This is a genomic window from Cupriavidus sp. 207A1 (assembly GCF_057798955.1).
The window spans coordinates 1-52825 of the sequence record NZ_JBYOJO010000026.1 but is presented as its reverse complement, the minus strand read 5'-3'; the positions used below and the strand labels follow the sequence as shown (position 1 = coordinate 52825).

48 protein-coding genes are annotated in these 52825 nt (G+C 67.9%); 26 read left to right on the top strand and 22 right to left on the bottom strand.

Translation table 11 applies throughout. The annotated features are described in order from the left end of the window. Positions 1-1068, top strand: a 1068-nt coding sequence (locus AC3FMM_RS30915) for an S-(hydroxymethyl)glutathione dehydrogenase/class III alcohol dehydrogenase (protein ID WP_488688248.1), incomplete at its 5' end; no start/stop codon positions are given. Positions 1069-1107: 39 nt separating this feature from the next. On the opposite strand, the gene AC3FMM_RS30910 is transcribed toward AC3FMM_RS30915, so the two are convergent. The 5 genes from AC3FMM_RS30910 to AC3FMM_RS30890 all read right to left on the bottom strand — a co-directional run bounded on the left by AC3FMM_RS30910 (position 1108) and on the right by AC3FMM_RS30890 (position 5693). After that, positions 1108-2112, bottom strand: coding sequence for a GlxA family transcriptional regulator (locus tag AC3FMM_RS30910; RefSeq protein ID WP_488688246.1), 1005 nt, complete (start codon positions 2110-2112; stop codon positions 1108-1110). A 205-nt stretch (positions 2113-2317) separates the two neighbouring features. Further along, positions 2318-3706: a TolC family protein gene (locus tag AC3FMM_RS30905; RefSeq protein ID WP_488688244.1), complete on the bottom strand. Its 1389-nt coding sequence runs from the start codon at positions 3704-3706 to the stop codon at positions 2318-2320. A gap of 10 nt (positions 3707-3716) precedes the next feature. Further along, entirely contained in the window at positions 3717-4892 is a 1176-nt protein-coding gene (locus AC3FMM_RS30900) for an HlyD family secretion protein (protein WP_488688242.1), read from the bottom strand. Beyond that, positions 4893-5300, bottom strand: a complete 408-nt coding sequence (locus tag AC3FMM_RS30895) for a DUF3302 domain-containing protein (protein WP_116312575.1) — start codon at positions 5298-5300, stop codon at positions 4893-4895. 51 nt (positions 5301-5351) lie between these two features. Then, entirely contained in the window at positions 5352-5693 is a 342-nt protein-coding gene (locus AC3FMM_RS30890; RefSeq protein WP_115709508.1) for a hypothetical protein, read from the bottom strand. Between the two features lie 275 nt (positions 5694-5968). Between AC3FMM_RS30890 and AC3FMM_RS30885 the strand changes: the two genes are divergently transcribed. Then, positions 5969-6436: a hypothetical protein gene (locus AC3FMM_RS30885; protein ID WP_115709510.1), complete on the top strand. Its 468-nt coding sequence runs from the start codon at positions 5969-5971 to the stop codon at positions 6434-6436. Between the two features lie 6 nt (positions 6437-6442). Here the strand turns inward: AC3FMM_RS30885 and AC3FMM_RS30880 are convergent, their stop codons facing one another. Both AC3FMM_RS30880 and AC3FMM_RS30875 read right to left on the bottom strand, forming a co-directional pair. Beyond that, the gene (locus tag AC3FMM_RS30880; protein ID WP_488688239.1) at positions 6443-9436 is read right to left on the bottom strand and encodes a hybrid sensor histidine kinase/response regulator; all 2994 of its coding nucleotides are present in this window, start codon (positions 9434-9436) and stop codon (positions 6443-6445) included. Then, the gene (locus AC3FMM_RS30875; protein ID WP_488688237.1) at positions 9433-10083 is read right to left on the bottom strand and encodes a response regulator; all 651 of its coding nucleotides are present in this window, start codon (positions 10081-10083) and stop codon (positions 9433-9435) included. The genes AC3FMM_RS30880 and AC3FMM_RS30875 overlap by 4 nt, the downstream gene beginning before the upstream one ends. Positions 10084-10479: 396 nt before the next feature. On the opposite strand from AC3FMM_RS30875, the gene AC3FMM_RS30870 reads away from it, so the two are divergent. Then, positions 10480-11532, top strand: coding sequence for a glycosyltransferase family 4 protein (locus AC3FMM_RS30870; RefSeq protein WP_488688235.1), 1053 nt, complete (start codon positions 10480-10482; stop codon positions 11530-11532). A gap of 9 nt (positions 11533-11541) precedes the next feature. On the opposite strand, the gene AC3FMM_RS30865 is transcribed toward AC3FMM_RS30870, so the two are convergent. The 3 genes from AC3FMM_RS30865 to AC3FMM_RS30855 all read right to left on the bottom strand — a co-directional run bounded on the left by AC3FMM_RS30865 (position 11542) and on the right by AC3FMM_RS30855 (position 13753). After that, the gene (locus AC3FMM_RS30865) at positions 11542-11769 is read right to left on the bottom strand and encodes a hypothetical protein (RefSeq protein WP_116312578.1); all 228 of its coding nucleotides are present in this window, start codon (positions 11767-11769) and stop codon (positions 11542-11544) included. A gap of 277 nt (positions 11770-12046) precedes the next feature. After that, a complete protein-coding gene (locus AC3FMM_RS30860; protein ID WP_488688232.1) occupies positions 12047-12868 on the bottom strand; it encodes a class I SAM-dependent methyltransferase in 822 nt (273 codons plus the stop codon). A gap of 93 nt (positions 12869-12961) precedes the next feature. Beyond that, positions 12962-13753 carry a TorF family putative porin gene (locus AC3FMM_RS30855; protein ID WP_488688230.1) on the bottom strand — a complete coding sequence of 264 codons (792 nt, stop codon included), beginning with the start codon at positions 13751-13753 and terminating at the stop codon, positions 12962-12964. A 242-nt stretch (positions 13754-13995) separates the two neighbouring features. On the opposite strand from AC3FMM_RS30855, the gene AC3FMM_RS30850 reads away from it, so the two are divergent. After that, a complete protein-coding gene (locus tag AC3FMM_RS30850) occupies positions 13996-14865 on the top strand; it encodes a DUF72 domain-containing protein (RefSeq protein ID WP_488688228.1) in 870 nt (289 codons plus the stop codon). A 30-nt stretch (positions 14866-14895) separates the two neighbouring features. Here AC3FMM_RS30850 and AC3FMM_RS30845 read toward each other — a convergent pair whose 3' ends face one another. The 6 genes from AC3FMM_RS30845 to AC3FMM_RS30820 are packed head-to-tail and all read right to left on the bottom strand — an operon-like array spanning position 14896 to position 20756. Next, positions 14896-15240: a Na+/H+ antiporter subunit G gene (locus AC3FMM_RS30845; protein WP_013956828.1), complete on the bottom strand. Its 345-nt coding sequence runs from the start codon at positions 15238-15240 to the stop codon at positions 14896-14898. A gap of 11 nt (positions 15241-15251) precedes the next feature. After that, complete coding sequence (locus AC3FMM_RS30840) at positions 15252-15524, bottom strand: K+/H+ antiporter subunit F (RefSeq protein ID WP_025586311.1); 273 nt, start codon at positions 15522-15524, stop codon at positions 15252-15254. Beyond that, positions 15509-16012 (bottom strand): Na+/H+ antiporter subunit E, encoded by a 504-nt coding sequence (locus AC3FMM_RS30835; RefSeq protein ID WP_115680257.1) that lies wholly within the window; start codon positions 16010-16012, stop codon positions 15509-15511. Before AC3FMM_RS30835 ends, AC3FMM_RS30840 begins: the two co-directional genes overlap by 16 nt. A gap of 3 nt (positions 16013-16015) precedes the next feature. Beyond that, positions 16016-17557 (bottom strand): monovalent cation/H+ antiporter subunit D, encoded by a 1542-nt coding sequence (locus AC3FMM_RS30830; protein ID WP_326348738.1) that lies wholly within the window; start codon positions 17555-17557, stop codon positions 16016-16018. Beyond that, positions 17554-17940: a Na+/H+ antiporter subunit C gene (locus AC3FMM_RS30825; protein ID WP_115680259.1), complete on the bottom strand. Its 387-nt coding sequence runs from the start codon at positions 17938-17940 to the stop codon at positions 17554-17556. Before AC3FMM_RS30825 ends, AC3FMM_RS30830 begins: the two co-directional genes overlap by 4 nt. Beyond that, on the bottom strand, positions 17940-20756 hold the full coding sequence (locus AC3FMM_RS30820; RefSeq protein WP_326348739.1) for a monovalent cation/H+ antiporter subunit A: 2817 nt from the start codon (positions 20754-20756) through the stop codon (positions 17940-17942). The genes AC3FMM_RS30825 and AC3FMM_RS30820 overlap by 1 nt, the downstream gene beginning before the upstream one ends. 379 nt (positions 20757-21135) lie before the next feature. On the opposite strand from AC3FMM_RS30820, the gene AC3FMM_RS30815 reads away from it, so the two are divergent. After that, on the top strand, positions 21136-22563 hold the full coding sequence (locus AC3FMM_RS30815) for an amidase (protein ID WP_115709522.1): 1428 nt from the start codon (positions 21136-21138) through the stop codon (positions 22561-22563). 29 nt (positions 22564-22592) lie between these two features. Further along, the gene (locus tag AC3FMM_RS30810) at positions 22593-23585 is read left to right on the top strand and encodes a tripartite tricarboxylate transporter substrate-binding protein (RefSeq protein WP_414249495.1); all 993 of its coding nucleotides are present in this window, start codon (positions 22593-22595) and stop codon (positions 23583-23585) included. Between the two features lie 24 nt (positions 23586-23609). Here the strand turns inward: AC3FMM_RS30810 and AC3FMM_RS30805 are convergent, their stop codons facing one another. After that, positions 23610-25778, bottom strand: coding sequence for a PQQ-dependent dehydrogenase, methanol/ethanol family (locus AC3FMM_RS30805; protein WP_488688223.1), 2169 nt, complete (start codon positions 25776-25778; stop codon positions 23610-23612). Between the two features lie 299 nt (positions 25779-26077). Here AC3FMM_RS30805 and AC3FMM_RS30800 point away from each other — a divergent pair, with 299 nt between their 5' ends. Further along, the gene (locus AC3FMM_RS30800) at positions 26078-26875 is read left to right on the top strand and encodes a crotonase/enoyl-CoA hydratase family protein (RefSeq protein ID WP_115709525.1); all 798 of its coding nucleotides are present in this window, start codon (positions 26078-26080) and stop codon (positions 26873-26875) included. A gap of 29 nt (positions 26876-26904) precedes the next feature. On the opposite strand, the gene AC3FMM_RS30795 is transcribed toward AC3FMM_RS30800, so the two are convergent. After that, positions 26905-27720, bottom strand: coding sequence for an IclR family transcriptional regulator (locus AC3FMM_RS30795; RefSeq protein WP_116312586.1), 816 nt, complete (start codon positions 27718-27720; stop codon positions 26905-26907). Between the two features lie 213 nt (positions 27721-27933). Between AC3FMM_RS30795 and AC3FMM_RS30790 the strand changes: the two genes are divergently transcribed. From AC3FMM_RS30790 to purT, 7 genes are all read left to right on the top strand, one after another. Further along, entirely contained in the window at positions 27934-29112 is a 1179-nt protein-coding gene (locus AC3FMM_RS30790) for a thiolase family protein (RefSeq protein WP_116312587.1), read from the top strand. A 53-nt stretch (positions 29113-29165) separates the two neighbouring features. Then, positions 29166-29930 carry an SDR family NAD(P)-dependent oxidoreductase gene (locus AC3FMM_RS30785; RefSeq protein WP_115709529.1) on the top strand — a complete coding sequence of 255 codons (765 nt, stop codon included), beginning with the start codon at positions 29166-29168 and terminating at the stop codon, positions 29928-29930. A gap of 27 nt (positions 29931-29957) precedes the next feature. Further along, positions 29958-30722, top strand: a complete 765-nt coding sequence (locus AC3FMM_RS30780; RefSeq protein WP_115680267.1) for a crotonase/enoyl-CoA hydratase family protein — start codon at positions 29958-29960, stop codon at positions 30720-30722. 89 nt (positions 30723-30811) lie between these two features. After that, positions 30812-31810: a Bug family tripartite tricarboxylate transporter substrate binding protein gene (locus AC3FMM_RS30775; RefSeq protein WP_116312588.1), complete on the top strand. Its 999-nt coding sequence runs from the start codon at positions 30812-30814 to the stop codon at positions 31808-31810. A 294-nt stretch (positions 31811-32104) separates the two neighbouring features. Then, positions 32105-33274, top strand: coding sequence for an MFS transporter (locus AC3FMM_RS30770; RefSeq protein WP_488688250.1), 1170 nt, complete (start codon positions 32105-32107; stop codon positions 33272-33274). 143 nt (positions 33275-33417) lie between these two features. After that, positions 33418-33897 (top strand): hypothetical protein, encoded by a 480-nt coding sequence (locus AC3FMM_RS30765; protein ID WP_115709532.1) that lies wholly within the window; start codon positions 33418-33420, stop codon positions 33895-33897. A 71-nt stretch (positions 33898-33968) separates the two neighbouring features. After that, positions 33969-35174, top strand: a complete 1206-nt coding sequence (gene purT / locus AC3FMM_RS30760; protein ID WP_115680271.1) for a formate-dependent phosphoribosylglycinamide formyltransferase — start codon at positions 33969-33971, stop codon at positions 35172-35174. 12 nt (positions 35175-35186) lie between these two features. Here the strand turns inward: purT and AC3FMM_RS30755 are convergent, their stop codons facing one another. After that, the gene (locus tag AC3FMM_RS30755; RefSeq protein ID WP_115709533.1) at positions 35187-36515 is read right to left on the bottom strand and encodes a mechanosensitive ion channel family protein; all 1329 of its coding nucleotides are present in this window, start codon (positions 36513-36515) and stop codon (positions 35187-35189) included. 78 nt (positions 36516-36593) lie between these two features. Continuing rightward, a complete protein-coding gene (locus tag AC3FMM_RS30750) occupies positions 36594-36911 on the bottom strand; it encodes a DMT family transporter (protein ID WP_115680273.1) in 318 nt (105 codons plus the stop codon). A 119-nt stretch (positions 36912-37030) separates the two neighbouring features. Between AC3FMM_RS30750 and AC3FMM_RS30745 the strand changes: the two genes are divergently transcribed. From AC3FMM_RS30745 to AC3FMM_RS30710, 8 genes are all read left to right on the top strand, one after another. Beyond that, complete coding sequence (locus AC3FMM_RS30745; protein WP_115709534.1) at positions 37031-37939, top strand: LysR family transcriptional regulator; 909 nt, start codon at positions 37031-37033, stop codon at positions 37937-37939. 731 nt (positions 37940-38670) lie between these two features. Then, complete coding sequence (locus tag AC3FMM_RS30740; RefSeq protein WP_488688218.1) at positions 38671-39276, top strand: NUDIX hydrolase; 606 nt, start codon at positions 38671-38673, stop codon at positions 39274-39276. Positions 39277-39305: 29 nt separating this feature from the next. Next, the gene (locus AC3FMM_RS30735; RefSeq protein WP_488688216.1) at positions 39306-40028 is read left to right on the top strand and encodes a sugar phosphate nucleotidyltransferase; all 723 of its coding nucleotides are present in this window, start codon (positions 39306-39308) and stop codon (positions 40026-40028) included. Next, complete coding sequence (locus AC3FMM_RS30730; RefSeq protein ID WP_488688214.1) at positions 40025-41005, top strand: NAD-dependent epimerase/dehydratase family protein; 981 nt, start codon at positions 40025-40027, stop codon at positions 41003-41005. Before AC3FMM_RS30735 ends, AC3FMM_RS30730 begins: the two co-directional genes overlap by 4 nt. Next, entirely contained in the window at positions 40992-42170 is a 1179-nt protein-coding gene (locus tag AC3FMM_RS30725; RefSeq protein ID WP_488688212.1) for an aminotransferase class I/II-fold pyridoxal phosphate-dependent enzyme, read from the top strand. The genes AC3FMM_RS30730 and AC3FMM_RS30725 overlap by 14 nt, the downstream gene beginning before the upstream one ends. Then, positions 42167-43180: a hypothetical protein gene (locus tag AC3FMM_RS30720; protein WP_488688210.1), complete on the top strand. Its 1014-nt coding sequence runs from the start codon at positions 42167-42169 to the stop codon at positions 43178-43180. Before AC3FMM_RS30725 ends, AC3FMM_RS30720 begins: the two co-directional genes overlap by 4 nt. A gap of 33 nt (positions 43181-43213) precedes the next feature. Further along, positions 43214-44110 (top strand): hypothetical protein, encoded by an 897-nt coding sequence (locus tag AC3FMM_RS30715; protein WP_488688208.1) that lies wholly within the window; start codon positions 43214-43216, stop codon positions 44108-44110. Continuing rightward, positions 44100-45446: an MATE family efflux transporter gene (locus tag AC3FMM_RS30710; protein WP_488688206.1), complete on the top strand. Its 1347-nt coding sequence runs from the start codon at positions 44100-44102 to the stop codon at positions 45444-45446. Before AC3FMM_RS30715 ends, AC3FMM_RS30710 begins: the two co-directional genes overlap by 11 nt. Positions 45447-45580: 134 nt before the next feature. Here the strand turns inward: AC3FMM_RS30710 and AC3FMM_RS30705 are convergent, their stop codons facing one another. Then, complete coding sequence (locus AC3FMM_RS30705) at positions 45581-46804, bottom strand: HD-GYP domain-containing protein (RefSeq protein ID WP_115709535.1); 1224 nt, start codon at positions 46802-46804, stop codon at positions 45581-45583. A 224-nt stretch (positions 46805-47028) separates the two neighbouring features. Between AC3FMM_RS30705 and AC3FMM_RS30700 the strand changes: the two genes are divergently transcribed. Both AC3FMM_RS30700 and AC3FMM_RS30695 read left to right on the top strand, forming a co-directional pair. Further along, positions 47029-47322 (top strand): putative quinol monooxygenase, encoded by a 294-nt coding sequence (locus tag AC3FMM_RS30700; RefSeq protein ID WP_062799507.1) that lies wholly within the window; start codon positions 47029-47031, stop codon positions 47320-47322. 121 nt (positions 47323-47443) lie between these two features. Then, positions 47444-48445, top strand: a complete 1002-nt coding sequence (locus AC3FMM_RS30695; RefSeq protein ID WP_115709536.1) for a cysteine synthase A — start codon at positions 47444-47446, stop codon at positions 48443-48445. 16 nt (positions 48446-48461) lie between these two features. Here the strand turns inward: AC3FMM_RS30695 and prpR are convergent, their stop codons facing one another. Continuing rightward, complete coding sequence (prpR, locus tag AC3FMM_RS30690; protein ID WP_116312592.1) at positions 48462-50423, bottom strand: propionate catabolism operon regulatory protein PrpR; 1962 nt, start codon at positions 50421-50423, stop codon at positions 48462-48464. Between the two features lie 280 nt (positions 50424-50703). Between prpR and prpB the strand changes: the two genes are divergently transcribed. Next, a complete protein-coding gene (gene prpB, locus AC3FMM_RS30685) occupies positions 50704-51612 on the top strand; it encodes a methylisocitrate lyase (RefSeq protein WP_115703169.1) in 909 nt (302 codons plus the stop codon). A gap of 98 nt (positions 51613-51710) precedes the next feature. Further along, positions 51711-52825 (top strand): bifunctional 2-methylcitrate synthase/citrate synthase (gene prpC / locus AC3FMM_RS30680; protein WP_488688202.1); only part of this gene is annotated, 1115 nt, incomplete at its 3' end.

The following is a 52825-nucleotide window of genomic DNA, read 5'->3' as shown; positions in this document are numbered from 1 at the left end:
CCGCTGACCATCGAAGACGTCGACCTCGACGGCCCGCGCGCCGGCGAAGTGCTGGTGGAAGTGAAGGCCACCGGCATCTGCCACACCGACTACTACACGCTGTCCGGCGCGGACCCGGAAGGCATCTTCCCGGCGATCCTGGGCCATGAGGGTGCCGGCATCGTCACCGATGTCGGCCCGGGCGTGACCTCGCTCAGGCCGGGCGACCACGTGATTCCGCTGTACACGCCGGAATGCCGACAGTGCAAGTTCTGCCTGTCGCGCAAGACCAACCTGTGCCAGGCCATCCGCGCGACGCAAGGCAAGGGCCTGATGCCGGACGGCACCTCGCGCTTCTCGATCGACGGCAAGCCCATCTTCCACTACATGGGCACCTCGACCTTCGCCAACCACATCGTGGTGCCGGAGATCGCGCTGGCGAAGATCCGCCCGGATGCGCCCTTTGACAAGGTCTGCTACATCGGCTGCGGCGTCACCACCGGCGTGGGCGCGGTGCTGTTCACCGCCAAGGTCGAGGCCGGCGCCAACGTGGTCGTGTTCGGCCTGGGCGGCATCGGGCTTAACGTGATCCAGGCGGCGAAGATGGTGGGCGCCGACAAGATCATCGGCGTCGACCTGAACCCGGCGCGCGAGGCGATGGCGCGCAAGTTCGGCATGACGCATTTCATCAACCCCAAGGATGTCGACAGCGTGGTCGACCACATCATCCAGCTCACCGACGGCGGCGCGGACTACTCGTTCGAATGCATCGGCAACACGCAGGTCATGCGCCAGGCGCTGGAGTGCTGCCACAAGGGCTGGGGCAAGTCGATCATCATCGGCGTGGCCGAGGCCGGCGCGGAAATCTCGACGCGTCCGTTCCAGCTGGTGACCGGGCGCGAGTGGAAAGGCTCCGCCTTCGGCGGCGCGCGCGGCCGCACCGACGTGCCGAAGATCGTCGACTGGTACATGGAAGGCAAGCTCAATATCGACGACCTGATCACGCACACGCTGCCGCTGGAGCGCATCAACGAAGGCTTCGACCTGATGAAGCGCGGCGAGTCGATCCGTTCCGTGGTGCTGTACTGAGCCGGGCCTGACGGCTATGCGGGGCTGCGACGCTGCGCCTCAGCCTGCGCCGGCGGCGTCATCGACGCCGGTGCTGGCAAAACGCTCGCGATAGGCGCCCGGCGTGACATGGAGCCGACGCTGGAACGCCTGCCTGAGCTTGGCCTCCGAGCCGAAGCCGCTCTCCACGGCGATCCACTTCAGCGGCTGGCTGCTGTCTTCCAGCAGCCGCCGCGCCGCATCGAGCCGGGTCTGCTCCACATAGGCCGACGGCGTATGTCCGGTTTCCTTCAGGAATACCCGGGAGAAATTGCGCTCGCTCATCGCAAAGCGCTGCGCCAGCCCCTGCACCGAGAGGTCCGCCTTGGGCGTGCGGTGGATATAGTCCTGGATATCGCGCACGCGCGGATGCCCCGTCATCTGGCTGAGCAGGTGTTCACTGAACTGCGATTGGCCGCCCGGCCGCTTCAGGTAGACCACCAGATCCCGCGCCACCGACAGCGCGATGTCGCGCCCGAGGTCCTCCTCGACCATGGCCAGCACCAGGTCGAACACCGCGGTCACGCCGGCCGAGGTCCAGATAGCCGCATCGCGCACGAAGATGGCATCGGCATCCACCCGGATCCCGGGATACCGCTGCCGCATCAGCTCCGCCACGCTCCAGTGCGTGGCCGCGCGCCGGCCGTCAAGCAGGCCGGCCTCGGCAAGGAAGAAGCTGCCCGAGCACAGGCCCACGATGGTCCGCAGCCGGCCGGCCTGGGCCCGGCACCAGCTGACGATGTCGCCGCACGCGCCCAGCACGTTGAGGATGTCGCGGGCGCCCACGACCACCACCACGTCGGCGGGCGCCAGGCCAGCGAGCGCGTGCGTGGCCTCTAGCGATACCAGCGTGTCGGAGCGGACCGCGCCGGGGCGCGGGCCGACCAGGCGCAGCTCGTACTTCGGCTCGCAGCCAAGCTGCCGCAGGCGGGTGTTGGCGTAATCGAAGACATTGATGGCGCCGACCGCTTCGACGGCCTTGAATCCGGGATAGATGACGATGTCTACAGTAGTCTTGATCTTCATGGCGCGCGGCGTCGCGGCAAGGGGCAGCAGAGACGCCTTGCGGCGTGGGTCGAACGCCGATTCTATCCAATCCGCGCACCGCACCCGGCCTGGAGGGCAATGCCGCAGACCCGCGGCGGGCCATCGCGCGGATCCAGGCGATGTCGTCGACGGCGGTGCGCGCGTTCAGGACGGCAGCGGTAATGCTGCGGACCGAGGCGGCAAGTCAGCCCGCCGCCGAGCTCCAGTCCCCGCCCAGCGCCAGCAACAGCGCGATCCGCTGCTGGAGGTGCCGGCCGTGCGCGTCGATGCAGTCGATCTCGGCCGCCAGCAATGACTGGCGCTCCTTCAGCACGCCGCGCATGTCGGACGCGCCTATCCCGGCACGGGCTTCCTCGCGCCGGACCAGCTCCCGGCTTTCGGCTACCCGGTCCTGCAGTTGCCGGGTGCGCCCGGCATGGCTGGATTCGGCCTGCAGCGCCGCTTCGACCTCGCCCAGCGCGGCCAGCGCCTGGTTGCCATAGGCGATCAGGGCGGCCTTTTGTTCGGCGGTGTAGTAGTCGGCCCGGGCCTTGAGTTCGCCGCCGCTGAAGAGCGGCGCGAAGAAGGAGCCGTTCAGTCCCTTGATCGGGCTGCCGGCCTGGTTGAGCAGGAATACGTCGCTGCGGATATCGGTAATGGCCGCGCTGATGGCAATGCGCGGCAGGCGCGCCGCCTGCGCCGACTGCCGCATGTCGAAGGCTGAGGCAACCTGGTGTGCGGCCGCGCTCAGGTCCGGGCGGCGGTCGAGCAGGTCCGCGGGCAACCCGGCCTGCGGCGCCGGGGGCACGGGCGGCAGATCGCGCCCGGACGCCATGCTGCCGATCTCGCCGGCCGGATAGCGTCCCAGCAGCAGTTCCAGCGCCTGCGCGGCCTGGCTGCTGGCCAGCCTTGCCGACTCCAGCGCATCGACCCGCGACCGGCGCGCATTGCGCGCCTGCACCAGCTCGGTGTCCGGCGCGGCGCCGATGGCAACCCGCTGGCCGGCGATGCGCAGCAGCTGGTCGTGGATGGCGACGGCTTGCCGCAGCCGCGCTTCGCGTTGCGCGTGCTGGATCAGCGTGAACCATGCCCGGGCCGTGGCCGCGGCGACGACGCGCCGGGCCCACAGCTGGTCGTCCCGCGCGGCAGCGTAGCGGGCTTGTCCGGCCCGCGCCTGCGCGCGGATGCGTCCCCACAAATCGATTTCCCAGGTTGCGCCGATGGAAAGGATCTGGGTCTCGGAATTGCCCGCCCTGCCCTTGACGACCGCATCCGGCAGCAGGCCGCTGCCCTCGATGGCGACCAGCGCCTGCGCCTGCCGGACCCGTACCTCGGCGAGCCGCAGGTCGCCGTTGTGCGCGATGGCCTCGCGCACCAGCCGCTGCAGTTCGGCATCGTCGAAGCTGGCAAGCCAGCCGTCGGCGGGGTTGCCCGCCACGGCAGGGTTGACCCAGGCGGGCTTGCCTTCAAGCACCGGCACGGCCTGGCGCATCAGGTCGGCGCCTTCTGGCGGCGCCTGCAGGGCACAGCCGCAGAGCATCGCGGCCGCCATCGACAGCGCCGCCGGAACCCTCTTCTTGGCGTATGACGACACGGGCATCCCTCTAGTGAAGTTTGAGTACCAGGTAGTTGAGCTTGGAGCTGACGCGCAGGAACACCATCCGGACGATATGGAACATCTTCAGGTGCTCGGTATAGATCGCGCCGGCGCCGACGGCACCCACGGGCAGGTGCTGCCTTGACTCTTCAAGCAGCGCCAGCTTGACCGCGAAGCGGTTGGGCACGGCGTCGGTGGTGCCCGTGCTCGGGATCATGCCGCCCTGCGCCACCTGCCCCTGCGCTTGCGCCCAGACGATCGAGTCGACCCGCGCCTTGATGATCTGCCCCGGATGCGTAGGCAGAAAGATCTCCGCGAAGTCGCCTTCCCTGACCCGGTAGAGCTCGTTCTGCCGGTAGAAGGCGAGCACCTCCTGCTGGTCCTCGACAAAGCTGAAGGCCGGCGAGAACGGGAACGGGACCAGCATGGTGCCGACGCGCACCTGCAGGTTCACGACCCTGCCATCGGCGGGGGCGCGGTACACCGTCTGCTCCAGCTCCCACCTGGCCTGCTCCAGCAGGACTTCGGTTTCCGCGCGCCGGGCGCGCGCCGTGGCGATGGCCGCGAACTCGCCCTGGCTTTTGGCGGACAGCTTCTGCCTGGCCTCGTCCTCGGCGGCCTGCGCGCTGGCCAGTTCGCCTTCCAGTTCGCGCTGGCGCGACAGCGCCTCATCCCGATCGAACTTCGCGCCCGCGCCGGCCGCGAGCAGCGCATCCTGTTCCTTGAGCCGCTGGCGCGCCAGTGTCAGCCTGGCCGTCACCGTGCTCACCCTGCCGGCCGCGCCACGCACGGATTCGCCGAGCTGGCGCGCCGATGCCTGCGCCTCGGCCAGCGCGGCGTCGTCGGCCATCAGCCGGCGCTCGAGCTGGCGGACCGAGGCCTGATACGGAGTCGGATCGATGCGCAGCAGCACATCGCCCTTCCGGTAGCGCCGGTTCCCCTCGGCCGGGAGCTCGACGATGCGACCGCGTACCTGCGGCACCACCTGCAGGACCTTGCCGACGACGCGCACGTCATGGGAAGACGGCGCGACCACGTTGAGCGTCAGGACCATCAGCGTCAGCGCGACCACCGGGATCGTGACCACGATCACCATCGCGGTCGCGTTCCACGGCAGCCATCTGAACTTGAAGAAGATCAGCCATACAACCAGCGCATAGGCCGCAAGCAGCAGAGCGTCCATTCAGGTCGGCTCCTTGCGCCCGCGCATGGCGCTGGCGACGGGCTGCACCGCGGCTCCATGGTCTTCCGGTGCCTTGTCGGTGCCATAGGCGGCCCGGTAGAACACCGGCTTGGTATGCGCCCAGAGCCAGGCCAGCGGCCATAGCAGCCCGCCGAAGAACAACGAGAGCAGGCACAGCGCGTGGATCGCCTCCTGCTGCGGATGGCGCTTGCGCTGCGCGATCCGCTCCGGCCAGATATGGAGCATCCAGAACAGGTAGATCGCGCCTGCCGGCACGAATACCAGCACCACCCAGGAGATGGCGTTGGCGGCGGTCTCGAGTGCCTTGCCGCTGAGCAGCGAGGCGAACGCGGGTTCAGTCGACGCCAGCAGGGCGATGCCCGCCAGCAGGTGTGGTCGCAGTTTCATGGCGTAACGATGGGGTGGAACACGGGGCGCGGCGCTGCCGCGCACATGGGCCTAGGAGCCTGCCGCCGTGCCGTGCAAGCCCGCGCGGGGCGCGTCCAGCGACGTGCGTCGCGCCGGCTGGTCCGAGGGCGCGGGTTCTGTTTGCGGCACGGTGTCCACGGCTTCCGGCGCGTCGTCGGCGTACAGCAGGTTGTACTTGCTGCGGCCGGGATCGTCCGCAGCGCGGCACGCCGCCGTGGTCGCGGCAAGCCCGGCACCCGTGCATGCGGGCGGCAGGTCCGAGGCCGCTGGCTGCGCGGGCGTGGCCGGGTGCCGGGCATGCGCCTGCGCGCCGGCCATCACCAGCAGTGCGATGGCTGTCGCGGTGGCAGCCGATCGGCAGTTCTCGATCATGTTTGCAGTTTCTCCGAAGTCCTTGCGCGGCCGTCGATGCGCGCCGGCGCGCCGGCCGCTTCCCGGCAGAGCGCACACCTTAGGGCAGCGCCTCGGTCTCCGGCTATCAAAGGAATTAGAAAGTTGGCACGGGCTGCTCGACACATTCACCGCAGCCCGGCCTTGCCACGCGGATTCGAAGTCCTGTGATAGCCCGCGCGCCCCGGCCGCGCATACGCTGACGGCCTTTGCACACACCCGGGTTTCGCCCGGGTCCGCGTGAACCCGTTGCCACCATGAATGCTGTTTCCCTGATGTGCGCCGGCGTCATTGCCGCCGCAAGCACCCTGAGCGGATGCGCGATTCCCACTGCCGAGACCCTGAACCCGTTCCAGGAACCGTGGCCATGGACGCGCATCGTCGCCGTCAACCGTACCGGCCACGACGTGACCGGCGTGCGCGCCGGCCGTTGCGAAACCGGGCCGGTGTCGCGCCACTCGCAGTCGTCGCCGTCGTTCTGCTTCCCTGGCGAGCGGCCCGACAAGGCGATCGAGGTCAGCTGGACCGATGCCGCCTCCGGCGCGCCCGGCGCCGGATCCGCCGGGGGCAAGCGGCACGCCGCCACGGTGCCACCGCCACCGCTGTGGCAGGAAGGCCCACATCTGGAGGAACTCACCGGCGGCTACCTGTGCGTGCTGCTGCGCAGCGACGCGCCGGTCGGGCTGATGCTGGCCGGCAGCGCCGAAGCGTGCGCCGTCCTCTAGCAGCCTTTACGCGGCCGCCTGGCCGGCCACCAGCGCCTCGCACATCCGCCGCAGGCACTGCGCGATGAATCCGGACTGGCATTCGATCTCGTCGTCCCACTCCGCCTCGTTCGCCTTGTCCACCTTTTCCGTCGCATAGTCGCGCAGGTCGGCGCACAGCTCGGCCAGCTGCGAGCCGCCGAGCACGGCCAGGGTGCCCGAGATGCGATGCAGCAGCCGTTCCAGCCGATGCACGTCGCGCGCGGCCCGGATGGCATCGTATTGCGCCAGGTCCGCGCCAGTCTGCGCAAGGAAGGCTTCGGCATATTCGCCGGGCACCGCCGGCAGTTCGGGCAGCGCCTCATCCGCCAGCGTGTCAGCCTGTGCGGCTTGCCGCTGCATCGCCCCTGCCGTAGCGTCGATGCGGGCAAGCACCGAGGCGAGCGCGGCGAGAGACACCGGCTTGGTCAGGTAGCCGCTGAACCCGCCCGCCATCCCGCGCGCGACGTCGCCGGGCTGCGCGCTGGCGCTCACGGCATAGGCCGGGATTGGCATGCCGGCAGCTCTGATTTCGCCGAGCAGGTCGAAGCCATTCATCACCGGCATGTCGATGTCGGTCAGGACCGCGTCCACGCCATCGCCATGTTGTCGCAGCATGGCCATGGCCTCGTTGCCGTTGCCCGCCTCGATCACGCTGGCCCCCAGGGCGAGAAGCTGGTCCCGCAGCAGGTTGCGGTTGAGCTGGTTGTCTTCGGCGACCAGCACCACGCGTCCAGCCAGCGGCGCAGGCACGCACGCCGGTTCATCGAGGCCGGCCTGGCTGGCGGCCGGCTGCGGCAACGGCTGCACCTTGTTTACCACCGCCACGACGGCGGCGTGGATGCCGGTCAGGCTGTAGGCTGACACCTCGCTGCCGCCGTCCGGACGCGTGGTCGCGACGGGCGGCCCCGACTGCTTCAGCCACACGATCGCGGCCGGCCTGCGCCACCAGGCGATGACTTCGGCGGGATCGAAGCCATCGGCCACCAGCAGGCAGTCATGGCTGTCGGCGTCCACCGGCGCATCGGTGTCCGTGCGCGCCGATGGCTCGCATGCGCCCCAGTCGAAATGGTTCAGCAGGCCTTCGAGACATTCGGCCTCGCGCGCCAGCACCAGCGTCCGGCTGCGCGGCAGCCGCAGCCGCGGCGACGGCGCCGCATCGGCCACCGGCAGCGGCAGGCGCACCGTGACCCGCGTGCCGACTCCCACCATGCTGTCCAGCGCGATATGACCCTGCATCCGCTCCACCAGGCGCAGGCAGACCGACAGGCCAAGCCCGGTTCCGCGCGCCTGGCCGAGGCGGCTGTCGCCGACCTGGGAGAACGGCTGGAACAGCCGCCCCTTGCACGCCTCGGCGATGCCGATGCCGGTGTCGGAGACGACGATCTCCAGGTGCCCGTCCACCCACCGCGCGCGCAGCACGACCTTGCCCGCTGGCGTGAACTTGAACGCATTGCCGAGCAGGTTGCCGACGATCTGGGTCACGCGCACCGGGTCGAGTTCGACGCTTGCGGGCAGCTCGCTGCCGTACACCGCCAGGAAGCCCAGCTTGCGCTGCCCCGCCAGCGGCGCGTGCGCGAGCGCGATTCCGCTGAAAAACGTCGTGACGGATACCGGTTCCTCGGCAAGGCTGAAGGCGCCGACATCGATGCGGGAAAAGTCGAGCACGTCGTTGACGATCTGCAGCAGGCCCTCGGCCGACATCTGCATGGCACTGACGCGTGCCCGCTGCGCCGGTTCCAGCGCGCCCATCGCGACCAGCTCCATGTTGCCCAGCAGCGACGCAAGCGGCGTGCGTATCTCATGGCTCATCGACGCAAAGAACGCCACCCTGGCCCTGGCGGCAGCATCGCTGGCGAGCTTCGCCTCGTGCAGCAGCCGCTGCGCGCGCGCCGATTCGGCATAGGTGCCGGTGAGGAAGCGATAGTTCCAGTAGCGGTACATCGCAAGCAGAAAGCCGATAAGCGCGGCGGCGAGCAGGCCGATCACGCTCAGCTCGCCCGCCATGTCCCGAAGCTGGTGGCCGATCGGCAGCGCAAAGATCAGGTGTCCGAAGTCGGCCACCAGCGGCGGGCGGCGCAAGGCCCAGCCATAGTCCGCAACCCAGTGGAACAGTCCGTCCGGCTGCAGCGCCAGCCGCTGGTCCAGGCGCTGCATGCCGGCGCGGGCGGCCGCTGCCACCAGCGGCGTGCCGCCACTGTCGAACACGACCGGTTCGGGAATCGGCAGGTTGGGCCCCGCCGGCCGCAGCAGCTCGCGCAGCGGCATGCGCGTCAGCACGATGGCGTAGAGCGCGTCGCCCTGTGCCACCAGCGATGCGCCAAGGATCTCCGGCTCATGCCCGTCCGTGCCGGCCGGGATGCCCTTCCAGATCACGCGCTTCTCTCTGGCGGCCTGCAGCAGGTCGGGGTCGCGGCCGCGGAAGCTCTCCAGCACCGCGGCGCTGATCGCCGCGGGCGGCATCCGCGGCGGTGCCGCGCGCGTGGCCGCCGGCGCCGGCTGCGCCGCCTCGTAGCGATACATGGCGCCGCTGGCCAGCGAGATCATCTCGATCGAAGGCTTCTGGCTGGCGGCCGTCAGCGTACGGACCGCCTGGTCGCAACTGCGCTGCAGCACCTCGTCCGCGGGCGCAGACGGCGCGACCCGCCTGCACAGGTGGCCGGACGGCCGCCCCGGCGCGGCCGGAAACGTGCCACTGGCGTGCAGTTCCAGGATCAGGTTGGTCGCGGCCAGCGTGCTGCGGCGTGCCAGCAGGGCATCGACCACGCCTTGCTCATACAGGCTGGCCACCTGCTCCTGCGCGCGCAACGAGCCGTTCAGCCGGACCAGCACGGTTGCCGCGGCGCTGGCGATCACGACCAGTGCCAGCAGCAGCACCACCATCGCAAAGACCCGGCGTTCTCGCTGCAGGTTGCGTTCGATGGCTTGCAGGTCGGCCTGCGCTGGCGCCGGCGCAGGCGGCTCGAACGGGCCGGGCGTCATGCCAGGCCATGGTCGCGCGCGTAGGCGATCAGGTCGGCATTGCTGGTGATGTTCAGCTTGCGCATGGCCGAGCGCTTCTGCGTCGCGACGGTCGCCAGCGACCGATGCAGGTAGGCGGCGATGGCCGTGACGGTGCTGCCCGCCGCGAACATGCGCACCACTTCGATCTCTCGGGGAGACAGCGGGCTCGCGGCGCCATCGGCGCGCGCGCCGGCGCTCGCCATCAGGCCGGCGATCGCCGGCGACAGGCGCTGGCGGTGGCCGGCCAGCACGTCGAGGCAGATCTGCCGCAGCACGGCCGGGTCCTCGTTCTTGCCGACGATCGCGGCGACGCCCGCCTCCCTGAGGCGCGTGAGCAGGCCGCCATTGGTCAGCATGGTAAACACAACCACCGGCGTGGCCGGGCTGGACTGCCTGAGCCGCTGCATCAGGCGCAGCCCGTCGTCATTGCCCTCGGAACGGCCCATGGTGAAGTCGGTGACGATCAGGTCGGGGCGATGCGTCACCAGCGCGGCGAACAGTTCCTTGCCCGACGCGCACGTAGCGCAGACGTGCAGGTCCGGGACCGCGCTCAGGGTGCTCCTGACCGCGAGCTGGATGACCGGGTGATCGTCGGCGATCACGACAGAGAAGGTACGTGGGGGCATGCGCGTTATGTCTCGACACTGCGGGCAGGTCCCGGAGAGGACACGCCCTGCCCTGCAGTTCTCGGGGAGGTTCCCGCCGGGGCAGCGTCGCGCTACGGTGCTGAACGGCTGATGGACCGGGGATTCTAACAACTTGCCAGCCAGCCCATTTAGCAATACGGGACGCGCAGTTGACCGTTCGTCCCACCCCCCGCGGCGGCGCGAGGCATCGCGCCGCGAGCATGCCGCCGGCGCCTGAAGGCGCTCGATGCGGTGGCGGGTCCGCTGTTGCCTCCTGCGCCGGACCGTCCACCGTGCGCCAGCGAACAGAACGCCGCACCGGCTGCCGGCATGCTGGAACATCGCCGTCCCCCCCAGCGGGGGCCTGTGCTGTGCAAGCCATGGAGCGCAACGAGGATGAGCCAGCCCGAGCCCCCGGACATCGCGCCGCCGCTGCCCGATCTGCTGATATTCAGCGCGCCGTTCCACCCTTCGGTTGGCGGCATGGAGCGCTTTGCCGAAGACCTGGCGCTGGGACTGACCGAGCTGGGCTATCGCATCGAGCTGGCGACGCGCACGCCGGCGGCCGCGGGCGACGCCCCGGCGTTCCCCTATCCGGTCACGCGCGTGGCGGGCATGGCCGAACTGGCGCGCGCCATGCTTCGGCACCCGCTGGTGGTGTTCGTCGGCCTGACTTTCTACGACGTGTTGCTGGCCACCGTGCTACGGCGCCGCATCGTGCTGACGCATCATGGCCCATACAGCCACTATGGCGAGACGCGGCGTTTCACGGCGGGCAACGTCAAGCGCTGGATGTCGCGCTTCTACCACAACATCTGCGTCAGCCGGTACCTGGCCGGATGGCTGCCAGGACAGCCGCTGGTGATTCACAACGGCTATCGCGACGACGTGTTCAAGCCGGCTGCCGCGTCGCGCCCGGCGGGCAGCTTCGCCTTTGTCGGGCGGCTGGTCACAGAAAAAGGGGTCGACCTGTTGCTGCGCAGCTTCGCCAGTTTGCGCGCAATGCGGCCCGAGGCCCGCCTGACGGTGATCGGCGACGGGCCGCAGTACGCGGTGCTGGTGGCCCTGGCGGCAACCCTGGAGTGCGCCGAGGCCGTGACCTTTGCCGGCGCGCAGCGGCCCGCGGTGGTGGCGACGATGCTGGCGCAGCATGCCTGCCTGGTGGTGCCGTCGATCGGCTACGAGCCGTTCGGCATCGTCGCCCTCGAAGGCCTGGCAGCCGGCTGCGAGGTCATCGTCACGCGTCGCGGCGGGCTGCCCGAGGCCGTCGACGGCTTCGGCTGGGTGGTGGACCCTGGCGTGGACTCGCTGTGCGAAACGATGCTGGCCGTTTGCGCCGGCGAGTCGCGCCGCAGCGAGCCAGGCCTGCGCCTGTTCCTGGCCGACCACCAGCGCCAGACCGTGGTGCGCCGCTATGCCGAAGCCATCTCCGGCTTCATGCGGCACTAGCGCGCGGCACTAGCGCGCTGGCTTCTTCGGCTTGCCGGTATCAGCCTGGTGCTGCCGGCGCGGATCCTCGTTGCGGAAGCCGCCATAGCTGCTTTGCCCCGGATCGGCGCTGCGGCTCTTGATCTCGCTGGCCTCGCGGTCCATGCGCGCGCCCGGGTTCTTCCGCTCGGCGCCGGCCTTGCCAGCGGTCTTGCCTGAGGTCTTGCCTGCGGTCTTCCCGCTCGAACCTGGTTTCATTGCCAACTCCTTGTCGTGACACGTCGGTCGGTCTGAGGACTTGCTCCCCCGTACAGGCCGGCCCTGATTTCCGCAGCGGGCCGCCGGCAGCGGGAAGCCAGAACCACGCAACTTTCGTTCCACGATGCAAGGCCGCACGCTGGCGCCCATGATGGCCTGTACGGCAGTCGTATCGAGCAAGCCGCGGGCAGCGTTGCAGAATTTGCAGGCCGGCGCTTCGCTGCGGCCGTCGAATTGCGCACCCCCCGCGCGGGCCGTGAAGGGCCCGGACGTGGCTTCAGGGCGCGGCGACCATGACCACGTGCGCCTGCATCGGGCCGGCCAGCGGCCCGGCGCCGTAGGCCTGGATCAGCGCCCGCTCGCAGTGACCGGTCGCGCGCGCCAGGGCGTCCGGCCCGCGCGCTTCCAGCTCGGTGCGCAGCGGCGTGCCCTGGCAGAACGCCGTGGCGGCGATGCGCGCGGCGGCTGCGTGGCTGGTTTCGGTGACGGTCTCGAATACCGCGCCGGCCGTAAACCCGCCGCTGCGCAGGTCCTGCTCGATCGCGGCCTGGCTGTGGTAACCGTGCGGGACGCGGACCATGAAATCGGGCGGCGCCTCGGGGAACAGCGTGGCCAGGGCCGCGGTGATATCGCGGGCAAAGGCGTTGAACGCGATCCGGTCCCACACGTTGAACACCAGCGTGCCGCCCGGCACCAGCACGCGGCGGGCTTCGGCGAAGGCTTTGCCCTTGTCCGGGAAGAACATCGCGCCGAACTGGCACGCGACCAGGTCGAAGCTGGCGTCGTCGAACGGCAGCCGCATCGCGTCGGCCTCGCGCCATTGCACCGGGCGCGCGGTGCCCGCGGCCTGCGCGCGCGCCAGCATCGGTGCATTGAGGTCGGTGGCGACCACCAGGGTGTCCGCCGGCAGGCGCCCGGCCAGCTCCCGCGTCAGCGCTCCGGTGCCGGCGGCCAGCTCCAGCACCCGGCGCGGCCGCAGCGCGGCGATGCGCCGCCCCAGGTCGGCGGCATAGGGCGCAAAGATCATCGGCACCATCAGGGCCTCGTAGACCTCGGCAATCGCCCCGGCAAAGACCTTGTCCTGCTGCTGCATGCCCATGGCGCCGTCCTCCCCTTGCCTGCCCGGCCGCAAAGTCGCCGGGGTTGCCTGAGTGGGTGTAGGACACATCGCGGGCAATGTAAACCGCGCCCGCTAGAAGGTCTTGCTCAGCGAGCCCCACACGGTGGCGCGGCCAAGGTAGCGCCCCCTGGCGCTGGTGTACACGGCGCGCCGGGCATTGGTATCGAGATACGCCAGCGCCAGCGCGAAGCCATGGCCAAGCTCCCTGGTCAGGCCCAGCTTCCAGTCGGCGTACGAGGCATCGGCGACCTGCACTTTCTGGTAGCCCACATGCGCGTTGAGCGTCAGCCCCCAGAACCCGAGCGCAACGTTGGCCGACAGGTCGGCATACCAGCTGTGACGGCTGTCGGCCAGCCCGAACAGGTTGGTCGGCGCGTAGGAGTATTTCAGCGTCACCGGGCCGTAGCCGATGCCGGCGTAAAGCTCGGTGGTGTCGGGGCTGGTATAGCGGTCGGGATAGCTGCCCGGATAGTAGTACTGCAGCACGCCCAAGTCGGTGCTCCAGCCGCTGTCGCCAAATGCATGGCGGTAGCCGCCGTAGAAGTCCATCTCGATCGGTGCGGACACGTCCGGGTGGCTGTCGCCCAGCCAGCTGATGCTGGAGTTCCAGTTGCCCAGGTAGAAGCCGCTGGCATGGCTGTAGTCGAAGCCGCCCTGGATCGCCGGGCGGCCGTTGCTTTGGGTCAGGCCGCGGTAGCGGTAGTCGCTGGCGAGCGCGAGGTTGGCGCTGAAGCTGTGGACCGCGGCGTCAGCCGCGTCGGCGGTGGCTTGCGCCAGTACGGGCTTGGCGCCGGCCAGCCACAGGGCGGCTGCCAGCGCGGCAGTTGCGGTTTGTCGGCCGGCGCAGATGCGAGGCAAGGTCATGGTCGAAGGTGGCGGATTGAGGAGCGCGTCCGCATCGGAACGCCCCGCCACGATAGGGACTTCGACATAAAAACGGCGTCAAGAGACGCCGCGACCGTATTGAAATGCGGTAAATGCGCATGTCTGCGCAAGGCGCGAATCTTGCGAGAATCGCCTCGGCAGGCTCGCGCGACGGAACTTCGGGGTCAAACGCATGAACCGTGGCGCCGTCGCTTGCAAAAAGTACAGACCAGGGCATCGCGATGATCCGGATCGGCATTTCAGGCTGGCGCTATGCCGGCTGGCGCGGCGTGTTCTATCCCGAGGGGCTGGCGCAGCGGCGCGAGCTCGAATACGCGTCGCGCGCGGTCGAGACCATCGAGATCAACGGTTCGCACTATGCGCTGCAGACGCCGAAAAGCTATCGCGCCTGGCACGAGGCCACGCCGCCGGGCTTTGTGTTCAGCGTCAAGGGTCCGCGCTACCTGACCCACATGCTGCGCTTTCGCGACGACTCGGCGCGGCCGGCGATGGCAAACTTCTTTGCCTCCGGCGTGCTGGCGCTGGAGGAAAAGCTGGGGCCGGTGCTGTGGCAGTTTCCGCCCAACTTCGGCTTCGATCCGGAGCGCATGGAACGCTTCCTGTCGCTGATTCCGCACGACACGCACAGCGCGCGCGGGCTGGCGCGCCAGCACAACCGCAACGTCAGGGAGCCGTGGTGCGAGACCCGGCGCCGGCGCCCGATCCGGCATGCGGTGGAAATCCGCCACGCCAGCTTCTGCACGCCCGAGTTCCCGGCCTTGCTGCGCCGGCACCGGGTTGCGCTGGTCATCTCGGATGCCGTCGCCGACTGGCCCTATGCCGAGGACGTCACCAGCAATTTCCTGTACCTGCGCCTGCATGGCACCGAGACGCTGTACGGCGGCGCCTATTCCGACGCGGCGCTGGACCGCTGGGCCGCGCGGCTGGTCAAGTGGGCCAATGGCGGCGAGCCTGCCGATGCGCAGCGGATCTCGCCGAAACGGCCTCGCGCCGCCGCGCACCGGGACATCTACTGCTACTTCGATAACGACAAGAAGGTCAAGGCGCCCTTCGATGCGCAACGGCTGCGCGCGCGCATCGAGGAGAAATAGCGCGCAGGACCGGGCTGGCGCCCGCTCCGTTCAATCGCGGATGCGCGGCATCCAGCCGCTGCCGCGCGTGCGCGGGTCTACCGGCAGCTGTCGCTGCAGCGCGGCCTTGGCCAGCATATGGGCGCTGATCGGCGCCGTCAGGAACAGGAACGCGGTCACCAGCAGCTCATGCAGGCTGGCGTCGCCGCGGAAGCTGAAATACGCCACCGAGGCCAGCACCACGCCGCCCACGCCGAGCGTGGTCGACTTGGTCGGCCCGTGCAGGCGCATGAAGAAATCCGGCAGCCGGAACAGGCCGATGGCCCCCACCAGCATGAACACGCTGCCCACCAGCAGCAGCGCACAGACGATGAATTCGGCAACGGGATGCAGCATGGGCCGGCCTCCTAGTATTCGATGATATCGCCGCGCTGCAGGTACTTCGACAGCGCCACGGTGGCAACGAAACCCATCACCGCGATCAGCAGCGCGGCCTCGAAGAACACCGCCGAGTCCAGGCTGATGCCCAGCACCACGATCAGCGCGATGGCGTTGATGTTGAGCGTGTCGAGCGCGACGATGCGGTCGGGCAGGCTGGGCCCGCGCAGCAGCCGGCCCAGCGTCAGCAGGAAGGCCAGGCCCAGGATCGCCAGGCAGACCGGAATCACGATGGCAAGCATTGGAAGATCTCCTTGAGCGGGGTTTCATAGCGCGACTTGATCAGCGCTACCAGCGCGGCCTCTTCCTCCAGGTCCAGCACATGGACCAGCAAGGCGCGGCGGTCGTCGCTCAGTTCGGCGCACAGCGTGCCGGGGCTGAGCGAGACGATGCTGATCAGCGCGGTGGTGGCGAGTTCATGCTCGACATCGAGCGGCACCACGATAAATGCCGGGCGCAGGCGCGCGGTGCGCCCCAGCACCATCACCGCCACTTCCAGGTTGGCCTTGACGATGTCGATCAGCACATGGCAGCTCAGGCGCAGGATCAGGTCCGGACGCGACAGGCGGAAAGCCCCGAGCACCAGCCAGCGGTCGGCCAGCCGGCCGATGGCCCACCCCAGCGCCGCGCCCAGCAGCCAGTGGCCCAACGCAATGCTCTGCGCCAGCATCAGCCACATCAGCATCAGGATCAGGCTCAGCCAGGGATGGGGCAGCAGACGACGCAACATGGCCTACCCCCGCTCGCCGGGCAGCACCGCCCGCAGGTAGGCGGCGCGGTCCAGCAGTTGCGCGGCGGCATCCGCCACGTAGTCGCTGACCGGACTCGCGGCCACCGTCAGCACCAGGTTGCCGGCCAGCAGCAGCACGCAGCAGGCCAGCTTGCGCGCGTCCGGCCGCACCCGCAGGCGCGCCGCGCCGGGATGGTCTTCGTCCAGGTATTCGGCGCCTTCGGCGACACGCTGCGCCTCATGCGGCAGGCGCCACAGCAGCCGCGTGCCGGTGCGCGAGACGGCGATCAGCAGCAGCAGGCTCGAGCCCAGCACCGCCGGCCACAGCACCGGCATCCACGGCGCCGGCGTGGCGCGCAGGATCATGGCCTTGCCGAGGAAGCCCGACAGCGGCGGCAGGCCCACCGCCGCGACCATGCCCACCAGGTACAGCAGCCCGGCCAGGCGCGAGGCAATGACCGGCGCGCCGTCGGTGCGCGCGGCTTCGGGCTCGAGCGCGTCGGCCAGCAGGAACAGCGCGGCGGTGCACAGCGTGGTGCTGAGGAGGTAGTACAGCGCCGCGGCCCAGCCGGCCTGGCTTTGCATCGACACGCACGCCGCCAGCAGCCCGACCGACGCCACCACCAGGTAGCTGGTGGTGGCGCGCAGCGTCGTCGCGGCCAGCGCGCCCAGCGCCCCGACCGCCAGCGTGGCCAGCGCCAGCGCGAACACCCAGTCGTGCAGGAACGGCCCCAGCAGCCCCTGCGCGCCGCCGAAGATCAGCGCATCGCAACGCAGCATGGCATAGATGCCGACCTTGGTCATGATGGCGAACAGCGCCGCCACTGGCCCGGTTGCGCTGCCATAGGCGCGCGGCAGCCAGAAGTACAGCGGGAACAGCGCCGCCTTGAGCGCGAACACCAGCATCAGCATCGCGCCCGCGGCCACCGCCAGCGGCAGGTCCTGGGCCGGCAGCCCGGCCAGGCGCAGGCCCATATGCGCCATGTTGAGCGTGCCCGAGAGCCCGTACAGCACGCCGATCGCGACCAGGAAGAACGACGACGCCACCAGGTTCAGGATCACGTAGTGCAGGCCGGCGCCGACCCGCGCGCGCCCCGCCCCATGCACCAGCAGCGCGTAGGAAGCGATCAGCAGGATCTCGAAGAAGACGAACAGGTTGAACAGGTCGCCCGCCAGGAACGCGCCGTTCAGGCCCATCAGCTGGAACTGGAACAGCGCGTGGAAGTGCCGGCCCTGGCGCGCCGTGCCCTCGCCGGCCGCGGCCAGCGCGGCCACCGCCAGCAGCGCGGTCAGCGCCAGCATGATCGCGCCGGTACGGTCCAGCTGCAGCACGATGCCGAACGGCGCGCGCCAGTCGCCCATGGCGTAGACCGCGATATCGCCGCCGGCCGCATGGCGCAGCAGCAGCACCGCCACCGGCACCAGCAGCAGCGTCGCCACCGCGCTGGCCAGGCGCTGCGCGTGCAAACGCTGCGCAGGCATCGCCGTCAGCAGCGCGCCGGCGAACATCGGGACCAGGATGGGCAGCAGCACCGCATGGTTCATGGCCGCGGCTCCTTGTCACCAGCGTTGCTGCCCGCGGCAGCATGGCCGTCGCGCGACTCCGGCTGGCCGGCGGCGTCGACATGGTCGCTGCCGGTTAGCCCGAGCGAGCGCAGCGCCAGCACCACCGCGAACGCGGTCATGCCGAAAGCAATGACGATGGCGGTCAGCACCAGGGCCTGCGGCAGCGGATCGGCATAGCTGGCTCCCGGCGCGATCACCGGCGGCTGGCCGATCGACAGTCGCCCCATGCCGAGCAGGAACAGGCTGACCGCATACGACAGCAGCGTCAGCCCCAGCACCACCGTGAACACGCGCTCGCGCAGCAGCAGGTAGATGCCGGCGGCGGTCAGGATGCCGATGGCGATGGCGTAGAGCGCGGCCATCAGTCGTCCTCCGTGGCCTGTGCCGGCGGCAGGTTGCGGACGCCCAGGTGAGACACGATCACCAGCGTGGTTCCGGTCACGGTGCAGAACACTCCCAGGTCGAAGATCATGGCGGTGGCCAGTTCCACCTCGCCGATGCCGGGCAGGTGGAAGTGGCCGAAGGCGGTGGTCAGGAACGGATGGCCGAAGGCCAGGCTGCCCAGTCCGGTCAGCCCCGCCACCAGGATGCCGGCGCCGGCGATGGCGCGGTAGTCCGGCGCGATGCGTGCTTCGGTCCAGCGCACGCCGTTGGCAACGTATTGCAGCAGCAGCGCCACCGAGGTGATCAGCGCCGCGATAAAGCCCCCGCCCGGCTGGTTGTGCCCGCGCAGCAGGATGAAGGCCGCCACCAGCAGCGTCAGCGGCAGCATCAGCCGCGCCAGCATCGCCAGCAGCAGCGGATGCGCCTGGCTGGTCCACGGCAGGCCATCCGGCGCCGCCGACGGGGTCGGCAGGCGCATGCCCCTGAGCAGCGCCTGCACCGCCAGGCCGGCGACCAGCAGCACGCAGATCTCGCCGAGCGTGTCGAAGCCGCGGAAGTCCACCAGCAGCACGTTGACCACGTTGTGCCCGCCGCCGCCCGGCACCGCCTGCTCGATGTAGAACGTCGACACCGGGTCATACGGCCGCGTCATCACCGCGTAGGCCGCCACTGCCAGCAGCGTGCCGCCGCCCAGCGCCAGCACGGCGTCGCGCACGCGGCGGCCGGCGCGCGCGCGGTCGTGCGGGTTGTCGTGAGTTTCGCGCGGCAGGTAGAACAGCGCCAGCACCAGCAGCAGGATGGTCACCACCTCGACCGAGATCTGGGTCAGCGCCAGGTCGGGCGCCGAGAAGCGCAGGAACACCAGCGACACCATCAGCCCGCAGCCGCTCAGCAGCACCAGCGCCAGCAGCCGCTGCCGGTGCGTCGCCACCACGGCGATGGCGCACAGCGCCAGCAAGGCCAGCGCGGCGGCGCCGATCGGGTCGATGGCGCCGGCCGGCACGCTGCCGGCCAGCGCCGCCAGGTCGGCCAGGAAATAGGCCGGCAGCGCCAGCATCGCCAGCAGCATCCACGCGATATAGGTTGGCAGCGAGCCGTTTTCGAGCCAGCGCGAGACCGCCGCGGCAAAGCGTTCCAGCGCGCGCATGCCGTGTTCGAACGAGCGTCGCGCGCTCAGGTGCTCGATCGCCTGCTGCCAGCGCCGCAGCGCGTCGCGGCGCAGGAAGAACAGGGTCGCGCCGCCGGCCATCGACACCAGGCTCATCACCAGCGGCAGGTTGACCCCGTGCCACAGGTTCAGGCTGTATTCCGGCAGCGGCGCACGCAGCGTCGCCAGCGACGCGGCCGCGAGCAGGTCGCCCACGGTGTAGGCCGGCACCAGCCCGACCACCAGGCAGATCACCACCAGGAATTCCACCGGCACCTTCATGAAGCGCGGCGGCTCGTGCGGCGGATAGTTGGGCAGGTCGGGCCGGCCCCCGCCGAAGAACACGCCGTAGATAAAGCGCAGCGAGTACGCCATGGTCAGCGCGCCGGCCATGGTGGCCGCGGCCGGGATCACCCAGTTGAACTCGCCCAGCAGCCCCTGCGCCAGGGTCTCGCCGAAGAACATTTCCTTGCTGAGGAAGCCGTTGAACAGCGGCACCCCCGCCATCGACAGCGACGCCACGATCGCCAGCACCGCGGTATGCGGCATATAGCGGGCCAGGCCGCGCAGGCGATCCAGGTCGCGCGTGCCGGTTTCATGGTCGATGATGCCGGCGGCCATGAACAGCGACGCCTTGAACACCGCGTGGTTGATGATGTGGAAGATCGCCGCCACCGTGCTGAGCTGGGTATCGAGGCCGAACAGCAGCGTGATCAGCCCCAGGTGGCTGATGGTGGAATACGCCAGCAGGCCCTTCAGGTCCCGCTGCAGCAGGGCCAGCCCGGCGCCGACGATCAGCGTGGCCAGCCCCGTCATGCTGACCAGGTAGAACCAGCTGTTGGTGCCGTCCAGCACCGGATAGAGCCGCGCCAGCAGGAACACGCCGGCCTTGACCATGGTGGCCGAGTGCAGGTAGGCCGAGACCGGGGTGGGCGCGGCCATCGCGTGCGGCAGCCAGAAGCTGAACGGAAACTGGGCCGACTTGGTGAACACCGCCAGCAGCACCAGCACCAGCATCGGCAGGTACAGCGGGTGGTGCTGCACCTTGCCGGCCTGCGCCAGCACCACCGACAGCTCGAAGCTGCCGCAGATATGGCCCAGCAGCAGCACCCCCGCCAGCAGCGCCAGCCCGCCGCCGCCGGTCACCGCCAGCGCCATGCGCGCGCCCTGACGCGCATCGGCGCGCCACGACCAGAAGCCGATCAGCAGGAACGACAGGATGCTGGTCAGCTCCCAGAACACCACCAGCAACAGCAGGTTGCCCGCCAGCACCACGCCCAGCATCGCCGCCATGAACAGCAGCAGCAGGCAGAAGAAGCGCACCGCCGATTCGTTGCGCGCCAGGTAGTAGCGCGCATACAGGATCACCAGCAGGCCCACGCCCAGCACCAGCAGCGCGAACAGGAAGGCCAGCCCGTCGAGGCGCAGCGACAGGTCCAGCCCGAGCGCGGGCAGCCACGCCACGCGCCAGCCCAGTGCGTGCCCCGGCTGCGCGAAGACCTCGCCGCGCAGGCTCAGCAGCAGCATCAGCCCGGCCAGCGGCAGGCCGATGATGACCGGCGCCAGCAGCCGTGGGGCACGGGTGCCGATCAACCACGTCAGCGCCGCGGCCAGCAGCGGCAGCGCAATCAGCAGCGGCAGCGCCATGCGCGCCCCTTCAGCCGTTGCCCGGGCCAGGGGCCGGCAGGTGCCAGCCTGCCTTGCGGCGCAGGGTCAGCCGGGTCGCCGGTGGGGCGCAGTGTCGGAGTCGGAGTGTCGGGGCGGTGGTCATGGCGTGGCAGATCTCGGTGGGCGATTGCGGCCGCTACTGTCCGGATTCTGCCGGCATTGCGCCGGCTGTGCCAGTCAATTGGCGCGATTTGCAAAAAAAATCATCGTATCGCGCAAGGAACCGGAGGCGTGTCGCGATGGGCAGGCCGCACCCGCGCCAGGTCATCCGGGCTGCCATGCGAGAGGCCCGCACAGCAAGTTGTAAGATGGCGGAACCACCGCGCCCCACGTCCCCAACCTTCCGGAGCCACCACCCATGAGCGACGCGCTTTGCCTTGCCAGCGCAGCCGAACTGCAGCAGCGCATCCGGCGCAAGGAGATTTCACCGGTCGAGCTGACCGCGGCCGTGCTGGAGCGCGCGGCCCGGCTGCAGCCCGCGCTGAACTGCCTGATCACGCTGTGCGCGGACGAGGCCATGACCGCGGCGCGCGCGGCCGAAGCGCAGCTGATGTCGGGCGCGCCGCTGGGCGCGCTGCACGGCATTCCCTTCACGGTGAAGGACATCGTCAACACCGCGGGCGTGCGCACCACCTTTGGCGCAGTGCCGATGCGCGACCACGTGCCCGCCGAAGACGCCGTGGCGGTGGCGCGGCTGCGCGCGCAGGGCGCGATCCTGGTCGGCAAGACCACCACGCCGGAATTCGGCTCCAAGTGCCTGACCGATGCGCCGCTGTTCGGCCGCACCCGCAATGCCTGGCATGCCGGGCGCACCAGCGGCGGCTCCAGCGGCGGCGCCGCGGTGGCGGTGGCGAGCGGCATCGCCCCGCTGGCGGTGGCCACCGACGGCGGCGGCTCGACCCGCATCCCGGCCGCGTGCAATGGCGTGGTCGGGATCAAGCAAAGCCAGGGCGTGGTGCCGCACAGCCAGGCCCAGGACCTGTTCGGCAACCAGACCTACGTGACCCCGACCACGCGCACGGTGGCGGACACCGGCCTGATGCTGCAGGCCATGGCCGGCGAGCACGCCTGCGATCCGTGGTCGATCGGCGTGCCCGTGCCCGACTACGTCGACGCCGCGCGGCCGCACGGCGATCTGCGCGGCCGCCGCATCCGCTATTGCCTGGCGCCGCCGGGGCGGCCGGTGGCCGCCGACGTGGCGCGCGCGTTCGAGGTCAGCCTGGCGCAGCTGCGCGGGCTCGGCGCGGAACTGGAGCCGTTCAGCGGCGATGGCTTCGACATCGAGCCGGTCTGGCGCACCATCAACCATACGGTATGGCGCACGCGCTTTGCGCCGATCGTGGCGCAGCACCGCGACGCGCTGAGCCCGACCTTCGTGCGCCAGGTCGAATCCGCCGCCGCGTTCACCGCGGTGGAATACCAGCAGGCCATGTTCGCGCGCTCCCAGCTGTTTCTGCGCGTGCAGGCGCTGCTGGCGGATGCCGACTGGCTCGCCATGCCCACGCTCACGCGCACCGCGCTGCCGCTGGAGCAGGACCTGTTCGGCCAGATCGAGATCGACGGCCAGGCCTGCCCCGATGTGCGCGCAAGCTGGTTCCCGTGGACCATGCCGTTCAACCTGACCGGCCACCCCGCCATCAGCCTGCCGTGCGGCTTTGGCCAGGACGGCCTGCCGGTCGGCCTGCAGCTGGTGGGACGAATCCGCGGCGATGCCGCGCTGCTGCGCGCCGCCGCCCTGTTCGAAGCCGTCCACGACTTCACCGGCCACTGGCCCGCCCTGCCCTGACCACCTTACCCCATGACCTGCCGACTGCCATGACCCCATCCCTCCGACCGAAGCGCCGCTTGCTGGCGCTGGCCGCTGCCGCCGCCACCGCCCTTGCCGTTGCCGCGCCAGCCAACGCGGCCGACCCCGAGCCGATGCATATCATCGTCGGCTATGCCCCTGGCGGCGCCGCCGACAGCCTGGCGCGCCTGTATGCCGAGCAGTTGCGCCAGGACGGCCACGGCACCGTGGTGGTCGAGAACCGCCCCGGCGCCTCGGCGCGGCTTGCGCTGGACTACGTGAAGCGCGCCAGGCCGGACGGCAAGACCGTGTTCATCGGCCCATCGCCGCTGTTCACCATCTTCCCGCTGACCTACAAGAAACTGTCGTACGACGCCGACAAGGACCTGTTGCCCGCGGCGGTGCTGACCGACGTGCCGACCGCGGTCGTGACCGGCGTGCAGCAGCCGTACCAGAACATGAAGGAGTATGTCGGCTGGGCCAGGCGCAACCCCGGCAACGCCAGCCTCGGCCTGGCCACCATCGGCAGCGCCGGCCACCTGGGCACGGTGGCGCTGGGCAAGGCCGAAGGCATCGCCATCACGCCGGCGGCGTACCGCGGGGCGTCGCCGATGCTGGTCGACGTGGTCAGCGGCAATGTGTCGATCGGCTGGGACGCGGTGGCCAGCATGATGCCGTTGTACAAGGGCGGCAAGCTGCGCTTCCTCGGCGTCAGCGGCGCGCGCCGCGCCAAGGCGCTGCCCGAGGTGCCCACCATGAAGGAACAGGGCTTCAGCCAGTATGAGCACGCCACCAGCTGGTACGGCGTGTTCGTGCCCGCCGGCACCCAGCCGGACGTGCTGGCGCAGGTGGAGAAGATGTTCCTGGCCGCATCGGCCAACCCCGCCACCGCGGCGAAGCTGGAGGCGCTGGGCCTGGAAGTGGTGGCGCGCCCCGGGCAGGAGGGCCGCCGCCGCATCCAGGTCGAGCGCGCCGCGTGGAAGCCGATCGTCGAGGCGACCGGCTTCCAGGCCGAGGACTGAGCTTCGGCGGGGCCGTCCCCGTGCTCAGGGCTTGGGCCGCACCGCGTCCGCGGTGCCCTGGATAAAGGCCTTGATCTTCTCGACGTCCTGCGGCGTCAGCTTGCCGGTGAAGTCCGGCATGCCACGCGCCATCGCCGGACCCTTGAGCACGACCTTGTCCAGGTTCTCGATGAAGGCGGCATCGATATAGCCAAGGTTGGGGATATTGCCGCCGCGGTCGACGCCGGGCACGCCGTGGCACAGCACGCAGTTGCTGACGTACAGCGCGGTGCCGTCCCTGACCAGCGCCGGGTCGTACTTCACGCCCTGCAGCAGCTTGCCGGCACGGTATTCGGCGAACGCCGGCAGCGGCGCCTTGCCGCCGAGCGCGAAGGTGTAGACCGTGCCCGGGCCTTGCCGGTTGGTGGCGCGCTGCGCCTGCCCGTAGACCCCGCCCCAGCCCACCGCCACCGAGACATACTGCCTGCCGTCGAGCTCGAAGCTGACCGGCGCGGCGACCACGCCGGTGCCGGTCGGCGATTCCCACAGCTTGTCGCCGGTGCGCGCGTCATAGGCGACGAAGCGGCCGTCCGCTGTGCCCTGGAACACCAGGTTGCCGGCCGTGGTCAGGGTGCCGCCGTTCCACGGCGAGACCAGCTCCTTGGTCCACGCGGCCTTCTGCTGCACCGGATCCCACGCAATCAGCCGGCCGAAAGGCTTGCTTTGCGGTGGCTCGGCGTTGAGGAACTTGGCCGTGTTCCAGCCCACGTTGCCATGCGGCGTGCCGGGCTTGCCCTGGTTGAACTGCCAGGTCTTGTCGTCCATCAGGTTGAGCGGCACGTGCTGCGCCGGCAGGTAGACCAGCCCGGTCTGCGGATTGAACGACATCGGGTGCCAGTTGTGCGCGCCGTACGGGCCGGGGATCGCGTCATAGGCCCGGTCCACCGCGCGCGCCTCGGGCCGTTCGATCGGGCGCCCGCTGGCGTCATAGCCGGTGGCCCAGTTGACGTCGACGAAATTCTTCGCCGAGATGAACTTGCCATTGGTGCGGTCGATGACAAAGAAAAAGCCGTTCTTGGGCGCGTGCAGAATGACCTTGCGCAGCTGGCCGTCCAGCTTCAGGTCGGCCAGGATCATCGGCTGGGTCGAGGTGTAGTCCCAGTTGTCGCCCGGGGTCTCCTGGTAATGCCAGACGTACTTGCCGGTGTCGGGGTTCAGCGCCACGATCGAGGCCAGGTACAGGTTGTCGCCGCCGGCCGGGCTGCGCTTGCTGCGCGACCACGGCGCGCCGTTGCCGGTGCCGACGTACATCAGGTTCAGTTCGGGGTCGAAGGCGAGCGTGTCCCAGGCGGTGCCGCCGCCGCCCGCTTCCCAGTACCTGCCGCTCGGGTCCCAGGTCTTGGCGGCCGCGGCCATCGACTCGTCCTCGAACGGCTTGGACGGGTCGCCCGGCACGGTGAACCAGCGCCACTGCTGCGCGCCGGTGGCGGCATCGTAGGCGGTGATGTAGCCGCGCACGCCGAACTCGGCGCCGCCGTTGCCGATGATGACCTTGCCCTTGAACACGCGCGGCGCGCCGGTGATGGTGTACGAATAGCGGCGGTCGATGATGGTGTCCTGCTCCCAAACCTTGCGGCCGCTGGCGGCGTCGAGGGCGATCAGCCGGCCATCGTAGGCGGCGACGAACACCTTGCCCTGGTACAGCGCCACGCCGCGGTTGACCACGTCGCAGCAGCCGCGATAGCCGAGCGCGCGGTCCACCTTGGGGTCGAAGGTCCAGAGTTGCTTGCCGGTGCGCGCGTCGACCGCATGCACCACGCTCCACGACGCGGTCACGTACATCACGCCGTCGACCACCAGCGGCGTGGCTTCCACGCCGCGGGTCGACTCCAGGTTATAGCTCCACACCAGCCCCAGGTCGCGCACATTGGCCGCATCGATCTGCCGCAGCCGGCTGAAGCGGGTCTCGGCATAGTCCAGGCCATGGCTGGGCCAGTCGCGCGTGGTGCTGGCATTGGCGCTGATGAAGGCGCCGTCGACCCGGGCCGCCGCGTTGCGCGGCGCCGCGGCGCTGGCGGGCAAGAGTTGCGCCGCCAGCGCCAGGATCGCCAGCCAGACCGCGGCGCGATTCCTGGTACGGCGCCTGGCCGTGGCAACTGCGGAGGCAAATTCGGCGGCAACGGGATCCGTTGCCGGCTTCAACGCATGGCTCATATCGTCTCCTGAAGGGCATTCTTGTTGGAATTCGGGACTGCAGGATTACGGTACTGCGCGGTACTGCGCGATGCCGGGCGGTAGCCGGGGCCCACCGATCATCGGCGAGCCCTCGCGTTATGGGTACAGGGATAACCCCAATCCGGCTCCGCGGCCGGCACTGCCCACCGGAGGTCCGGGCCGCGCGAGCAATATCCCCTGGATATCGGCAGGGAAGAAATGAATATTGGACGCTGCCGGCCACCGTGGCTTAGCCTTGGCGCCAGGACAGACCTTGCATCCCTACCCGGAGCCCCCACATGAGCCAGTTCCTTCTCTACGAGCAGCAGGACCACATCGTCACCCTGACCATGAACGAGCCCGAGCGGCGCAACCCGCTGACCGGCAATACCGCGGTGGCGGAGTTCCTGGAGGCGATCGACCGCATCCACGGCGACGGCAGCGTGCGCGCGGTGGTGATCACCGGCGCTGGCACGGCGTTCTCGTCGGGCGGCAATATCAAGGACATGGAGCGCCAGGCCTCAGGCACGGTGCCCGGCATGGAGATCCGCCAGGACTACCGCCGCGGCATCCAGCGCCTGCCGCTGGCACTGTTCAACCTGGAGGTGCCGGTGATCGCCGCGGTCAACGGCGCGGCCATGGGCGCGGGCCTGGACCTGGCCTGCATGTGCGATATCCGCATTGCCTCGGAGCGCGCGCAGTTCGCCGAGTCCTTCGTCAAGCTGGGCATCATTCCCGGCGACGGCGGCGCGTGGCTGCTGCCGCGCGTGATCGGCCTGTCGCGGGCGGCCGAGATGACCTTCACCGGCCAGCCGATCGACGCCAGGCTGGCGCTCGAATGGAACCTGGTGTCGCGCGTGGTGGCGCCCGACGCGCTGCTGCCCACCGCCTATGAACTGGCCGGCCGCATCGCCGCCAATCCGCCGCACGCGGTGCGGCTGGCCAAGCGCCTGATGCGCGAAGCCATGCATACCCGGCTGGATACGCTGCTGGAACTGTCGGCCGGCTTCCAGGCGCTGTCGCACCAGACCGCCGACCACCGCGAAGCGGTGCAGGCCTTCCTGGACAAGCGCACGCCGGTCTTTACCGGCAATTGAAGCCGCCGCAGCAATGCGCTGGCGCGGCCCTATCCCGCCACGCCCAGCGCGCCTTCGACATTGCGCACCAGGCTGACCAGGCGCGGGCCGATATCTTCCTCCAGCTGCTTGCTCTGCTGGCTGAACACCGGCACCGACGCGGCGAAGATCCACGCCTCGCCGTCGCGGCGCGTGCGCAGCGGCACGGCCACCGATTCCACTTCGCGGTGCAGGTCGCGATGGCCGCGGCAGAAGCCGTGCTCCTGCAGGTCGCGCGCGGCATCGGCCAGGCGCGCCTGCAGCCAGTCGGCGCGCGGCGGGTCGGCGGCACGCAGCTGGGCCAGGTACGCCTCGCGCTCGGCCTCGTCCAGGCGCAGCAGGTACGCGCGGCCCGAGCCGGTGCGCGTGGCCGACACGCGCGTGCCCACCTCTGGCCGGAACACATGGCTGCCAACACCCTGCGCGATCTCGACATAGGTCAGCGCATGGCCGCTGCCGACGATCAGCTCGACCTGCCCGGCGATATGGTCGGCCAGCTCCTGCATCGCCGGCCGCGCTAGCTGGCGGATGGTCATGCGCGCCAGCGCCGGCGCGGCCAGGTTGATCAGCCCGACGCCGGGCACATAGCGCGACAGCCGTTCCGAGTAATGCAGCAGGCCCAGCCCGCACAGCGTGTCGAGCAGCCGGAACAGGGTCGGCTTGGCCAGCCCGGTGCGTTCCATCAGTTCCCGGCTGCTGAGTTCCTGCACCGTTGGCGAGAAGCAGTTGAGGATCGAGACGCCGCGTGCCAGCGCGCTGACAAGGCGCGCCTCGCCGTCGGCATCGGCGGCTGGCGGGGCCACGGAAGCATGTGGAGCATTGGTCATTGCAAGGCCTGAATCTGAGTTTTTTGATACTCGCGTCTCAAAACCCGGATGTTGCCCTTCGCCTTTTCGAAAGTCAAACCGGTTTTTTGCGTTTACATGGCGGTTTTTCGACGCCAGAATCCCAATTCATCGTATCGGACGATCACTTTTCGATACAGACGTCTCAATATCCCGCCACGACTCGCAACGCTCAGCTTTCTCAGGAGACTCCGCATGCAACAAGCCGTCATCGTCGACGCTATCCGCAGCCCGATGGGCCGCTCCAAGCCGGGCTCGGCCTTTACCGAGCTCCATGCCACCGAACTGCTGGCGCAGGTGCTCAAGGCGCTGGTCGAGCGCAACCGGCTGGACCCGGGCCTGGTCGACGACGTCATCACCGGCTGCGTGACGCAGGCGGGCGAGCAGTCCGCCGGCCCCGGCCGGGTGGCGTGGCTGGCGGCGGGGTTCCCCGAGCACGTGCCGGCCACCACCATCGACCGCAAGTGCGGCTCCAGCCAGCAGGCGGTGCACTTTGCGGCGCAGGGCATCATGGCCGGCGCCTATGACATCGTCATCGCCTGCGGCATCGAGTCGATGAGCCGGGTGCCGATGGGTTCGGCGCGCATCGGCCAGAACCCGTATGGCCCGTCGATGGAAGCGCGCTATGCGCCCGGCCTGGTGTCGCAGGGCGTGGCGGCCGAGCTGGTCGCCGCCCGGTACGAGCTGTCGCGCGAGCAGATGGACAGCTACTCGGCCCGCTCGCACGAACTGGCCGCCGCCGCGCGCGAAAGCGGCGCGTTCCGCCGCGAGATCGTCGGCATCAGCACCCCCAACGGCGTGGTCGAGCACGACGAGACCATCCGTCCCGGCACCTCGGTGGAGAAGCTGGGCACGCTGCAGGCGTCGTTCCGCAACGACGAGCTGAGCGCGCGCTTCCCGCAGATCGGCTGGAACGTGACCGCGGGCAATGCCTCGCAGATCAGCGACGGCGCCGCCGCCATGCTGCTGATGAGCGAGGCCATGGCGCAGCGCCTGGGTTTGAAGCCGCGCGCGCGCTTCGTCGCGTTCGACGTCTGCGGCGACGATCCGATCGCGATGCTGACCGCTCCCATCCCCGCCAGCCAGCGCGCCATCAAGAAGAGCGGCCTGACGCTGGAGCAGATCGACCATTACGAGATCAACGAAGCCTTTGCCTGCGTGCCGCTGGCCTGGCAGCGCGCGCTCGGCGCCGACCCGGCGCGGCTGAACCCGCGCGGCGGCGCGATCGCGCTGGGCCATCCGCTGGGCGCGTCGGGCGTGCGGCTGATGACCACCATGCTGCATGCGCTGGAAGACAGCGGCCAGCGCTATGGCCTGCAGTCGATGTGCGAAGCCGGCGGCATGGCCAACGCCACCATCATCGAGCGCCTGTAAGCGGCGCCCTGCCCCATTTCCGCCATCCCGATCCCCCATCAAGGAGACTCACCATGAAACTGACCAACATGTCCGCCGTCGTCACCGGCGGCGCTTCCGGCCTGGGCCTGGCCTGCGTGCGGCGCCTGGTGGAGCGCGGCGTCGACGTGGTCATCGCCGACCTGTCGGAAGAACGCGGCAACGCCGTGGTCGACGAGTTCGGCGGCAAGGTCCGCTTCCTCAAGGCCGACGTGACCGACACCGAGCAGATGAACGCGGTCTACGACGCCGCCGAGGCCGTTGCCCCGCTGCGCGCGCTGATCCATTGCGCCGGCCTGGGTGGCCCCGTGCGCGTGGTCGAGAAGGACGGCTCGCCGGGCTCGCTGGAAAAGTACGAGTCGATCGTGCGCATCAACCTGATCGGCACCTTCAACGCGCTGCGCCTGGGCGCCGCGCGCATGGCCAGGAACGAGCTGGTCGACGGCGAACGCGGCGCCTGCGTGCTGACCGCGTCGGTGGCCGCCTACGAAGGCCAGATCGGCCAGATTCCCTATGCCTCGGCCAAGGCCGGCATCGTCGGCATGACGCTGGTGGCCGCGCGCGACCTGGCGCAGCGCGCGATCCGCGTCTGCACCATCGCCCCGGGGCTGTTCGACACCCCGCTGCTGGCCAAGCTGCCGGAGAACGTGCGCGCCTCGCTCGGCGCCATGGTGCCGCACCCGGCGCGCCTGGGCGCCCCGGACGAATATGCCTCGACCGCGCTGCACATCCTCGAGAACCCCATGCTCAACGGCGAGACCATCCGCCTGGATGGCGCCATCCGCATGGCACCGCGCTGAACCAGCCGACCAGACAGGAGAGAACTCATGAGCGATACCCTGCTGAAGGAAATCCGCGGCAACGTGATGGTGCTGACCATCAACCGCCCCGAGGCCCGCAATGCGATGGACTTCGAGACCGCCACCGCGATTGCCGCCGCGCTGGATGAACTCGATGCGCGCGACGACCTGAGTCTGGCGGTGCTGACCGGCGCCGGCGGCACCTTCTGCTCCGGCATGGACCTGAAGGGCTTCCTGGCCGGCAAGCGCCCGAGCATTCCCGGCCGCGGCTTCGGCGGCGTGACCGAGCAGCCGCCGCGCAAGGTGCTGATTGCCGCGGTCGAGGGCTATGCGCTGGCCGGCGGTTTCGAGCTGGTGCTGGCGTGCGACCTGGTGGTGGCTTCGCGCGCCGCCAGGTTCGGCCTGCCCGAGGTCAAGCGCGGCCTGGCCGCCGCCGCCGGCGGCCTGATCCGCCTGCCGCGCCGCGTGCCCTACCACGTGGCGATGGAATACGCGCTGACCGGCGACATGCTGCCGGCCGAGCGCGCCTACGAGCTGGGCCTGGTCAACCGCCTGACCGATGCCGGCGGCGCGCTCGACGCTGCGCTGCAGCTGGCCGATGCGGTCGGCGCCAACGGGCCGCTGGCCATCGCCGCCAGCAAGCAGGTGGTGGCGCAGTCCGGCGACTGGACCCGCGAGGACATGTTCGTGAAGCAGAAGCCGCTGATCGACCCGGTCTTTACTTCCGCCGACGCGCGCGAGGGCGCCGCCGCCTTCGCCGAGAAGCGCAAGCCGGTGTGGACGGGCAAGTGAAACGCCCGCACCTGACCTGAGAACGCCCGGCCGCAAGCCGGCCGTTCTTGCCTTGCCAAGCAGCCCATAAACATACGTGGAGGAGACCCATGACACCCAAGCTGCCCGCATCGCAGTCCCATACCAGCGCCGCACTGCTGCTCGCCGCCGCGGCGCTGCCCTGCGTGGCCCCCGCGGCCGCGCATGCCGCGGCCTGGCCCGAGCGGCCCATCACCATCATCGTGCCCGGCGCGCCCGGCGGCACCACCGATATCCCGACGCGGCTGGTGGCGCAGAAGCTGTCGGCCATCCTGGGCCAGCCGGTGGTGGTCGACAACAAGCCCGGCAGCGGCGGCATCATCGGCACGCAGGCCTTCATGCGCGCGGCGCCGGACGGCTACACGCTGCTGGTCGGCAATACCGGCTCGCATGCCATCAACTACAGCGCCTACAAGCAGCTGTCCTACCAGCCGCAGGATTTCCTGCCGCTGACCGACCTGATCTCGTTCGCCAACGTGCTGGTGGTCGGCGCGCAGGCCCCGGTGCGCAGCGTGCCCGAGCTGGTGGCGCAGCTCAAGCAGTCGCCCGGCAAGTATTCCTATGCCTCGGCCGGCATCGGCCAGACCACCCACCTGACCGCGGAACTGTTCCGGCTGCGCACCGGCACCGAGGTCATCCACGTCCCGTACAAGGGCTCGACGCCTGCCACCACCTCCGTGCTGGCGGGCGAAACCACCTTCATGTTCGACAACCTGACGCAGGCGCTGCCGCAGATCCGCGCCGGCAAGCTGCGCGCGCTCGCCGTGACCAGCGCCGAGCGCCTGCCCGCGCTGCCCGACGTGCCCACCATGGCGCAAGCCGGCGTCAAGGACTTCGTGGTGATGGGCTGGCTGGGCTTCTTCGCCCCGGCCAAGACCCCGCCGGCGGTGGCCGCGGCGCTGCAGGAGGCGCTGGGCAAAGCCATGCGCGATCCCGAAGTGGCGGCGCGCTTGCGCGACATGGGCGGCGTTGCCGGCGGCGAGCCGCAGCCGAAGTTCGCCGCGCTGGTGCGCGGCGAGATCCAGCGCTGGGGCGAGACCATCCGCGCCTCGAAGGTCAGCCTGGACTGACCCCGCGGGCGCCGCGCCGGGCCGACTTCGCCAAAGCGGAAGGCGGCCCGGCCCAAAGCCAAATTGACATGGCCGGGGGCCGCGGCATACCCTCGCCTTACCCTGCGGTATATTCAGTGCCCGCTTAAATTACAGACATTGCAGACATGGAAGGCGCCCGGGGTCCACAACGATAACGATAACCCCGCGACGAGACCTGCCGTGCCACGCTCCCCCGCCCCTTCCCCGTCTTCATCCCCTTCCCGCTTCGAGGGCCTGCGCCCGGCGCTGCCGATCCTGCTAGGCGCTTCGGTGATGCTGAGCCTGGCCATGGGCCTGCGCCAGAGCCTGGGCATCTTCATGCCGCCGCTGACGCGCGATATCGGCATCTCGGTGTCGGATTTCACCGTCGCCATCGCCGTGCAGAACCTGGCGTGGGGCCTGCTGCAGCCGCTGGCCGGCGCGTGGGCCACGCGCATCGGCTTCCGGCCGCTGATGATGGCGGGCTCGCTGCTCTACGTAATCGGGCTGGTGCTGCTGGCGACCGCGCACAGCATGGTCGGCGTCACGCTGGGCGCGGGCGTGGCCATCGGCGCGTCGATGGCCTGCACCGGCAGCGCGCTGGCGATGGCGGTGGCGGCGCGGCCGGTGCCGGCGGCGCTGCGCAGCACGGTGCTGGGGCTGGTGTCGGGCGCGGGCTCGCTGGGCGCGCTGCTGGCGGCGCCGATCGGGCAGATGGTGACGCAGGCCTACGGCTGGCGCACCGGCCTGGCCGCTTTCGTGCTGCTGGCGCTGGTGATGCTGCCGGCGGCATGGTCGGCCGGGCGCGTCGACCGGCTGCCGCTGGCGACGCCGGCGGGCATCGGCCAGGACAACGCGCGCCAGGCGCTGGGCACCGCGCTGCGCCACGCGCCGTTCGTGGTGATGGCGCTGGCGTACTTTGTCTGCGGCATGCAGCTGGTGTTCCTGACCACGCACCTGCCGTCGTATCTCGACGTGTGCGGCATGGACCCGATGCTCAGCGCCGAGGCGCTGGGCGTGATCGGCGGCTTCAATGTGCTGGGCAGCATTTTCTTCGGCTGGGCCGGTGGCCGCTACAACAAGCTGATGCTGCTGGGCGGCATCTATACGCTGCGTTCGCTGGCGCTGACCTGGTACTTCTCGTCGGCACCGACGCCGCAGAGCACGCTGGTGTTCGCCGCGGTGATGGGCTTCCTGTGGCTGGGCGTGGCGCCGCTGGTCTCGGGCTGGATCGCCGAGACCTTCGGCCTGCGCTGGCAGGCGATGCTGGGCGGCGTGGCCTTCTTCAGCCACCAGATCGGCAGCTTTGTCGGCGCCTTCGGCGGCGGGCTGGTCTATGACGCGCTCGGCTCCTATACCGTGGCCTGGCAGGCCGGGGTGGCGCTGGGGCTGGCGGCGGGGCTCGCGCAGATCGCTTTCGCGGTGGCGACGCGGCCGCGGCCGCCGTTGCTGGCGACGTCCTGAGCGCGGCGGCGGTAAGAACGCGCGCGCATTGTAAATCTGGCGTCACGCGGCGCGCGCCCAGGCCGGTACGGCGCGGGCCGCGCGGCTGGAACGGTTCCTGCCTGTCTGCGCAGAGACGCAATGCCCAGACCGAAGGAGGCCCCATGACCTCGACCGAACAGGAAATCCTGGTGTGCGGCCCGGAAGACGGCCGCTGGCATCTGGAAATGCGTACCGGCAACGGCGCGCCGGAGCGGCTCGACGGCGAGTTCGACTCGCCCGAGATGGCGATCGCCGGCGCCCAGCAGGTCTATCCGTCGATTCCGGTCCGCGTGACCGATATCTCCGGCGCGCCGGCCCCCTCAGCCCCGGCGCATGAAGGCTCGCTGACCGACTACCACTACGGCGGCCACAGCGTGACCCGCGACGAGAAGCTGACCGGCAGAGCACATCCGTCCAGCGATACCTCGCAGCCGCCGCCGGGCCCGCATCCCTATCAACCGACCGATCTCGGCAACCTGCCCGCGGGCACGCCGCGCCACGGCATGTACGGCGTCGCCTCCAGCCCGGCCGAGGCCGAGGCGGCCGACCGCAAGGACCAGGCCGCACGGCGCCCCGCCGGCTCGCGCGACGCCGAAGACTAGGCCCGGCGGCGCCAGCACGCGCGGCAGCACGTACAATCTCGGTTTTCCCTGCGCCTCGCCGCCCCGCCGCCATGACCACCCTCGGAACGCCCCTTTCCCCCTCCGCCACCAAAGTGATGCTGCTCGGCTCCGGCGAGCTCGGCAAGGAGGTGCTGATCGCGCTGCAGCGCCTGGGCGTGGAGACGATCGCGGTCGACCGCTATGACAACGCGCCCGGCCAGCAGGTCGCGCATCACGCCCGCACCATCGCGATGAGCGACCCGGACCAGCTCAAGGCCCTGATCGAAGCCGAGAAGCCGCACCTGGTGGTGCCCGAGATCGAGGCGATTGCCACGCCGATGCTGGAAACCCTGGAAGCCGCCGGCACCGTGCGCGTGATTCCAACCGCCCGCGCCGCGCGCCTGACCATGGACCGCGAAGGCATCCGCCGGCTCGCCGCCGAATCGCTCGGCCTGCCCACCAGCCCGTACAAGTTCTGCGATTCGCTGGAAGAACTGCAGGCCGCCATCGACGGCGGCATCGGCTACCCGTGCGTGGTCAAGCCGGTGATGAGCAGCTCCGGCAAGGGGCAGAGCAAGATCGACGGGCCCGAAGGCGTCAAGGCGGCGTGGGACTACGCCATGGCCGGCGGCCGCGTCAGCCACGGCCGCGTGATCGTCGAAGGCTTTATCGATTTCGACTACGAGATCACGCTGCTGACCGTTCGTGCCATCGGCGCCAGCGGGCAGGTCGAAACGCAGTTCTGCGCGCCGATCGGCCACGTGCAGGTCAGCGGCGACTATGTCGAGAGCTGGCAGCCGCAACCCATGCATCCCGCCGCGCTGGCCAGCGCGCAGCGCATCGCGCAGGCGGTCACCGCCGACCTGGGCGGCATGGGCCTGTTCGGCGTGGAGCTGTTCGTCAAGGGCGAGCAGGTCTGGTTCAGCGAGGTCAGCCCGCGCCCGCACGACACCGGCATGGTCACCATGGCCACGCAATGGCAGAACGAGTTCGAGCTGCATGCGCGCGCCATCCTCGGATTGCCCGTCGACACCACGCTGCGCAGCCCCGGCGCCAGCGCCGTGATCTACGGCGGCGTGGAAGCGCAGGGCGTGGTCTTCGACGGCGTCGACCAGGCCTTGCGCGTGCCGCAGACCGAGGTGCGGCTGTTCGGCAAGCCCGAGAGCTTCGCCCGCCGCCGCATGGGCGTGGCGCTGGCCTATGCCGACGACATCGACACCGCGCGCACGCGCGCCAAGGAAGCCGCCAGCCGCGTGCGCCCGCGCGCGGTGGGCTGAGGCGCGGCGCCGCTAGATCGGATGGCTGCCCGCGGCGGCACCATGCGCCGGGGCATGCTGGGCCGCCTGCACGGCCGCCACCTGCGCGGCCGCCAGCACCGGCGCGATGCGCACGCCGTTCAGGTCGGCGCCCGACGGCGCCTGGTACAGCCGCAGCCCCAGTTCGGGCAGGATCGCCAGCAGGTGGTCGAACACATCGCCCTGGATGCGCTCGTAGTCCATCCACGCGGTCAGCGCGGTAAAGCAGTAGATCTCGACCGGGATGCCCTGCGAATCGGGCTCCATCATGCGCACGTTCAGCAGCAGGTCGTGGTGGATCTCGGGGTGCGCCTTCAGGTAGGCAATGCCGTAGGCGCGGAAGGTGCCGATATTGGTCAGCCGGCGCCGGTTGACCGGGTCGTTGCCGGCGGCGATCAGCAGCCGGTTGGCCTCGTCGACCTCGCGCTGCTTTTCTTCCAGGTAGTCGTGCAGCAGGCGGAAGCGCATCAGCGCGTGGACCTCGCGGTCTTCCAGGAAGCGCACGCTGCCCGCATCCAGCCGCAAGGTGCGCTTGATCCGGCGCGCGCCGGACTCGAACATCTGGCGGTAGTTGCGATAGCTCTCCGAGAACAGCTTGTAGGTCGGCACCGTGGTCACGGTGTTGTCCCAGTTCTGCACCTTGACCGTATGCAGCGCGATGTCCTTGACGTAGCCGTCGGCATTGCACTGGGGCATTTCGATCCAGTCGCCGATGCGCAGCATGTCGTTGGAGGTCAGCTGCGTGCTGGCGACCAGCGACAGCAGCGTGTCCTTGAACACCAGCAGCAGCACCGCCGACAGCGCCCCCAGGCCGGACAGCATCCATAGCGGCGAGCGGTTGATCAGGATCGACAGCACCAGCACCGCGCACACCAGCCCCAGCCCTAGCCGTCCTACCTGGATATAGCCCTTGATCGAACGCGTCTGCGCCCGGCGGCTGCTGGCGTACACGTCCTGCCAGGCGCCCAGCACGCCGCCGAGCATCAGGAAGAAGCACACCCACAGGCTGGCATGCGCCAGGCGCTCGATCGCCAGCGCATAGCGGCCCATATGCGGGACTTCGCCGATGCCGACGGTGATCACGGCAAAGCCCACCGCGTAGCCGAAACGCCGGTAGGCGCGATGGCGCGTCAGCGCCGTGCTCCACGGCGTCTTGCCCCACACCTTCAGCACCCGGTGGGCGATGCGCGACATCACATGGCCGAACAGCCACTGCGCCAGCGCGGCGATCAGGACCAGCGCCACCAGGTATAGCGCGATCTGGGCCCACGGATGGGCAGGAATACGTTGCTGGAACAGCTCCAGCAGGGCATCGAAACTCATGGGGGGCGACTCTGGCCTTTGACTTGGCCTGATAGTGTACCGAACGCGCCCGCCCCGCTGCGCGGCGCCCGGATCCGGCTAGGCAGGCAGCAGCTTCAGCCCGCCGATGCCGACGAAGATCAGCCCGATCAGCACCAGCCGCAGCGGCGACGCGCTCTCCCCCAGGAACAGGATGCCGATCAGCGTCACGCCGATCGCGCCGATCCCGGTCCAGATCGCATAGGCCGTCCCCACCGGCAGATGCCGCAACGCCGCGCTGAGCAGATAGATGCTGGCCAGCGCGGCCCCGATGCCCAGCGCGGTCGGGCCGACGCGGGTCCAGCCATCGGTATGCTTGAGCGCCAGCGCCATCACGATCTCGATCAACCCGGCCAGCACCAGCAGCGTCCACGCCATTGCCATGTTTTTCCTCCCTTCGCTCGTGCGCCGGCACCCATTGCCGGCCACGCCCAGCCACTGTAGGCTGTGCGGATCCGCACGGGAACTGGCCGAACTTGCAAAGGGATTATGCAAACATGCAGGAAGCAGACTGGGACGACCTGAAATACTTCCTCGCCGTGGGCCAGTCCGGCTCGCTGGCCGGCGCGGCCCGCGCCCTGCACGTCAACCACTCGACGGTGCTGCGCCGGCTGGCGCGGCTGGAAGACGCCCTCGGCACGCTGCTGTTCGAGCGCCATGCCACCGGCTACGCCATGACCCCGGCCGGCGAGGCGCTGGCGCAACGGCTGGCCGGGGTGGGCGAACAGATCGATGCGGCGCAGCGCCAGCTGTCCGGCCTCGACAGCCAGCTGAGCGGCCCGTTGCGCGTGACCACCACCGACACGCTGCTGGGCGGGCTGCTGATGCCGTTGTTGGCCGAGTTCCGCGCCCTGCATCCGCGCATCCAGCTGCAGCTGGTCGTCAACAACAGCTTCCTCAGCCTGAGCCGGCGCGAGGCCGACGTCGCGATCCGGCCGGCGAACACGCCCCCCGAGTACCTGGTGGGCCGCCGCATCGGCCGGTTGCAAACGGCCCCGTACGCGGCGCGAAGCTACCTGCAGCAACTCGGGCTGCCCGCCATGGCCGACAGCCCCGCGCTGGCGGACTGGCCCGCCTATGACTGGGTCGTGCCGGACGAAGCGCTGTCGCACCTGACCCAGTCGCGCTGGATCCGCGAGCACGTGCCGGAACCGCGCCGCGTGGTCAGCGCCGACAGCCTGGTGGCGATGGCCGACGCGGTCCGGCATGGCATGGGCGCCGGCATGCTGCTGTGCCTGCTGGCCGGCGACGATCCGGCGCTGGTGCGGCTGGCGCCGCCCGACGCCGCCATGGACACCGACCTGTGGGTGCTGACCCACCCGGACCTGCGGCACAGCGCGCGCGTGCGGGCGCTGGGGGACTTCCTGCATGAGCGGCTCAGGCAAGGGCGATGGCTGGCGGGGTGACGCCACCGCGCAATGGCCGCAGACCGTCTTGGATGTGCTGTCAAAGCGCGGGCCGTCGAAAGTACAACACTGCCTCCGCCTCAGTGTGCTCGCCGGCAATCACCGCCAGTCCTTGCTTGAAATGCTTGAAAGGTAACGCCCTCGGCAAAGCGTAGTGGGATAACGCCGCCACGACCCGCCGAGCGCGCTCACTCCTATTGATCCTGCTACCGCAACGTGCGAACGCGGCGACGCGATCATAGGAATCAGTGAAACTTAGGGGCACAGAGACCCATGTTGGATCTGCTCAAGCATGCGCCGTTGCTTGAGCCGGCTGTTGGGCCATGCAGATGGCTTGGCGGCTCCCTGTCGAGCTTACTTTGGGGCTTAGCCGTGCGGGATAGATGGGTTCGGTGACGCGAGCGCGCGCTGGTAGGTCCGGCCGTGTTCCTGGAGATGCCCAGATTCCTGACGCATTCAGCTGCTGAAGACCTGCCTTAGAGCGCTCATTTCAAAATGAAGACTCGTCACACTGAAGGCGGTACACCAGAATTCCACCTTCCCACCCAAACGAGGGGACATTGTATTGAAGAAATGAATTCAATACATTGAAATTATTTAAATCACCGCTGAGTTTTTTTACTTGCGGCCTTTATCACGATCGCAAACAATCCGAAATCCGTAAGGATTAAATCAACGTCCACCCATTGGAGATTCAACTCCATGGCTCATGCCATCTTTAAGGAGGATTGATGATTAAAAAATGGAATGTCCTGGCCAGCGATGACCTTGTAAAGGACGAGTGGATGCACCTTAGTCGGCATCGTTGCCAAAGGCCCGATGGATCCATCGTCGATCCTTATTACGTTATTGGCGGACGGGATTGGGTCAACATAATGCCGGTAACTCGGACGGGGCTGGTTTATTTGATACGTGAATACCGGCATGGTTTCGGCGAGATACTGATGGGCTTGCCGGGCGGGCTGATCGACGAAGGGGAATCCTGCGCTGCAGCCGCCGTCAGAGAACTGCGGGAAGAGACCGGCTTGGCAGCATGTTCTCCACCTCTTTTGACCGGAACGATGATTGTTAACCCATCGACGCATTCAAACACGGGCTATAGCTTCCTGACGCTTGTAACAGAGCCACAGGGTTCTATAGCAACAAGCCTAGAACCGGATATCGAGGTGGTCACGTACAGTCTTGAAGAGCTGCTCGATATTGTTCTAAGTAACTCTGCAGCACTCTCCGGCTATGACGCGGCCTCGATCCTAAGAGGTCTTTTTTCGCTACGCCAACTTCCGGATTTCAAATATGACATTCTGTCGAGGGTGAGTGAAAGAGAATACGCAGGTTGAAGCGAATCCCAACGTAGAGGGTGCAGATCATGTGGACAACATTAATTGTCGCGGGTGGATTTGGTACCAGGTTGAGCCCGTTCACGAAAGTCATACCAAAACCGCTCATGCCTATAGGAGACCATAGCCTTTTGGAACGGCATATCAGCGCTCTGGCAAAAGCCGGTTCGCAGGATATTTTTATTGCCGTTCATTACTGCGCAGACCTGTTCGGAAGCATCGTAGGAGCACTGGCAGCACGATATGGCGTGAATATACAGCTGCTGCTGGAAGCGGAACCCAGAGGCACGTTCGGGTCGGCCCTGGCACTCTGTCAGGAATTGGTCGGCTGCGAAGAAAGTAAGCCGCTCATGGTACTGAACGGCGACATCGCATCAGATCTGGACCTCATCGACTTTCATCGATTCCACATAGCCAGCGGCGCCGACTTCTCGGTCGCGGTCAATGACTACATATACAGAGTGCCATATGGCGTGGTGGAATCGCACGACTCTCGGATGCTGGGAGTTAGGGAAAAACCCGCCGTTCCATTTCCTGTTCTCGCCGGCTACTACCTGATGCAGCCGTCGATTGGCACGCTTCTGGGCTCCATGAGCAATGGTGAGTTGGGTGTCGACAAGGTTCTCTCATCGCTATTGGAACGAGGATCGCATGTATCGACCTATCAGCATCATGGCAAATGGATCGACGCAGGCACGATTGAAGACCTGCACCGGGCCAACGAGCTTTTCTCACAGAGGGGAATGGCATGAGCAAAGGGAAACGGGTTCTTGTCACTGGTGCGGCCGGCTACATTGGCAGTGGCGTCTGCCGTAGGTTGTTGAGTGCTGGATTTGACGTCATCGGCATGGACAGCCTGATGTACGGGGCAACGGGCCTGCTTCCGCTTCTGGTGACGCCGCGCTTCACGTTTGTCCAACTTGATATCAGGAAATACTCGCGGCTCCAAGAGCACCTAAACCAGATCCGTCCATTTGCTGTGGTTCATCTGGCGGCCATTGTTGGAGACCCCGCCTGCAAGAAGATGCCGGAGGTCGCGCGGCAAACAAATCTGGCCGCCACCAAAGCACTGTTCGGTGCTGCCTCTGAAAACGACGCCAATCGCTTCATTTTTGCCTCGACCTGCAGCAACTATGGCCTGACTGATTCGACGGCCTTGCTCAGCGAAGACGATGCACTAAATCCGCTGTCGCTCTACGCGGAAACGAAAGTTGAGGCAGAGCACTGGCTGATGGAGAACGCAGCCACACTCGAAACCTATATCCTGCGTTTTGGAACGGCGCATGGACTATCGGCGCGGATGCGCTTTGACCTGACGGTCAACGAATTTGCTCGGGCTATCGCAATGGAGGCGCCGTTCGATGTCTACGATTCCCAGACGTGGCGACCGTACTGCCATGTCAATGACTTCGCCGAGCTGATTTGCGGCATTTGCAGCGACACTAATACTCGCACAGGCGCCAACGTTTTCAATGTTGGATCAGACCAGGAAAACTATCGCAAGATTGACCTGATCAATGCAATTGCACAGGCAACGAGCCGTACCGCGCGCTTTTCGGATACCGGCAACGGCTCGGACCGCAGGAATTACCGGGTGAGTTTCGCCAAGATCGTGGACGAACTGAAATTCAAGCCGCGATATGGCGTCGCGTACTCCGCCCGACAGATCAGCCAAGCTTTGAGCCTGGGCCTCCTTCCTTCCCATGAGGCCCACTATGCAAACGCCTGACGACCGGAGCATCGACAACTATGCCCCGCTCCTGAACGGGCGCGAGCGGGAATATGTTCTACAAGCCATCGAATCAGGCTGGGTGTCGTACGGGGGGCGGTACGTAAAGGAGTTCGAGACGTCGCTCGCACAGACGTTTGGTTGTGCCGACGCGGTGACAGTCGCGAGCGGCACCTGCGCCCTGCAACTGGCATTCGAGCTTGCCGGCGAGCGGGACACCGAGATTCTAATGCCCGCATTGACGTTTGCGGCGCCAGCAAGTGCCGCGGTACGGGCGGGTATGCATCCCGTCTTTATAGACCTGAATCCAAGGACATGGCAAATCGACGATGAAGTGCTCGGGGAATTTCTGGAAGAACGATGCGTGCGCCGAGACGGCCGCGTCGTCAACATAGCCTCCGGCAGGCCGGTTTCGACGATCTGCCTCGTACATCTGTGGGGTGCCCTCGCAAGGTTGGATCGCATTCATGCGCTATCCAGGCAATGGAATCTGGTGGTCATTCATGATGCCGCGCAATGCTTGGGCGCCTGCTACAAGGGAATGCCACTGGGCGCCTCCGTGCCCGACGATCAAGCCGATCAGATCATCTTCACAACTAGCTTCAACGCCAACAAGATCATCACGACAGGAGCAGGAGGCGCACTAATCGCCAATTCTCGAATGCTCTGTCGCAAGGCACGCCATCTTTCGTCGACGGCCAAGGCCGATACGATGTCGTTCTTTCATGACGATTATGGATTGAACTTCCGCATGAGCAACGTCAATGCCGCCATAGGTGTTGCCCAGATGGAGCTGCTGTTCGACCGCATTCGTCGAAAGCGAATACTTCACGAATACTACGCTACAGCCATCCAGAAGCGAGTGAATGGTGTGCGGCTTGCTCAGCATACGCCTGAGTCAGGCGGCATCTGCTGGATGACGTGCATCGAGCTGCCGCAGCCGTCCAGATCCGTCATCGAAAAACTTGTGGCACAACACATCATGGCGCGTCCGGTCTGGATTCCCCTTCCGCAGCTTCCTGTCTATTCGCGCTTTCAGTACTATCAGCACGACGCGTTCTCCACACATCTGCATGAGCATGCCATCATGCTTCCCTCAGGTCCCGGCATTACCGAAGCACAGGTGGATCGCGTCGTATCCGCGCTGGCGGAGGCGTGCAGATGACATATCTCGGATATTTTTTCAATTACGCCAGCTGTGTGGAAGAAGGCCGGTACTGCCAATCACCGCACACGACATTGCGCGAGCTCCGAGCGCACACGGATCTGCTTCAGCCGCTTACGGGCTGGTACGAACACACCTATCGCCGCGCCGTCTTCGAAGAAGTGGCAAAGCCTAGGCTCCTGGACCCGTCTGACTTGCGGGGCATACGCTCCGCGAGGGTCACACAACTGGTACTGTTCCTCTGTGCTGCCATGGTGATGCGGCAACACGGAGCGCCAACGCATGTCGCGGGATATTCTCTCGGCTATGGCGCAGCGTTTGCGCTGTCAGGCGTACTGACGTTTCCGACTTTTGTGCACGATGTTTTCAGCGCGAATTTTCCTTATGCAGAGGACAACCATGCGGCACTTCAGGAAGATCGGCTGCGCTCCTGCATCCTGTATGACCCAACGGAGTCCACCTTTTGCGACACCGTCGCAAGTGCCATCCAGCACCATTTTCCCGAAGTGATCGTCAAAGACGACCGCCCCCCATTCTGCATGCAGGTAGTAGCCCCCCAGACGGTACTGGACGCGCTTCGTGCATGGGTATTCCGCTCTTTCCCGGCGGCTGCCTCGCACTCCACAAGGATGATCAGCAGCGATTCCGCCCATCTTTACCCTGACAGATACAGGGCCGTGAAGGCAGCATTCCGGCAGGTAGCCTACGGAAAACCGACTCTGGACATTGTCACGCACCAGCACGGCGTCCTTCGCCAGGGGCAATTGCCCGAAGATGGTGGCGGCGTGCTTTTCGACGCGATCCAGGCGCCGCTCTCGATGCGGCGAGTCGTCGATAACCTCGTCGCCTATCGCGGGCCACTGATCATGTTCGGATCTGCCAGGACGGCAGATTTTGTCTTCTTCGGTTTGGGCAGCAAGGCATTGAACCGGCCGCTCCTTGACTGGGAGCAAGCGCTGCTGCAACGCGACACATCGATTCTCATGCCTAGCGCCGCCGACTGGCGATAGCCGTTCAGACATATTGCAAGGACTCAGACTCCGATGCTGAAGCGGATCGAAAGCGGATCGTATTCTTCCGGCAACCAACCGTCCGAAGACATTTGCGGCTATGTGGCCGATGACACGTCTGTGCACGCCTGGGTCATCGACGGCGCTACCGGAATCGCTCCATCCTTGATGCTGGCGCCCAATCATTCCGACGCCGAATGGTATGCGCTCCGGATCAACTGGCACTTGCATCGCTCGATCGTGTGCAATGGTACAACGCACGATTCGGATGCGCTTCTCGCGTCTGCCATCGACGCTGCGAATGCGGACTGCCGTGAATTGATCAAGGATCGCGCTGCCGATGCGCACCTTCTTCCCTCTGCCTCGGTCATCCTCGCAAAGGTGCAACGGGATTCGGGAGGCCACCGGGTTTCCTTTGCCAAACTCGGAGATTGCTGCGGCGTGTTACGGGCTGGACCTGCATCGGCTCATATCGTGGAATCCACGCTCGGACCATGGTTTGACCTGGAATTCGATGCACTCGCTGCGCGCCTCGCAAAGACGCATGGTGACGACCAACGGCGAAGCGCTGTCCTGACCGAGATTTCGGGATGCCTGCTGGTCAGGCGCAAGACAATGAACCAACCAGGGGGCTATGCCATCGCGGCACCAAACTGGGATCCCTCCACCCTTGCGTTCGAAACTTTCCATTCCATTGAACCGCCATCGCTAATGCTGTTGAGCGATGGCGCTGCCAGGCTGGTCGACAAATATCGCGCCTGTACCTTGGAAGAGGCGCTGGACGAAGTATTCAGGATCGGGGTGGCGGGACTCGTACGCAAGGTCCGAGAAATCGAGCGCGACGATCCGGCCTGCCAGTCGTGGCCGAGATTGAAGGCATCCGACGACGCCACGATTGTCGCACTTCAGGTCGGTGCACATGTTCCATGAAGCCCGCCGGATCGCCGGGCTGGCTGCGCCTACGCTCGGAATGCAACTTACTGCCATTGGCATGATGAGCATCGACTCAGTCATGGCCGGGCGCTTCGGCACTTCGGATCTAGCCGCCATCGGTATCGGCAGTGCCCTTTACGTGGCCTTGCTGGTTATCCTGACTGGGATTGCCAATGGCATCACACCTGTCGCTGCGCGACTCTGGGGGAGCGGTGCAATTACCGAACTGCGCGCCGTGCTATCGGCTGGCATGGTCCTCTCAATCGGATGCGCCCTGCTTTCCTATCCCCTGCTCATGACCTGCCTCGCCATGCTGGTCGACACCGATCCGGTGACCATGGGCAAGACCGGCTCATTCCTCGGCGTACTCTCCATTGGCTTGCCTGCACTCCTGGCCTACCGGCTGCTGTTTGCGATGGAAGCGGCAACTGGACGTCCCGCAGCATTCATGTGGATCAATATTGCCGGTCTGATATTGAAAGTGCCGCTGAATTTCGCCCTGATGAGCGCGACCATCGACGACACGGGCGAACGACTGGGAGTGGTGGGCTGTGCTGCCTCGTCCGTGATCATCTCGTGGGCGAGCCTGGCCATCTGCTGCCATCTCTTGCGACGCAGCAACGTCCTGAGGGGGTTGGGTCGCCGCCAAGATCTCCGGATCTCACTGACCGCGTTAAAGCTTGTTCTGCAAGCCACGATCCCAGTCTCTGCGGTTCAGTTCGTTGAAATCGTCTCATTTTCAGGCATGGCTATCCTGATCGCCAGCGCGGGATCGAATGCGTCTGCTGCACATCAGATCGCGGCCAGCATTGCCACGCTCGTCTTCATGTTGCCGCTATCTGTCGCCATTGCGTCGGGCGCGCTGATTGCCAGATCCGCCGGAGCGAGCGCATTTTCTGAGGAGATCTTGACATTCAGGGCAGGCCTGCTGATGGCCTGCTCTCTAGCGGCAGCAACAACGGTGGGCCTGCTGCTCGGACGGAGCGCAATTGCCGCGCTGTTCACGGCCGATGCCGATGTGGCTGCCCTGGCGTCCAGAATGCTCTTCTGGGTAGCTGCCAGCCAGATGGCCGATGCCATACAGATCTATTTCTGCGTGGTGCTTCGCTCCTACCGCATAGCATGGCCGGCAGTTGCCGTGGCTGGGGTCTTGCGCTGTGGTCTCGGACTTGGCTTGGGTGCATGGATGGCATTCCGCCTGGATGGCTTCGGCCCTGTCGGCGTATGGATAGGCGGATTTATCGCGCTGTGCGCGGCAGCACTTGCCATCGGCGCAATCTTTCATCGGAAGGTTGCATCTCAGCGACGACTTGAAATGGAAGTGGCGCGCTAACGTTCTGACAACCGAGGGACATCCAACATGCGTACGAAGTGACAGAGAATGCCTCAACACAGCGGCGTTAAGCCGCGTCAGGCAACGCTAACAGTAGTGACAGATAAATTGCGCTCTACGATGGCGGGACGGCCTTACGCCGCCGGCGCATACATCTCCAGCAACTGCTCATCCGTAAAGCCCCATTCCGCCGCGTTCTCGAACGCCACCACGGTCTCGTCGCCATGGCGCAGGTCGATCAGTTCGGTCGGCACCGGCCGCGACTGCGACACCGAATAGAACGCCATCACCTTGGGCCGCAGCGGGTCGGCGTCATGCTGGGCGCACACCACCGCCAGCCGGTTGGAGCGCAGCCGCAGCACCGTGCCGAGCGGGTAGATGCCGACTGTGCGCGAGAAGGCCTTGAACACGCGCCGGTCGAACAGCGTGTCGACGCGCACCGCCATGTATTCCATGGCGCGGGCCGGTGACCATGGCTGGTGTCCGGGGTGGCTGGCGGTGAGGGTGTCATAGGTATCGCAGATCGCGCCGATCCTGGCGTGCACGCTCAGTTCGTGCCCGACCAGGCCGAAGGGAAAGCCGCGCCCGTCGACGCGCTCATGGTGGTGGACGCAGACGTCGAGCGGGATATTGGAATAGAGCCGGGCTTCGTTGAGGATGCGGTAGCCGGCGGAGGGATGGCGGCGGTAGGCCTCCTCCTGCTCGGGCGTACGCTCGCCGGCGCGGAGGCTGACGGCGCCGGGCACGGCCAGCTTGCCGATGTCATGCACCAGGCCGGCCAGGCCCAGTTCGCGCACCTCGTCGTCGGGCAGCCCCAGCGTGCGGCCGACCGCGATCATCAGCGCGCAGACCGCGAAGGCATGCAGGTAGTTGTCGTCGCCGCGCGCCTTGAGTCGCGCCAGCGCGAGCAGCGCCTGCCCATGCCGCGACAGCGAGCGCGACGCCGCGTCGACCAGCAGCAGCGCGCCGCTGACGTCCAGCGCCCGCCCCATGCGCACGTCGGCAAACATCGAGCCGATCACGGCCTTGCCGGACTGCAGCAGTTCGCGCGCATGCACGATCTCGGCTTCGAGCGTGGTGGCTGGCGGCGCGTGGGCCGGGCCCTCGGCCCCGGTTGCGGGGTGGGCCGTGGCAAGGCCCGACGCGGCGTTGGCGGCCCCTTCCGGCACCGGCACGTTGCGGCCCTTCAGGATATCGATCCACACTTCGCGTACGCCCGCCGACCGGATCTGCCGTACCTGCTCCTCGCTGGCGACCAGGAAGCGCGCGCGCCAGAACGGATGGTTGATCCAGGGCCCGCCCAGCCTGGCGACGAACATCCCGACCTGCAATTGCTCCGATCCAATGCGTCTCAGCATGCGCCCCCTCGGATGATGGTTTTCTCGTTGTCCTTCCGGATATCGGCGGCGGCGGACATAACTTGAGCGTCGGCCACGGCGGCAGGAACCGTGCCGCGCACCCTTGTCAAGCGCCGCCCGAATGCCCGGACGGCGCCGTCGGGCATTGCCGGGCCGGGCCATGGCCGCCGCTACAATGGCTGGCCCAGTGCTCACAGACGCCAGCCAGTCGCCCCCGTTCACCCATGTCCGGAACGTACACGCTAGTCGGCATCGCCCGTGCCAAGACCCACCGCCGCGACGCGCTGGTCTCCCAGCTCGCTGCGCTGCGCTCGCGCGGGCTGACCGAGCCCGGCTGCCTGGACTATCACGTCGGGCAGGATGCCGAGGACGCGCGGGTGTTCGTCATCTACATGGTCTGGGATTCCAAGCGCGCGCTCGAATCGCACCTGAACCGCCCCTATATGCGCGATTTCCATGCCGCGCGCGCCGACTTCGTCGAGGGCGATTTCAGCTTCCGCTGGCTCAACGCCGCCTGAGCGCAAGGCGCTATCCCGGTCACTTTCCGCTGCTCCAGCGCGCCGGCCGCCGCTTGTCATTCCCGCCGCACCGACCTATCAATCAAGGTGACGCCCGCCCCGGGCGCGGCAGGAGTGCACCATGGAGATCAGGGATGGATTTGCCGGCACCATCGGCCACACGCCGCTGATCCGGCTGGCCGGCCTGAGCGCCGACACCGGCTGCGACATCTACGGCAAGGCGGAATTCCTCAATCCCGGCGGCTCGGTCAAGGACCGCGCGGCGCTCTACATCATCCGCGACGCCGAGCGGCGCGGGCTGCTGAAGCCGGGCGGCACGGTGATCGAAGGCACGGCGGGCAATACCGGCATCGGCCTGGCGCACCTGTGCGCGGCGCGCGGCTACCGCTGCATCGTGGTGATCCCCGACACGCAATCGCCGGAAAAGATGGAGCGGCTGCGCATGCTCGGCGCCGAAGTGCGCGCGGTACCGGCCAAGCCGTACGCCGATCCCGACAACTACCAGAAGATCGCCGGCCGGCTCGCCGACCAGACCGAAAACGCGATCTGGGCCAACCAGTTCGACAACCTCGCCAACCGCCAGGCCCACTACGAGACCACCGGCCCCGAGATCTGGCACGCCACCACCGGCCATATCGACGCCTTCACCTGCGCCACCGGCACGGGCGGCTCGCTCGCGGGCATCGCGCGCTGCCTGAAGGAACACAAGCCGGGCGTGCGCATCGTGCTGGCCGACCCGCACGGCAGCGGCCTGTACCATTTCGTCAAGCACCGAGAGGTCAAGGCCGAAGGCAGCTCGATCACCGAAGGCATCGGTTCCAGCCGCGTCACCGCCAACCTGCAGGACACCCCCATCGACGATGCCGTGCGCATCGACGACCAGACCTGCGTGGACATGGTCTACCGGCTGCTGCGCGAGGAAGGGCTGTTCGTGGGCGGTTCATCCGGCATCAATGTCGGCGCTGCGGTGGCGCTGGCGCGCGAGATGGGACCAGGGCACACCATCGTCACGCTGCTGTGCGACCGTGGCGACCTGTATATGGGACGGCTGTTCAATGAGGCGTGGCTGCAGGGCAAGGGGCTGCAGCCGATTCCGTTCCGCCGGGCCAGCCCCGCCGGATAACGGGATAACGCCCGGGCTAGGCCGCCTTCAGCCGCCGCCACAGCGTGGTCGGGCTGATGCCGAGGATATGGCAGGCGGCGGTGCGGTCGCCGCCGCACTCTTCCAGCACGCGCCGGATATGGTCGACCTCGCTCGATTGCTTGATGCGCGCCAGCGACCGGCGCGCCCGCGCGGCTGGCGCCGCGGCTGCGGCTTCGGGTTCAACCGCGGGCGCGACCTCGCCGAACAGCTCGGGCGCCGCGGCCTGCAGTTCGCGCTGCTGGGCCTCGCCGTCGAGCCGGCGGCCGGCGACCAGGACCGCGATGCGCTCGGTCACGTTTTCCAGCTCGCGGATATTGCCGGGCCAGCGGTAGCGCGCCAGCCGGGCGCGCGCCGCGGCAGGCAGGCGCTGCGGGCGCTCCAGGCCCAGCCGGTCCTGCGCGCGGCGGTACAGCAGCTCGGCCAGTTCGGGCAGGTCTTCGGCGCGCTCGCGCAGCGGCGGCATGGCAATGCGCAGGATGTTGAGGCGGTAATACAGGTCCTGGCGGAAGCTGCCGTCGCGCACCATCGCGGCCAGGTCCCGATGGGTGGCGGCGATCACGCGCACGTTCACCGGCACCGCGTCCAGCCCGCCGATCGGCAGCACCTGTTTTTCCTGCAGCACGCGCAGCAGCCGCGTCTGCAGCGCGGGCGGCATGTCGCCCACCTCGTCGAGAAACAGCGTGCCGTTGTGGGCCGATTCGAACAGGCCTGCCTTGCCGCCGCGGCGCGCGCCGGTGAAGGCGCCCTCTTCGTAGCCGAACAGCTCGCTTTCCAGCAGTGCCTCGGGAAAGGCGGCGCAATTGACCGCCACGAACGGGAACGCGCGGCGCGGGCTGGCATCGTGCATGCCTTGCGCCAGCACCTCCTTGCCGGTGCCGCTCTCGCCGCCGATCAGCACGGTGGAGTCCACCACGGCATAGCGCCGCGCCAGTTCGCGCAGCGCCGTCATCGCGGCCGAGGTGCCGGCCAGGTCGTCCAGGCTGTAGCGCACCGCCGCCGGCCGCGCGCGGCTGCGCGAGCGCAGGTTGCGGTCGACGCGCTGGATCGCGCTGGCGTCCTGGATGGTCAGCACCGCGCCGGTGGTGCCGGCCTCGGAAAGAATGGGAATGCGGTTGACCACCACCATCTTGTCGCCGAGCTTGTGGATCGCCTCGAGCTCCTTGTCGCCGCTCTGCATCACCCCTTCCAGCGCCAGGCTGGGCGCCAGCGTCTGCAGCTTGCGCCCGACCGCGGCGGCGGCCGAGGTGCCGAGGAAGCGCTCCATCGCCGGGTTGAACGACTGGATCCGGCCTTGCGCGTCGACCGCCGCGACGCCCTCGTTCAGGTGCGCCAGGATGGTGTTGACGTAGTCGCGGCGGGTGGCCTCGATGCGGCGCAGGCGCGCCGCCTCGATCGCGTCTTCCAGTGCCATGCGCACCGAGTTGCCCGAGTACAGGAACACTCCGGTCAGGCCATAGCGGTCGGCCAGGTCGGTCACCAGGCCGGGGCCCACCACCACCTGGATGCCCTCCTGCTTGAGCGCCTTCACGCGCGCCACCGCGTCATCCTCGGTCAGGTAGGTGTAGGCCGGCACCGACAGCGAGAACGCGCGCACGAATTCATCGACCTCGGCGTAGGTTGCCGCGTGCGTGACCAGCGCCACCCGCGGCGAGATCCGCCGCGCGGTGGCCAGTGCGCTCATCACGTCGAAGCCCGTGACCTTGACCAGCACAACCGGCACGTCCACATGCTGGCGCAGATAGGCGCCGTTGGAGCCGCCGGCGACGACCACGTCGAGCCGGCCCTCGCGCACCTCGCGCGACACCGCGCTGGCGGCGGCCTCGAAACCCTTGCCGACGATGCGGAATTCGGCGCGGTCGGCATAGGCCGGGATCAGGTCGGCAAAGGCGCGCGCGAGGCGGCTGATGCCGATTGCCCAGATGCGCGGGCGGCCTTGCGCGGAAACGGGAGGAGCCATGATGCGGTGCGGAAGGAAAGTGGGATGAAAGGCGGGATGAACAAGCGTACAGTGCTGTCACATTGTCCGCCACGATGCCCGGGATTTCAACTTTGAATTCCAAAACACAGGTCGTGGATTTCAAAAGTGCGGAAAACCCGGCACGGAACCCGCGGAGGTGCCTGTCGCCCTGCCCGCCAGCCCAGCGCTGGCAAGGGATTCCGGGTTTTCCGGCTGCTTTCGCCGAGCCTGGCACACCCCTTGCAGTATTCGGCTTGTCCTGTTCACCAACGCATACGCCATGACCTACTCCGCTTCCGACCTCGCGCGCTCCGCTGGCGCCCGTTTCCGCCAGGCGCTTGCCGACGAACATCCGCTGCAGGTGGTCGGCGCCATCAACGCCAACCACGCGCTGCTGGCCAAGCGCGCCGGCTACCGGGCCATCTATCTGTCGGGCGGCGGCGTGGCGGCCGGCTCGCTGGGCCTGCCGGACCTGGGTATCTCGAACCTGGATGACGTGCTCACCGATATCCGCCGCATCACCGACGTGTGCGACACGCCGCTGCTGGTCGATGTCGACACCGGCTTCGGCGCCTCGGCCTTCAACGTGGCCCGTACCACCAAGTCGCTGATCAAGTTCGGCGCCGCGGCCATGCATATCGAGGACCAGGTCGGCGCCAAGCGCTGCGGCCACCGTCCCAACAAGGAAATCGTCACCCAGGGCGAAATGGTCGACCGCATCAAGGCCGCCGTCGACGCCCGCACCGACGAGAACTTCGTCATCATGGCCCGCACCGATGCGCTGGCCGTGGAAGGCCTGGACAGCGCCATCGAGCGCGCCGTGGCCTGCGTCGAAGCCGGCGCCGACGCCATCTTCCCGGAAGCCATGACCGACCTCGGCATGTATCGCAAGTTCGTCGACGCGGTGAAGGTGCCGGTACTGGCCAACATCACCGAGTTCGGCGCCACGCCGCTGTTCACCACCGAAGAACTGGGCGGTGCCGGCGTGTCGATGGTGCTGTACCCGCTGTCGGCCTTCCGCGCCATGAACAAGGCGGCGGAAAACGTCTACGCGGCGATCCGCCGCGACGGCACGCAGAAGAACGTGGTCGATACCATGCAGACCCGCGCCGAGCTCTACGAGAGCATCGGCTACCATGACTTCGAGCAGAAGCTCGACGCCCTGTTCGCGCAAGGCAAGGGCAAGTAAGCAACCAGACGCAGGCGCGGCCGGGCCGGGGACATCCCCTCCCGGCCGCTTGCACGACCAAGACAGGCAACACCAGGCATCACACCAAGGAGACCCAGATGTCCGAAGCGCAACCGCTCGTCACTCCCAAGCCCAAGAAATCCGTCGCGCTGTCGGGCGTGACCGCCGGCAACACCGCGCTGTGCACCGTCGGCCGCACCGGCAATGACCTGCACTACCGCGGCTACGACATCCTCGACATCGCCGAGACCTGCGAATTCGAGGAGATCGCCCACCTGCTGGTGCACGGCAAGCTGCCGACCAAATCCGAGCTGGCCGCCTACAAGGCCAAGCTGAAGTCGCTGCGCGGCCTGCCCGCCAACGTCAAGGCGGCGCTGGAATGGGTGCCCGCCAGCGCCCATCCGATGGACGTGATGCGCACCGGCGTGTCGGTGCTGGGCACGGTGCTGCCGGAGAAGGAAGACCACAACACCCCGGGCGCGCGCGACATCGCCGACCGGCTGATGGCCAGCCTCGGCTCGATGCTGCTGTACTGGTACCACTACAGCCACAACGGCCGCCGCATCGAAGTGGAGACCGACGATGACTCGATCGGTGGCCACTTCCTGCACCTGCTGCACGGCGAGAAGCCGTCGGCGCTGTGGGAGCGCGCCATGAACACCTCGCTCAACCTGTACGCCGAGCACGAGTTCAACGCCTCGACCTTCACCGCGCGCGTGATCGCCGGCACCGGCTCGGACATGTACTCGTCGATCGCCGGCGCGATCGGCGCGCTGCGCGGCCCCAAGCACGGCGGCGCCAACGAGGTCGCGTTCGAGATCCAGAAGCGCTACGACAACCCGGACGAGGCCCAGGCCGACATCACCCGCCGCGTCGAGAACAAGGAGGTCGTAATCGGCTTCGGCCACCCGGTGTACACCACCGGCGACCCGCGCAACCAGGTGATCAAGGAAGTGGCGAAGAAGCTGTCGAAGGACGCCGGCTCGATGAAGATGTTCGACATCGCCGAGCGCCTGGAAACGGTGATGTGGGACATCAAGAAAATGTTCCCCAACCTGGACTGGTTCAGCGCGGTCAGCTACCACATGATGGGCGTGCCCACCGCGATGTTCACGCCGCTGTTCGTGATCTCGCGCACCTCGGGCTGGGCCGCGCACATCATCGAGCAGCGCATCGACAACAAGATCATCCGCCCCAGCGCCAACTACACCGG

Bases quoted from the DNA above. Each gene is read 5' to 3' on its own strand.
- AC3FMM_RS30910 (WP_488688246.1), bottom strand. From the start codon at position 2,112: ATGAAGATCAAGACTACTGTAGACATCGTCATCTATCCCGGATTCAAG.
- AC3FMM_RS30900 (WP_488688242.1), bottom strand. From the start codon at position 4,892: ATGGACGCTCTGCTGCTTGCGGCCTATGCGCTGGTTGTATGGCTGATC.
- AC3FMM_RS30895 (WP_116312575.1), bottom strand. From the start codon at position 5,300: ATGAAACTGCGACCACACCTGCTGGCGGGCATCGCCCTGCTGGCGTCG.
- AC3FMM_RS30890 (WP_115709508.1), bottom strand. From the start codon at position 5,693: ATGATCGAGAACTGCCGATCGGCTGCCACCGCGACAGCCATCGCACTG.
- AC3FMM_RS30885 (WP_115709510.1), top strand. From the start codon at position 5,969: ATGAATGCTGTTTCCCTGATGTGCGCCGGCGTCATTGCCGCCGCAAGC.
- AC3FMM_RS30880 (WP_488688239.1), bottom strand. From the start codon at position 9,436: ATGACGCCCGGCCCGTTCGAGCCGCCTGCGCCGGCGCCAGCGCAGGCC.
- AC3FMM_RS30875 (WP_488688237.1), bottom strand. From the start codon at position 10,083: ATGCCCCCACGTACCTTCTCTGTCGTGATCGCCGACGATCACCCGGTC.
- AC3FMM_RS30870 (WP_488688235.1), top strand. From the start codon at position 10,480: ATGAGCCAGCCCGAGCCCCCGGACATCGCGCCGCCGCTGCCCGATCTG.
- AC3FMM_RS30865 (WP_116312578.1), bottom strand. From the start codon at position 11,769: ATGAAACCAGGTTCGAGCGGGAAGACCGCAGGCAAGACCTCAGGCAAG.
- AC3FMM_RS30860 (WP_488688232.1), bottom strand. From the start codon at position 12,868: ATGGGCATGCAGCAGCAGGACAAGGTCTTTGCCGGGGCGATTGCCGAG.
- AC3FMM_RS30855 (WP_488688230.1), bottom strand. From the start codon at position 13,753: ATGACCTTGCCTCGCATCTGCGCCGGCCGACAAACCGCAACTGCCGCG.
- AC3FMM_RS30850 (WP_488688228.1), top strand. From the start codon at position 13,996: ATGATCCGGATCGGCATTTCAGGCTGGCGCTATGCCGGCTGGCGCGGC.
- AC3FMM_RS30845 (WP_013956828.1), bottom strand. From the start codon at position 15,240: ATGCTGCATCCCGTTGCCGAATTCATCGTCTGTGCGCTGCTGCTGGTG.
- AC3FMM_RS30840 (WP_025586311.1), bottom strand. From the start codon at position 15,524: ATGCTTGCCATCGTGATTCCGGTCTGCCTGGCGATCCTGGGCCTGGCC.
- AC3FMM_RS30835 (WP_115680257.1), bottom strand. From the start codon at position 16,012: ATGTTGCGTCGTCTGCTGCCCCATCCCTGGCTGAGCCTGATCCTGATG.
- AC3FMM_RS30830 (WP_326348738.1), bottom strand. From the start codon at position 17,557: ATGAACCATGCGGTGCTGCTGCCCATCCTGGTCCCGATGTTCGCCGGC.
- AC3FMM_RS30825 (WP_115680259.1), bottom strand. From the start codon at position 17,940: ATGGCCGCGCTCTACGCCATCGCCATCGGCATCCTGACCGCCGCCGGC.
- AC3FMM_RS30820 (WP_326348739.1), bottom strand. From the start codon at position 20,756: ATGGCGCTGCCGCTGCTGATTGCGCTGCCGCTGCTGGCCGCGGCGCTG.
- AC3FMM_RS30815 (WP_115709522.1), top strand. From the start codon at position 21,136: ATGAGCGACGCGCTTTGCCTTGCCAGCGCAGCCGAACTGCAGCAGCGC.
- AC3FMM_RS30810 (WP_414249495.1), top strand. From the start codon at position 22,593: ATGACCCCATCCCTCCGACCGAAGCGCCGCTTGCTGGCGCTGGCCGCT.
- AC3FMM_RS30805 (WP_488688223.1), bottom strand. From the start codon at position 25,778: ATGAGCCATGCGTTGAAGCCGGCAACGGATCCCGTTGCCGCCGAATTT.
- AC3FMM_RS30800 (WP_115709525.1), top strand. From the start codon at position 26,078: ATGAGCCAGTTCCTTCTCTACGAGCAGCAGGACCACATCGTCACCCTG.
- AC3FMM_RS30795 (WP_116312586.1), bottom strand. From the start codon at position 27,720: ATGACCAATGCTCCACATGCTTCCGTGGCCCCGCCAGCCGCCGATGCC.
- AC3FMM_RS30790 (WP_116312587.1), top strand. From the start codon at position 27,934: ATGCAACAAGCCGTCATCGTCGACGCTATCCGCAGCCCGATGGGCCGC.
- AC3FMM_RS30785 (WP_115709529.1), top strand. From the start codon at position 29,166: ATGAAACTGACCAACATGTCCGCCGTCGTCACCGGCGGCGCTTCCGGC.
- AC3FMM_RS30780 (WP_115680267.1), top strand. From the start codon at position 29,958: ATGAGCGATACCCTGCTGAAGGAAATCCGCGGCAACGTGATGGTGCTG.
- AC3FMM_RS30775 (WP_116312588.1), top strand. From the start codon at position 30,812: ATGACACCCAAGCTGCCCGCATCGCAGTCCCATACCAGCGCCGCACTG.
- AC3FMM_RS30770 (WP_488688250.1), top strand. From the start codon at position 32,105: ATGCTGAGCCTGGCCATGGGCCTGCGCCAGAGCCTGGGCATCTTCATG.
- AC3FMM_RS30765 (WP_115709532.1), top strand. From the start codon at position 33,418: ATGACCTCGACCGAACAGGAAATCCTGGTGTGCGGCCCGGAAGACGGC.
- purT (WP_115680271.1), top strand. From the start codon at position 33,969: ATGACCACCCTCGGAACGCCCCTTTCCCCCTCCGCCACCAAAGTGATG.
- AC3FMM_RS30755 (WP_115709533.1), bottom strand. From the start codon at position 36,515: ATGAGTTTCGATGCCCTGCTGGAGCTGTTCCAGCAACGTATTCCTGCC.
- AC3FMM_RS30750 (WP_115680273.1), bottom strand. From the start codon at position 36,911: ATGGCGTGGACGCTGCTGGTGCTGGCCGGGTTGATCGAGATCGTGATG.
- AC3FMM_RS30745 (WP_115709534.1), top strand. From the start codon at position 37,031: ATGCAGGAAGCAGACTGGGACGACCTGAAATACTTCCTCGCCGTGGGC.
- AC3FMM_RS30740 (WP_488688218.1), top strand. From the start codon at position 38,671: ATGATTAAAAAATGGAATGTCCTGGCCAGCGATGACCTTGTAAAGGAC.
- AC3FMM_RS30735 (WP_488688216.1), top strand. From the start codon at position 39,306: ATGTGGACAACATTAATTGTCGCGGGTGGATTTGGTACCAGGTTGAGC.
- AC3FMM_RS30730 (WP_488688214.1), top strand. From the start codon at position 40,025: ATGAGCAAAGGGAAACGGGTTCTTGTCACTGGTGCGGCCGGCTACATT.
- AC3FMM_RS30725 (WP_488688212.1), top strand. From the start codon at position 40,992: ATGCAAACGCCTGACGACCGGAGCATCGACAACTATGCCCCGCTCCTG.
- AC3FMM_RS30720 (WP_488688210.1), top strand. From the start codon at position 42,167: ATGACATATCTCGGATATTTTTTCAATTACGCCAGCTGTGTGGAAGAA.
- AC3FMM_RS30715 (WP_488688208.1), top strand. From the start codon at position 43,214: ATGCTGAAGCGGATCGAAAGCGGATCGTATTCTTCCGGCAACCAACCG.
- AC3FMM_RS30710 (WP_488688206.1), top strand. From the start codon at position 44,100: ATGTTCCATGAAGCCCGCCGGATCGCCGGGCTGGCTGCGCCTACGCTC.
- AC3FMM_RS30705 (WP_115709535.1), bottom strand. From the start codon at position 46,804: ATGCTGAGACGCATTGGATCGGAGCAATTGCAGGTCGGGATGTTCGTC.
- AC3FMM_RS30700 (WP_062799507.1), top strand. From the start codon at position 47,029: ATGTCCGGAACGTACACGCTAGTCGGCATCGCCCGTGCCAAGACCCAC.
- AC3FMM_RS30695 (WP_115709536.1), top strand. From the start codon at position 47,444: ATGGAGATCAGGGATGGATTTGCCGGCACCATCGGCCACACGCCGCTG.
- prpR (WP_116312592.1), bottom strand. From the start codon at position 50,423: ATGGCTCCTCCCGTTTCCGCGCAAGGCCGCCCGCGCATCTGGGCAATC.
- prpB (WP_115703169.1), top strand. From the start codon at position 50,704: ATGACCTACTCCGCTTCCGACCTCGCGCGCTCCGCTGGCGCCCGTTTC.